We start from the raw sequence: 54,641 nt of genomic DNA, 5'->3' as shown, positions 1-54,641 counted from the left end.
TACGTGTTCTGGTGGGTCTCCGACGGCGCGATACCCACCTGGCAGGACGGGGTTTCCAGGCTGGAACACCTCCACGACCACGGCTCCACGCCGCACGCCTTCACTTTCCACCACTCGTTCGCCCCGGACGGAACTCCGGCCAGGATCAAAGGCATCGGGCCGAAGAGCGACCAGGTTCGCTGACAAGGAGGCCTGAACGACCGGGTCCGCTGTCAAACGCCTCGATCGAATGACGGCGAACAGATGCGTCCGCGCTACGGAGGATCCGCCAGTACCTGGGGCTACGCCCTCTACCTCACGAGCACCGACGAGCACCAAGACGCCGTCCTGCCCACCGGCGGCTTCACCGGCACCCCCGAAGACGCCCTCTTGGACGCGCGCCTGCCCGGCGAGTGGTCCACCGTGCCGGGCAGGTCGGCGGAGGTGGGGCGGCCGAAGAGGGGTGAGTCCCGGTGCCGCCGCCCCCGGAGCTTCCTTGCAGGCTTCCTTGCAGGAGGGCGGTTCATTCGCCCGATGAGGGCAGGGCGGCGGTCGCGTGCGCGAGGAACGTCGTCCAGGTGGTGGGGGCGACGGTGAGGTGGGGGCCGTGCGTGGTCTTGGAGTCGCGGATGTGGACGGTGGTGGGGGTGGTGGCTATTTCGACGCAGTTGGCTGCCTCGGCGCTGTAACTGGACTTCTTCCAGGCGAGTTCGGGCACTGCGGGGCTCCTCAAAGGTCTCGGGCGATGCGGTGGATGAGGTCTCGGGACTTCGGTTCGGGCGGGGCGCTGGACTCCATGCGGTCCAGACCGTGGGCGTAGGTGATGGGCTGTCCTGCGGCGGGGAAGCCGGTCTGGCCGAAGGGGATCATCAGGGCGGTGACCGTGTCGTGCTCGCTCATGTCCAAGAGGCGGCCGAGCTGGGCGCGGGCGAGAAGAATGCGCACGTCGTGATGATCGGCATTCTGCGTCACAGCACGCCCGACCCCGGCCATCGACACGTTCGTCCGAGCAGCCAACGGAGTAGGAAGAAACACCGTGTTGGCCGGTACGTACGTCGCTCGCTGGACGTGGGGACGCCAGGGCGCGTCGGCCGATCAACCGGCGCGGTGCGGGTGGCGTACGAGGCACAGGCCGCCCACCACTTCGCCGTCGCCGGAGTGCACACGAGAGACACCGGACAGGGCAGGATGGGCACAGGCCGCCCGAGCCCAGGCCGGCTTCACAACTCCCCCAATCCGTGCGGCCCCCTCATGGCACGGCCGACCAGGACGATCACCGAGCCACCCGGGACCGCAAGCGGCTCAGCCCTCTGCTGCAGCGAACTTCTCCGCGAGCTCGCGATGCCGGGCTGCGGCTTGCTTCGCCTGGACGGGGCTGACGGTCGATCCCGGCATGCTGCCCAAGCGCTCGACCCACTCCGCGAGGCGCAGGTGCTCGCGCCGGGCATGCTCCCGGCAAGCGAGGCAGGTGACTTTGCCCGGATGCGGCGAGGTCATCGCGTAAGGCACTTGCACCCCGCACCCGGTAGTGACGAGGCTCGGCAGGTCACCCACCAGGCCGAACGTGGATGCCAGCACGCTGCGGACGGTGGCGTCGTCGCGGCCCGTCTTCGATGCGACATGGATGTGCGGATCGCTCCCACCCACGCGTCCTCCTCGCCCCGCCCACCCGGCTGACCGGGAGTGCCACTGGCCAGCCGCTTACCGCAGGATGAGTCTCCCATGTCACGGCCTACCAGGACGATCATCAATTCCCCGAGGCCGTCAGCTTGGTCGGCACATCAATGTCGTGTTGTGACAGAACCTCGTCCCGGTCCTGGTACTGGAGCCGTCTCCGGCCGGCACCGTCACCGGTCCGGTGAGGAGAGCGAGACTGCCGCGTAGGCGAGGAACGTCGTCCAGGTGGTGCGGGCGACGGTGAGGTGGGGGCCGTGCGTGGTCTTGGAGTCGCGGATGTGGATGGTGGTGGGGGTGGGGGTGGCGGCTACTTCGACGCAGTTGGAACTGTCGCCGCTGTACGTGGACTTCTTCCAGACGGTGGGCTGCACGATGGGCCTCTCAGATGCTGTTGACCAGGTGGTGGATGAAATCGCGTGATGCCGCGGGGCTGAGGGCGCAGGACTCCATGTGATCCAAGACGGCACGGTACTTGCTCAACTGAGCCTCCGCATCAAGGAATCCGCAGCCCCCGTGATGGGTGTCGAGTTGCACGGTGTCGAGTTGGGGGACAGGGCCCTCGATGTAGTCGAACGACTGGCCGGTGCTCGGGTAACCATCGGTGCCGAAGCGGATGACCCGGATGGTGACGTGGGGGAGTTCGCTCGTGTCGAGAAGGTGTTTGAGCTGGCCGCGCGTGACGTTGGGGCCGCCGAAGCCCATACGCAGAGCCGCCTCGTGGATGATCGCCGAGTACGGGGGCGGGTCGTCCCGGTGCAGGATGCCCTGCCGCTTCATACGGTGCGTGAGGCGGTGCTCGATCTCGTACTGGCGCATGGGCGGCACCACGGACCGGAAGAGGGCGCGGGCGTGATCGGTGGTCTGCAGCAGTGCCGGGATGTGGACGGCGAGGGCCACGCGCAACGCCTTTGCATGGTGCTCGAGTTCGGCCAGATCGACCAGGGCGGCCGGCAGGTGCTCCCGGTACTCCTCCCACCAGCCGCGCTGCCGGCGGCCGGTCATCGCGGCCAGAGCGTCGATCAGCGCCGCGTCGGAACAGTCGTAGGCCGATGCCATGGCGCGGACGCGGTCGGCGCTGAGCGGGCTGCGGCCGGTCTCGATCATGCTGACGCGACCTTGGTTGACGCCCAGGTGCGCGGCGGCCTGGGTGACGGTGAACCCGGCTCGCTCACGGAGTTTGCGCAGCTCGGCGCCGAGTCGGCGTTGGCGCAGCGTGGGATTGCTGGTGGGCGGCAAGGCGAGTCCTTTCGCGTCGCGGCGCGGCGCTCGGTTCCCTCACACGAGGGAACCGTGGGTACATCTCAGGGATTTGGGAGATGCATCTCCCGTGTGGGCTCTAGCGTAGAGCCGTACCGCTTCAACTGCTCGCACCCGTAAGCCGGAAGCGCACCGACCCAGGCATGCCACCGCTCGGCGCAGCCGTGAGCGGGCCATTCCCGTCCCCCCTTTCTCTCCGGAGGTCCCCATGGGCACCGTATCCCTCCCCGACACCTGGGTGTACGCCCTCCGCCTGCCCCATGATCCCCGCGCCGTACGGGTCGCACGCATGACCGTACGGGCGGCCCTGCACGGGCACGGGATGCACGACGCCGTGGACGTCGTCGAGCTGCTCACCTCGGAACTCGTCACCAACGCCTACCTGCACGCCGCCGGTCCCGCCTCGCTGCGGCTCACCGCGCTGGGCGGGGGACGGCTGCGGGTCGGGGTGTGGGACCGCCACCCGCACATCCCGGCGCCGTTCGGGCGGGCGCCCGGCGAGTCCCGGGCCGCCGCCCCGGTCGACGCCGACCGGGGGCGCGGGCTGCACCTGGTGCAGGAGTACGCCGACTCCTGGGGCGGTTGGGCCGTCGGGGACGGGCTGCTCGACAGGGGCGCCGGGAAGGTGCTCTGGTTCGAGGTCGGGACGAGAGAAGAAGCGAGGGGCGGGGCGGGGGTCCGGCGGGACCTCTCATCCCCGCTTCCTCCGGGGTGAGAGCAACGTTCCCTGCCGGTCACCCGGTGCCACAGGCAGGAAACGCGCGCTTCCTACCGTCGGGACTCAGCCGCAGCAAGCCGTAGTGAGCGAGCACTGATCCCGTCGCATCGTGGAGGCGCCATGACAGCCGCTGATACCGCTGGTACAGCCCCCGCACCGAGGGGGAAGGGCCCGGGAGGGGAGGGCCCAGGTGGAAGGGGCTCAGGTGGGAAAGGCCGGGCCAGGAGGGGGCGCTGGATCGGGCACTGGGATCCGGAGGACGAGGTCTTCTGGGAGCGGACCGGGCGCAGGATCGCCCACCGCAACCTGCTCTTCTCCGTGCTGTCGGAGCACATCGGGTTCTCGGTGTGGACGCTGTGGTCGGTGCTGGTGCTGTTCATGGGCCCGGAGTACGGGCTGACCCCGGCCGACAAGTTCCTGCTGACGTCGATGGTGACGCTGGTCGGTGCCGCGGTCCGGGTCCCGTACACCTTCGCCGTGGCGGTCTTCGGCGGGCGGAACTGGACGATCGTCTCCGCGAGCCTGCTGCTGATCCCGACGGTCGCGGCCTTCGTCGTGATGGAGCCGGGGACCTCCTTCACCACCTTCCTCCTCGTCGGGCTGCTCACCGGCGTCGGCGGCGGCAACTTCGCCTCGTCGATGACGAACATCAACGCCTTCTTCCCGCTGCGCGAGAAGGGCTGGGCGCTCGGGCTCAACGCCGGGGGCGGCAACATCGGCGTGCCGGTGATCCAACTGGTCGCGCTCGCCGTCATCGGTGCGGGCGGCGGGCCGCGCGTGCTGCTGGGGATCTACATCCCGCTGGTCGTTCTCGCCGCCGTCCTGGCCGCCCTGTTCATGGACAACCTGGAGAACGTCAGGAACGACACCGGGGCCGTCGGGGACGCGGCGAAGGACCGCCACACCTGGATCATGGCGCTGCTCTACATCGGCACGTTCGGGTCGTTCATCGGCTACAGCTTCGCCTTCGGGCAGGTGCTGCAGAACGAGTTCGGCCGTACCCCGCTGCAGGCCGCGTACGTCACCTTCGTCGGCCCGCTGCTCGGCTCGCTGATCCGCCCGGTGGGCGGCCGGCTGGCCGACCGGTACGGCGGCGCGCGGATCACCCTGTACACCTTCGTGGCCATGGGCGCGGCGACCGCGGTCCTGGTCGTCGCCTCCGTGCAGAGGTCGTTGGCACTGTTCACCGCCGCGTTCGTCGCCCTGTTCGTCCTCAGCGGTCTCGGCAACGGCTCGACGTACAAGATGATCCCCGGCATCTTCCAGGCCAAGGCCCTCGCCAGGGGGCTTCGGGGCGAGGCGGCCGCGGCGTACGGGCGGCGGCTGTCCGGGGCCTCCATGGGGCTGATCGGCGCGGTCGGCGCACTCGGCGGCGTCGGCATCAACCTCGCCTTCCGGCAGTCCTTCCTCTCCTACGGCTCCGGCACCGGCGCCTTCGTCGCCTTCCTCGCCTTCTACGCCGTCGCCTTCGCGGTCACCTGGGCCGTATACCTTCGCCGGCCCCTCGCCCAGGCGCCGGCGGACCCCACGGCCGGGGCGAAGCCGCAGCTCAGCCATGCCGAGGTGTGACGTAACACCGGCGACACGCACCGGAACCGAGCCTGTCACGAGCCGTTGACAGGCTCGGTCGGCGTGCGGACCGGCGCCTGCCGTACGGTCCTTGGTACGGCACTGCGGCACTGCGGTACTGCGGACTGCGGCACTGCGGAACGCGGTACTGCGGAGTACGGCACCACGGACCACGGCACTGCGGACCACGGATTGCGGCACCCGGTACGCGCACGCACGCAGGGACCACGACTCGAGTTGCGGGACGAGAGCCATGTACGACGAAGACGAAGGACAGCGACCGGAACACGGTCCCCTCGCGGGCTTCACCGTGGGCGTGACGGCCGCGCGGCGCGCCGACGACCTGGGCGCGCTGCTGCGGCGGCGCGGTGCCGCCGTCGTGCACGCACCCGCCCTGCGCATCGTGCCGCTCGCCGACGACGGGGAACTGCTCGCGGCGACCAAGGGCCTCATCGACCAGGTGCCGGACGTGGTCGTGGCCACCACCGCGATCGGGTTCCGCGGGTGGATCGAGGCCGCCGACGGGTGGGGGCTCGGCGAGGCGCTGCTGGAGCGGCTGCGCGGGGCGCGGCTGCTGGCCCGCGGGCCCAAGGTCAAGGGCGCCGTCCGCGCCGCGGGGCTGACCGAGGAGTGGTCGCCGTCGTCGGAGTCGATGGCCGAGGTGCTCGACCGGCTGCTGGCGGAGGGCGTCGAGGGGCGCCGCATCGCCGTCCAGTTGCACGGCGAGCCGCTGCCCGGGTTCGTGGAGGCGCTGCGGGCGGGCGGGGCCGAGGTCGTCGGCGTACCGGTGTACCGGTGGATGCCGCCGGAGGACCTCGGCCCGCTGGACCGGCTGCTGGACGCCGTCGTCTCCCGCGGCCTGGACGCCGTCACCTTCACCAGCGCGCCCGCCGCCGCGTCCCTGCTGTCCCGCGCCGAGGAACGGGGGCTCGTGCCGGAGCTGCTCGCGGCGCTGCGCCACGACGTCCTGCCCGCCTGCGTCGGCCCGGTCACCGCGCTGCCGCTGCAGGCCCGCGGCGTCGACACCGTCCAGCCCGAACGCTTCCGGATCGGCCCCCTGGTCCAGCTGCTGTGCCAGGAACTGCCCGCGCGGGCCCGGGCGCTGCCCGTCGCCGGGCACCGGGTCGAGATCCGCGGCCACGCCGTCCTGGTCGACGGCGCGCTCAGGCCCGTACCGCCCGCCGGGATGGCCCTGCTGCGCGCCCTGTCCCGCCGGCCCGGCTGGGTCGTCTCCCGCGCCGACCTGCTGCGCGCCCTGCCCGGCACCGGCCGCGACGAGCACGCCGTCGAGACCGCCGTGGCCCGCCTGCGCACGGCCCTCGGCGCCCCGAAGCTGATCCAGACGGTGGTGAAGCGCGGCTACCGGCTGGCACTGGACCCCTCGGCGGACACCAAGTACGCCGACGCGTAGGCGTTCGGTGGGGGGCGGGTTTCGGGGCGGGGCTGCTCCCGTCGGCCGGGCGAGCCGGGCAGGGCGCGTCCCGGGCGGCCGGGCGCCGCCCGGCTCCGTGCCGGCCACGGTGGCCCCGCAACGGCCCCATGACGGCCCCATAAAGGCTCCGCGGCGGTACGAGGGGTTCCGGCGGCCGGGGCCGGGCAGGCACTGTGGAAGGGAACAGTCCGGGAACGTCCTGACCGCGGTGACCCCTAGGCGGTGACAGGCACATGGCACTGGAGACGGCCACGGCCCCGTACGACCTGCGGTTCGACACCGGGCGGATCTGCCTGGACCTGCTCGCCACCGCCCATCCCGCCGAACGGCTGGACTCCGTGGGGGCGTTGCGCGCCTGGATCGCCGGTTCCGGGCTGGTCCCGCCGGGGACGCCGCTGGCGCACGCCGGTCCCTCCTGGCCGCCCGCCTTCCGCGAACTGCGCGGCTGCGTGGGACGGTTGGTGCGCGCCGGCCTGGGTTCCGGGACCTGGCCGGTGTACGACACGGCGCTCGTCCGCGTCAACGACACCGCCCGCCCCGCACCCCCGGTGCCGCGCGCGGTGCGCGCCGCCGACGGCACGCTGGTGCGGGCGCTGGACGGGCCGCCCACCTGCGCCGCGCTGCTCGCGGCCGTCGCCCGGGACGCCGTGGACCTGCTCACCGACCCCGTCGCGCGGGGCGCGCTGCGCCAGTGCGAGGGGGACAACTGCCCGATCGTCTACCTCGACACCTCCCGGGGACGCCGGCGCCGCTGGTGCTCCAGTGAGACCTGCGGCAACCGGGAGCGGGTGGCCCGCCACCGGCGCCGGGCGCGCGGCCTGCGAACCGTCGTCAAGACCTCGCCGCAGACGATCACTTGAGACGATCACTTGAGGGGGGATCACCTGAGAGACGATCACTCGGGGCAGGGCCCGAATCCCCTATGTCCTTTCTGTACGGTCACCGAGAACGTGATTTCCGCTACACCTCTTTTCCCCGCGGTCCCGCGGGGGAAAGGGCTGCGGTCTTGGGCGACGTGTCGGAAATGTAAAGAGTGCGCGGCGGGAATGTGCACCCATGTCCCCCTCGTCACGTCACCCCCGTGAAAACTGTCACCTCCGTTTGAACATCCGGCACCCGGTTTCCGTACCGCATGGGCGAGCGACTGACTGGGGGAACCCCCGGACACCGGAGGTGGGCGTGCGCAAGGATGCCGTCGTGGCCAAAGAACGTGGATCGAGGGCCCGACATCGCATGTCTCAGCCCTCGGAACCTGACGAGGAGCTGATGCGTGCCCTGTACCGCGAGCACGCCGGCCCCCTGCTCGCGTACGTACTGCGTCTCGTCGCCGGCGACCGGCAGCGCGCCGAGGACGTGGTGCAGGAAACGCTCATCCGTGCCTGGAAGAACGCCGGTCAGCTCAACAGAGCAACCGGTTCGGTACGCCCCTGGCTGGTGACGGTCGCCCGGCGCATCGTCATCGACGGCCACCGCAGCCGGCAGGCCCGGCCGCAGGAGGTCGATCCGTCGCCGCTGGAGGTCATCCCCGCGGAGGACGAGATCGACAAGGCGCTGTGGCTCATGACGCTGTCGGACGCGCTCGACGACCTGACCCCTGCCCACCGGGAGGTGCTCGTCGAGACGTACTTCAAAGGGCGTACCGTCAATGAGGCGGCCGAGAAGCTGGGCATTCCCAGCGGAACCGTCCGCTCCCGGGTGTTCTACGCCCTGCGTTCGATGAAGCTGGCACTGGAGGAGCGGGGGGTGACGGCGTGATGAATGGATACGGGGGACATCAGGGGTTCGGTGCGGGTGGTCCGGGTATGTCTGGACCCATGCGGCCCATGCAGGGATCACCGGTCCCGAACGAGCACGAGACCGTCGGCGCCTACGCCCTCGGCATCCTCGACGACGCCGAAGCAACCGCTTTCGAGGCGCACCTCGCCGGCTGCGAGTGGTGTGCCCAGCAACTGGACGAGCTGGCCGGCCTGGAGCCGATGCTCGCCGCGCTCGCCGACATGCCCGACGGCGGCACCCCCGCCCTCGGCGAGTCGCTGTCCGCCAGGCCCAGCCCGCGGCTGGTGGAGAAGCTCGTCGACGAGGTCGCCGAGAAGCGCGCGCAGAAGCGGCGCCGCTCCTTCTACCTGGTCGCGGCCGCGGCCGCGCTGATCGTCGGCGGCCCGGTGGCCGTCATGGCGACCAGCGGCGGCGACTCGGGGCAGACCGCCACGCCGCTGGCGGCCCCCGCCAAGTCCGCCTTCGAGTCGATGCCGGACAAGGTCACGGCCACCGACGCGGGCACCAAGGTCACGGCGACCGTGGCCATGGCGCAGAAGGACTGGGGCACCTGGGGCGTCGTGCAGCTCAGCAACGTCAAGGGCCCGCTGAAGTGCTCCTTGATCGCCGTCGGCAAGAACGGCGAGCGCGAGACGATGACCTCCTGGTCCGTGCCGGCCCAGGGCTACGGCATCCCGAACGCCAAGACGGAGGAGGCGAAGCAACCGCTCTACGCCCAGGGCGGCGCCGCCTTCACCCCCAACCAGATCGACCACTTCGAGGTCATGACCTTCGACGGGAAGAAGCTGGTGGAGGTCGACGCCTGAGGCCCGACGCCTGAGGCCCGCCTTCCGGAACGGGCCGCCGAAGCACCAAAGGCACCAAAGGCACCAAAGGCGCCGAAGGTGCTAAATGCGTCAAAGGTGTCAAAGGTGCGGGAGTTGAGAAGCGCGCAGAAGCTGCGAAAAGCGCGAAAGCCGTGAAAGCGCGGGGGAGTCGGCGGTCGCCGGTGACGCGGCCGGGCGCCCCCGCGTAAAGCGTTTCGGGCCGCGCGGGCCGGGCGTCCCCACCCGCCTGAAGCGGCCCGGAAGAGACGTGCCCCGGCCACCCGTAGCCTCCCGGGCCCCCCTTCGCGTACGGTGGACGGCTGCTCAGCACGTCAGAAGGGGGCCCGGTGGCCGCACAGGCTCGGCAGGCCGACGTACACGACTCCGTACGCGACCGCGAGATCAGCGTCGAACAGGAACACCTCGACCGGGTGTACCGCCGCCTGGAGGAGAAGATCCACGAGGCGGAGTTCCTCCTGCAGGACGCCGTCCGGCGCGGCCAGGTCGGCACGCCCGGCGCGCTGGCCGAGCGGGACGCGCAGGTCTTCCGGGCGGGCCTGCACCTGAGCCGGCTGAACAACGAGTTCGAGGACTTCCTCTTCGGCCGCATCGACCTGCTGCGCGGCAAGGACGGCAAGAAGGGCCCGGACGGCGCGTACACCGCCGTCGAGCCCGCCGAGGGCGCGGTGCGCGAGGACGGCACCGCCGACATCGCCGAGACCCTGCACATCGGCCGCATCGGCGTCCTCGACGAGAACTACGCGCCGCTGGTCATCGACTGGCGCGCGCCGGCCGCGGCCCCCTTCTACCGCGCCACGCCGGTCGCCCCCGGGCGGGTCGTGCGGCGCCGCGTCATCCGTTCCAAGGGACGGCGCGTCCTCGGCGTCGAGGACGACCTGATGCGCCCGGAGATCAAGGCCTACCTGGACGGACGGGAACTGGCCGTCATCGGCGACGGCGCCCTGATGGCCGCGCTGGGCCGGGCCCGCACGCACACCATGCGGGACATCGTCGCCTCCATCCAGGCCGAGCAGGACCGCGTGATTCGCGCCCCCGCCGCCTCGGTGACGTACGTCGAGGGCGGCCCCGGCACCGGCAAGACGGCCGTCGCCCTGCACCGGGCGGCGTACCTGCTCTACCAGGACCGGCGCCGCTACGCGGGCGGCATCCTGATCGTCTCCCCGACACCGCTGCTGGTCTCCTACACCGAGGGCGTGCTGCCGTCGCTGGGGGAGGAGGGGCAGGTCGCCATCCGTGCGCTCGGCTCGCTCGCGCACGAGACGGTCGGGGTGGAGGCCACGCTCTACGACTCCCCGTCCACCGCCCGCGTCAAGGGCTCCCTGCGCATGCTGAAGGTGCTGCGCAAGGCCGCGCGCGGAGCGCTGGAGCTGAACGATTCGCCGACCCGGCTGCGGGTCGTCGCCTTCGGCCGGCGGCTCGAACTCGAGGCCGAGGAACTGGAGCGGGTGCGCCACACGGCCCTCGGCGGCACCGCACCCGTCAACCTGCTGCGCCCGCGCGCCCGCAAACTGCTGCTGGACGCCCTGTGGGAGAAGTCCGGAGCGGCCGCCCGGCACGACGACCCGGAACTCGCCGCCGAACTGCGCTCCTCCTTCGACGAGGACGTCACCGGCGAGGACGCCTTCACCGAGTTCCTCGACGCGTGGTGGCCCGAACTGACCCCGCGGGCCGTGCTGGCCGCGATGGCCGACGAGAAACGGCTGGGCCGCTGGTCCCGGCGCGTGCTGACCCCCGCCGAGGTCCGCAGGGTGGCCCGCTCGCTGCGGCGGGAGGGCTACTCCGTGCACGACATCGCGCTGCTCGACGAGCTCCAGGCGATCCTCGGCACGCCGGCCCGGCCGCGCCGCAGACGCGAGATCGACCCGCTCGACCAGCTCACCGGCCTGGAGGAGCTGATGCCGGTGCGCGAGGAGTCGCAGCGCGAGCGCGCCGAGCGGCTGGCGCGCGAGCGCACCGAGTACGCCCACGTCATCGTCGACGAGGCGCAGGACCTCACGCCCCTGCAGTGGCGCATGGTGGGCCGGCGCGGCCGGCAGGCCACCTGGACGATCGTCGGCGACCCGGCCCAGTCCTCCTGGTCCGACCCCGACGAGGCCGCCGCGGCCCGCGACGAGGCCCTCGGCGTCCGCCACCACCCCGTCAAGGCGGGCCCGCCGGGCCTGTCGCCGCGCGGCCGCCGCTTCCGGCTCACCGTCAACTACCGCAACCCCGCCGAGATCGCCGACCTCGCCGCCAAGGTCCTCGCCCTGGCCATGCCCGGCACCGAACCCCCCACCGCCGTCCGCAGCACCGGCGTGACGCCCCGCTTCGCCGTCGCCGGGGACTCGCTGGAGCACACGGTGCGCGCGGAGGCCGCCCGCCTGCTGGAACAGGTCGAGGGCACCGTCGGCGTCGTCGTCGCCATGAACCGCCGCGCGGAGGCCGCCCGCTGGCTCGCCGGGCTCGGGGACCGCGTCGTCGCCCTCGGCAGCCTGGAGGCCAAGGGCCTGGAGTACGACGCCACGGTCGTCGTCTCCCCGGCCGAGATCGCCGACGAGTCCCCCGCCGGGCTGCGCGTGCTGTACGTCGCCCTCACCCGGGCCACGCAGCAACTGACCGTCGTCTCGGGCGAACGGGACGAACCCGACGCGGACGGGGTGCCGGATCTGCTGCGGGACTGAGGCGGGACTGCAGCCGGACTGCTGCCGGCCTGAAGCGGACAGGGCGTTATCCCGATGGCCCCGGAAATGAACATCCGGTACGGGAATGGCCTTACCGGATCGGTTTGTTAGCCTGGGTGTGGCACCGGCCCGATCCAAGCCCCCGGGCCCAACCTTTGTCGCTTCGAGCGACCACTTGCCGCGAGGCGAGCATGGCGGGTCGGTGTCGCTGAACGCATGAGGAGGCCCACGCCACGCGGTGGCGTGGGCCTCCTCACGTGCGGTTGCGCGCGGGTGTGCGGGTGTGCACGGGGTTCGGTTCGTGGGAGTCACGGGCCCCTGCCGGTTTCCCGCTGCTTTCCCGCCGGTTCCCGCCGTTCTCTCCCCGCCTCCTTCGCCGCCCCGGCACGTGAACAAAACGTTCGCAATACGGCCCGGCTACCAGCTACTCGACGGTAGGTGCGACGATCGGACGGCACAACGCTCGAACACGCAGCTACACGCAGCGAAACGGTGAAAGCAGAGGAAGTCGGCCATGGCAACGGCGCCCAGCGTCTCCTACTCGATGACCATTCGGCTGGAGGTGCCCGCGAGCGGAACCGCCGTCTCGCAGCTCACCACCGCCGTGGAGTCCTCCGGAGGCTCGGTGACCGGCCTCGACGTCACCGCGTCCGGCCATGAGAAGCTCCGCATCGACGTCACCATCGCGGCCACCTCCACCTCGCACGCGCAGGAGATCGTCGAGAAGCTCCGCGGCATCGAGGGCGTCACGCTGGGCAAGGTCTCGGACCGTACGTTCCTCATGCACCTCGGCGGCAAGATCGAGATGCAGTCCAAGCACCCCATCCGCAACCGTGACGACCTGTCCATGGTCTACACGCCGGGTGTGGCCCGCGTCTGCATGGCCATCGCCGACAACCCCGAGGACGCCCGCCGCCTCACCATCAAGCGCAACTCCGTCGCCGTCGTCACCGACGGCTCGGCGGTGCTGGGCCTGGGCAACATCGGCCCCAAGGCGGCCCTGCCGGTCATGGAGGGCAAGGCGGCCCTGTTCAAGCGGTTCGCCGGCATCGACGCCTGGCCGATCTGCCTCGACACCCAGGACACCGACGCCATCGTCGAGATCGTCAAGGCCATCGCCCCCGGCTTCGCCGGCATCAACCTCGAGGACATCTCCGCACCGCGCTGCTTCGAGATCGAGGCCCGGCTGCGCGAGGCCCTCGACATCCCCGTCTTCCACGACGACCAGCACGGCACCGCCATCGTCGTCCTCGCCGCCCTCACCAACGCCCTGCGCGTCGTCGGCAAGGACATCCACAGCGTCCGCGTCGTCATGTCCGGCGCCGGCGCGGCCGGTACCGCGATCCTCAGGCTGCTGCTCGCCGCGGGCGTGAAGAACGCCGTTGTCGCCGACATCCACGGCGTCGTCCACGCCGGCCGCCCCGACCTCGTCGACGCCGCGCCCGACTCCGCGCTGCGCTGGATCGCCGACAACACCAACCCCGAGAACCTCACCGGCACCCTCAAGGAGGCCGTGCGCGGCGCCGACGTCTTCATCGGCGTCTCCGCCCCCAACGTCCTCGACGGCGAGGACGTGGCCGCCATGGCCGACGACGCCATCGTGTTCGCCCTCGCCAACCCCGACCCCGAGATCGACCCGGCCGTCGCCCGCCAGACCGCGGCCGTCGTCGCCACCGGCCGCTCCGACTTCCCCAACCAGATCAACAACGTGCTGGTCTTCCCGGGCGTCTTCCGCGGCCTGCTGGACGCCCAGTCCCGCACCGTCAGCACCGAGATGATGCTCGCGGCCGCCCAGGCCCTGGCCGGCGTGGTCACCGAGGACGAGCTGAACCCGAACTACATCGTGCCCAGCGTCTTCAACGACAAGGTCGCCGGAGCGGTCGCCGGCGCGGTGCGCGAGGCCGTCAAGGCGGCGGGGGCGTCGGCGACGGCGTCGTAGGCCGCCGGCGGAGAGAGCCGGCGCCCGGGGGCGGCCGGCGGAGAGCCGGCGCCCGGCCTCGCCGCACCGCCGCCCCGCGGGCACCCCGCCCCGGGCGGCTGTGATGATGGCCACGGCGGCCCGCCACCGGCGCGTCGCGCACCCGCTCGTGCCGGGCCCGCCCTTAAGGTGGCGGCTTGGCCAGGGCCCCGGGGCCCCCGGGCCGCGCCACCGGAAGCGGACGCTGCGCCGTCGGGAGCGGACGGAGCGTCACCGCGCACGGCGCCGTGGCGCTCTTCGTGTGACTCCCACGGGTGTACTCGCACCTCACGGGGGTGCCGGATTGGCTTTCCCGCAGCAGGTGGGGGCAGGATGCTTTCCCAGGACCGCGTCCGGGAGACCCCGGGACGCGGGGGTCCGACCACGGGACCCGGGGCCGGGGACCCACCGAGGAACCTGGCAGCATCGGCTTCGCCGTGCCCGACATGCGGCTTCGCCGCGTGGCACGCCTCAATGGCAAGAAGAACACGGGAGTAACAACATGAACCGCAGTGAGCTGGTGGCCGCGCTGGCCGACCGGGCCGAGGTGACCCGCAAGGACGCCGACGCCGTGCTGGCCGCGTTCGCCGACATCGTCGGCGATGTCGTCTCCAAGGGGGACGAGAAGGTCACCATCCCGGGCTTCCTCACGTTCGAGCGCACCAAGCGTGCCGCTCGCACGGCGCGGAACCCGCAGACCGGCGAGCCGATCCAGATCCCGGAGGGCTACAGCGTGAAGGTCTCCGCGGGCAGCAAGCTCAAGGAAGCCGCCAAGGGCAAGTGACCTCGCCCCCCGTACGCCGCGGGACGGCGTACGAGGCCCTCAGGGCACCTTTCGGGCCCGCCGGGCCGCAGTGACGCCAAGGGGGCGGTCCCCTCGTCGGGGACCGCCCCATTGGCGTCTGCGACGCCTGCCGCCCGTCCGCCGCCCGCGTACGGCCTGTTCTGCCGGACGCGGGCCCCCGGCCGTGGGCCGGAGTGAGGGCGGCTGGGTCAGCTCAGTGCTTTGCCCGGCAGTTCCACCTTCGCGCCCAGCTCCACGAGCTTCTCCATGCTGTGTCTGTCCGGGGGACAACCCCCGGGCCCCCGGCCGGGGCGTCGCTGTGGGCCGGAGTGAGGGCGGCTGGGTCAGCTCAGTGCTTTGCCCGGCAGTTCCACCTTCGCGCCCAGCTCCACGAGCTTCTCCATGAAGTTCTCGTAGCCGCGGTTGATCAGGTCGATGCCGTGGACGCGGGAGGTGCCCTGGGCCGCGAGCGCGGCGATCAGGTACGAGAAGCCGCCGCGCAGGTCGGGGATGACCAGGTCGGCGCCCTGCAGCCGGGTCGGACCCGAGACGACCGCGGAGTGCAGGAAGTTGCGCTGGCCGAAGCGGCAGTCCATGCCGCCCAGACACTCGCGGTAGAGCTGGATGTGGGCGCCCATCTGGTTCAGCGCGGAGGTGAAGCCCAGCCGGGACTCGTACACCGTCTCGTGGATGATCGACAGACCCGTGGCCTGCGTCAGGGCGACGACGAGCGGCTGCTGCCAGTCCGTCTGGAAGCCGGGGTGCACGTCCGTCTCCAGCGCGATCGACTTGAGCTGGCCGCCGGGGTGCCAGAAGCGGATGCCCTCGTCGTCGATCTCGAAGGCGCCGCCCACCTTCCGGTAGGTGTTCAGGAACGTCATCATCGACCGCTGCTGCGCGCCGCGGACGTAGATGTTGCCCTCGGTCGCCAGCGCCGCCGACGCCCAGGACGCGGCCTCCAGCCGGTCCGGGATGGCGCGGTGGGTGTAGCCGCTCAGCTTGTCGACACCGGTGATGCGGATCGTGCGGTCGGTGTCCATCGCGATGATCGCGCCCATCTTCTGCAGGACGCAGATCAGGTCCTCGATCTCCGGCTCGACGGCCGCGTTGGACAGCTCGGTGACGCCCTCGGCCAGGACGGCCGTCAGCAGCACCTGCTCGGTCGCGCCGACCGACGGGTACGGCAGCCGGATCTTCGCGCCGCGCAGCCCCTTGGGCGCCTCCAGGTACTGCCCGTCCGCCCGCTTCTCGATGACCGCGCCGAACTGCCGCAGCACGTCGAAGTGGAAGTCGATCGGCCGGCCACCGATGTCGCAGCCGCCCAGGCCCGGGATGAACGCGTGGCCGAGGCGGTGCAGCAGCGGCCCGCAGAACAGGATGGGGATGCGCGACGAGCCCGCGTGCGCGTCGATGTCGGCGACGTTCGCGCTCTCCACGTGCGTCGGGTCCAGCGCCAGCTCGCCGGGCTCGTCACCCGGGCGGACCGACACCCCGTGCAGTTCCAGCAGGCCGCGCACGACCCGCACGTCGCGGATGTCCGGAACGTTGCGCAGTCGGCTCGGCTCACTGCCCAGCAGGGCGGCGACCATGGCCTTCGGCACGAGGTTCTTCGCGCCGCGGACACGGATCTCGCCCTCCAGCGGGGTTCCGCCGTGGACAAGCAGGACATCGTCGTTGACGGTCATGTATCTCGCGTTCCGATGAGTGGGGATGAGTGCGGCAGAGGCCGGAGGGACAGAGTAATCGCCGCGCACCCCCCTGCCGTAAGCCCGAGGACCGCCCGTCTGTGTCATAGCTGTGTCACAACACGAACCGTTTCTCAACGGGCACAACGGGTCACCGCCGGGCCGGTGTGCGCGGGGCCGCACCCGTGCGCCCTCACCTGCCCACACCCGCTGGGCCCGATTGCCTCCCCACCGCGGGGGAAGATGCGGGATCATGTCTGGCATGACCGAGGTGTCCTCGCTCACAGGGCGGCTGCTCGTGGCCACCCCCGCCCTGGCGGACCCCAACTTCGACCGCGCGGTGGTGCTTCTCCTCGACCACGACGAGGAGGGCTCCCTCGGTGTCGTCCTCAACCGCCCGACGCCGGTGAGCGTGGGCGACATCCTCGAGGACTGGGCCGACCTCGCCGGGGAGCCCGGCGTCGTCTTCCAGGGCGGCCCGGTCTCACTGGACTCGGCCCTCGGCGTCGCCGTCATCCCCGGCGGCTCCGGCGACCGCGCCCCGCTGGGCTGGCGCCGGGTGCACGGCGCCATCGGCCTCGTCGACCTGGAGGCCCCGCCCGAGCTGCTGGCCAAGGCCCTCGGCTCCCTGCGGATCTTCGCCGGGTACGCCGGCTGGGGCCCCGGCCAGCTCGAGGACGAACTCGTCGACGGCGCCTGGTACGTCGTCGAGTCCGAACCCGGCGACGTCTCCTCGCCGGCCCCCGAGCGACTCTGGCGGGAAGTGCTGCGCCGCCAGCGCAACGAGCTGGCGATGGTGGCCACGTACCCGGACGACCCTTCACTGAACTGATCACTGAACTGATCACTGAACTGACTGACCCACGGCTGAGCTACTGACTGACTACTGACTGAACTGAAGGGTGTGGGCTTTCAGTACCCTGGTCGCTATGAGCACTCTCGAGCCCGAGCGCGGGACTGGTACGGGGACTCTCGTAGAGCCGACACCGCAGGTGTCGCACGGCGACGGTGATCACGAGCGCTTCGCCCACTACGTCCAGAAGGACAAGATCATGGCGAGCGCGCTCGACGGCACGCCCGTCGTGGCGCTGTGCGGCAAGGTGTGGGTGCCGGGCCGCGACCCGAAGAAGTACCCGGTCTGCCCCCTGTGCAAGGAGATCTACGACTCCATGGGCAGCGGCGACGAGGGCGGCGACGACAAGTAGCCGACGCGCGGCGGCACGCCCGCGCGGCACCTTCGCCGCGCCTTCGGTGCGGGCCGCCCGTGCCCGGACGCCGCGGCGCCCGCCCGCGCCCGCGCCCGCCCGAGGTCTGCCGGGGTCCCCGGAAGCATGGTGATGCGCCCGGGGGCCTTCGTGTGCCCGATCACGGGTGTGCCCGATCACGGGTGGGGCGGGGCGAGGCCGGGGCGGGATCGGCGCGGCGGGCGGTGCTATCGCGCCAGGTGTGGCCGTCTTCGCCCCGCGGGCCGCGGGGGCGGTGAAGGATGGCCCGCATGAGCGGTGACGCACTCACCCCGCAACGCCCTCCGGACGTCCGCCCCGAAGGCCCGCCGGGACTCCGCCGCGGACGTCCTGCCGAGTCGTCCGGGCCGTGCGTATCTTCCGGTTCGTCTGGTTCGTCCGGGTCATCTGGATCATCCGGGTCATCTGGATCGTCCGGGCCGAACGTGGCGCTGATCCCGGCGCCCGGCCGGGTGTCGGGCTGCGCCGGGTGCCTCGTCGACGCCGGGACCGGGATCGAGGCGCGCCCCGGCACCGAGCGGGTCGCGCAGTGGCTGCGGGCCACCGTGGGGGCGGCGACCGGGTACCCGCTGCCGCCGGCCGGCGGGAACCGGAGCCGAAGCCGGAGCCAAAGCCAGAGCCGGATCCTGCTGCGGATCGTGCCCGGACTCGCCGGGGAGCTCGGCAGCCACGAGGCGTACCGCCTCACCGCCGACGAGCGCCTCGTCGTCGTCGACGGCGCGAGCGAGACCGGCGTGTTCCGGGGCGCCCAGACCTTCCGCCAACTGCTGGGCCCGGACGCCTTCCGCCGGGCGCCCGTCGCGCGCCGGGACGCGTGGGAGGTGCCCGCCGTCGCCGTCGAGGACAGCCCCCGCTTCCGCTGGCGCGGTCTCCTGCTCGACGTCGCCCGGCACTTCCTGCCCAAGGAGGCCGTACTGCGTCACCTCGACCTGATGGCGGCGCACAAACTCAACGTGCTGCACCTGCACCTGACGGACGACCAGGGCTGGCGCCTCGAGATCGAGCGGTACCCGAGGCTGACCGGGGTCGGCGCCTGGCGGGCGCGCACCAAGATCGGGCACCGCGCCTCGCCGCTGTGGGACGAGCGGCCGCACGGCGGTTACTACACCCGGGACGACATCCGCGAGATCGTCGCCTACGCCGCCGAGCGGCACATCAGCGTCGTGCCCGAGATCGACGTGCCCGGGCACTCGCAGGCCGCCATCGCCGCCTACCCGGAACTCGGCAACACCGACGTCGTCGACACCTCCGCCCTGACCGTGTGGGACACCTGGGGCATCTCCCCCCACGTGCTCGCCCCCACCGACGCCACCCTGCGCTTCTACGAGGGGGTGTTCGAGGAGGTGCTGGAGCTGTTCCCGGCCGACGCCACCGGGCCGTCGGGGTTCTCGGCGTTCGTGCACGTCGGCGGCGACGAGTGCCCCAAGGACCAGTGGCGGCGCTCCCCGGCCGCGCAGGCCCGCATCAGGGAACTGGGGCCGGCGGACGAGGACGGGCTGCAGGCCTGGTTCGTCGGGCACTTCGCCCGGTGGCTGGCGGCGCGCGGACGGCGGCTCATCGGCTGGGACGAGATCCTGGACGGCGGACTGCTGGACGGTGGACTGCTGGAGGGCGGACTGCCGGCCGCCGGGCGGCCGGACGCCGGGCGGCTGGAGGGCGGGCCGGCCGAGGGCGTGGCGGTGTCGTCGTGGCGCGGGTACGCCGGCGGGATCGCCGCCGCGCGCGCCGGGCACGACGTCGTCATGTGCCCGGAGCAGCACGTGTACCTGGACCACCGCCAGGACGCCGGCCCGGACGAGCCCGTGCCGATCGGCTACGTGCGCACCCTGGAGGACGTCTACCGCTTCGAGCCCGTCCCGCCGCACCTCACGCCCGAGGAGGCGGGCCACGTGCTGGGCACGCAGGCCAACCTGTGGTCGGAGGTGACGGAGGACCCCGCGCGCGTGGACTACCAGCTCTACCCCAGGCTCGCGGCGTTCGCCGAGGTCGCCTGGAGCCGCCTGCCCGCCCCCGCGGAGCGGGACTTCGCCGGCTTCGAGCGCCGTATGGCCGAGCACTACCGGCGACTTGACGCCCTCGGCGTCGCCTACCGCCCGCCCACCGGTCCCCACCCCTGGCAGCGCCGCCCCGGCGTGCTCGGCCGCCCGCTCGACGGCCCGCCTCCCGAGCGGTGAGCCCGCAGCCATGTCGAAGAGACCCATGACGGAGAAACCCGGGCCGGAGAAGCTCACCCTGAAGAAGCCCGCCCTGGAGAAACCCGCTTCGGAGAAACCCGCACTGAAGAAACCCGTACCGGAGAAATCCGTGCCGGATAAGGCGAATTCGTGTCCATGTGGGAGGAAATGCGCGAACTTTGCCGAAGGGTGGGAACGCGTGCACACTGACGGCGTCGCGCGAGACCGGGCCATCTCCCCGGCGGGGCAGGCGAATGCGCACCCGCCCACCCCCGTCCGCGGGGGCTGCGAAGATGTGCCAGAGTTGCCACGTCCGCCCTGTCAGCACGTACCGTACGGCAGCACAGGCGTGACCAGCTGGGGCAGCGGGAAGGGGCAGCCGGTTTGACCACGCACGCACCGCAGGCGGCGCAGGCCGTGACGCTGCCCACGACGCTCGACGAGGCCGTGGCGGCGCTCACCGCCATGCCCGCCGCCGTGCCCGTGGCGGGCGGCACCGACCTGATGGCCGCCGTCAACTCCGGACAGCTGCGGCCCGCCGCCCTGGTGGGCCTGGGCCGCATCAGCGAGATCCGCGGCTGGCAGTACCAGGACGGGCACGCCCTGCTCGGCGCGGGCCTCACGCACGCGCGCATGGGGCGCCCCGACTTCGCCGCCCTCATCCCGGCGCTCGCCGCCGCGGCGCGCGCCGCCGGCCCGCCGCACATCCGCAACGCGGGCACCCTGGGCGGCAACATCGCCACCGCCGCCCCCACCGGGGACGCGCTGCCCGTGCTGGCCGCCCTGGAGGCGACGCTGATCGTCGCGGGCCCGGGCGGGGCCCGCCGGGAGATCCCGGTGTCGCACCTGCTGGCCGGCATGGAGATGCTGCGCGCGGGCGAACTCATCGGCTATGTGCGGGTGCCGCTGCTGCACGCCCCGCAGGTCTTCCTGAAGGCCACCGGCCGCACCGGCCCCGGCCGCGCCGTCGCCTCCGTCGCGCTCGTCCTCGACCCGGCCCGGCGCGGCGTGCGGTGCGCGGTGGGCGCCATAGCGCCGATGCCGCTGCGCCCGCTGGACGCCGAGCACTGGGTCGCCCAGCTCATCGACTGGGACCACCGCGCGATCGTCCCCGAGGCGCTGCACGCCTTCGGCGAGTACGTCGCCGCGGCCTGCATCCCCGACCCGGCCCCGGCCGAGGACGGCTCCGTACCGCAGCTTCCGCCCGCCGTACTGCACCTGCGGCGCACCGTCGCCGCGCTGGCCCGACGAGCACTGGGGAGGGCGCTGTCGTGACCGACGACCAGCACGCGGAGGGCACGCCCCAGGGCGGCGGTCGCTGGGACCCGCTGCCCCAGGGGGAGTACGACGACGGGGCCACGGCCTTCGTCCAGCTCCCCGAGGGGGGCATCGACGCCCTGCTGGCCGCCGACACTCCGCTCGCCGCACCCGGCCACGGCTACGTGCCGCCGCCGATAGCGCCGGGCACGCCCGCGGTCGGCCCGCAGGCCACCGGAGGCGGCTGGCCGACCCCGACGGCACCCGCCGACGGCGCGCACTGGGGCGACCCCCACGAGGTGCCCTACGGCACCGGGCACGGACCGAACACCGGGTACGGACCGAACACCGGGTACGGACCGAACGCCGGGCACGACCCCAACGCCGGGCACGGGCCGCAGCCGGGTCACGATCCCAACGCCGGGCACGGACCGAACGTCGGTCACGATCCCAACGCCGGGCAGCACGACCCGCGTACCGGCGGCGACCCGCACGCGGGACACGGCACCGGGAACGACGACCGGTTCGCCTACCCGGCGGGCGCCACCGGGCAGTGGACCTTCCAGGGCGCTCCCCAGGCCGGACAGCAGCAGCCGGCCGCGGAGCAGCCGGCCCCGGAACAGCCGGCACCCGCGACGCCCGGGCACGACGTGACCGGGCAGTGGTCGATCCCCGTCGCCGGCGGCGACCTGCCGGATGAGTCGGGGGAGTACACCACGTCGTCGCTGGTCCAGCAGTGGGGCTCCGCCCCGCCGGCCACCCTGCCCGGCGGCGCCCCCGCCCCCTGGGCGACCGAGGCGGCCGGGCAGCCCTGGGACCGGCAGCAGCCCGGCGAGGCGGAGCGCGCGGCCGAGGCCGCGCGGGCGGCCGCCGAGACCGTGCACACGGCCGCCGAGAGCGCTCGTACGGCCGCCGAGAGCGCCCACGCGGCCGCCGCAGAGGCCGGGCAGGCGCAGCAGGCCGAACAGGCAGAGCAGGCCGAGCAGGCCGAGCGGGCAGGACAGGCCGGAGAGTCCGCGGACGTCACGGGTGCCACGGACGCCCCGGGCGCTCCGGAAGCTGCGGACACCGCGGACACCGCGGACTCCGCCGCCGGGCCGCAGCAGCCCGCGCAGGCCGCTGAGAGCCGCGTGGAGGCGCCCGCCGAGACCGCCGCGGACGCGACCGCCGAGGCCGCTGCCGAGGCCGCGCAGGAGGCCGCTCAGGAAGCCCCGCAGGTCTCGCAGGTCCCGCAGGCCCCGGAGGGCCCCGCCGCCCAGGAGGGCCCGGCGGACACCCGGGACGCGGCGGACTCCGCAGACCCGGCGGACCCGGCGGACCCGGCGGGCTCGTCGGACGTCCCGCAGGACCACGCGGCGCCCGCCCCCGACGACACCCCCGACGACACCCCCGCGTCCGCCGCCGGGGATGCCGCCGGGGATGCCGCCGCGCCGCACGACGACGTCCCGCCCCCGCCTCCGCACGAGGAGCATCCGCTCGTCTCCTACATGCTGCGCGTCAACGGCGTCGACCGGCCCGTCACGGACGCCTGGATCGGCGAGTCGCTGCTGTACGTGCTGCGGGAGCGGCTCGGCCTGGCCGGCGCCAAGGACGGCTGCTCGCAGGGCGAGTGCGGCGCCTGCAACGTCCAGGTCGACGGCCGGCTCGTCGCCTCCTGCCTGGTGCCGGCGGCCACCGCGGCCGGCAGCGAGGTGCGCACGGTCGAGGGGCTGGCCGTGGACGGGCAGCCGTCGGACGTGCAGCGGGCGCTGGCCCGGTGCGGCGCGGTGCAGTGCGGTTTCTGCATCCCCGGCATGGCGATGACCGTGCACGACCTGCTGGAGGGCAACCCCGCCCCCACCGACCTGGAGGCCCGTCAGGCCCTGTGCGGCAACCTGTGCCGCTGCTCCGGCTACCGGGGCGTGCTGCGGGCCGTGAAGGAGGTCGTCGCCGAACGCGAGGCGCACGCCGCGGCCGCCGGGGAGGAGGCCGACGGCGAGGGGCCGCGCATCCCGCACCAGGCCGGACCGGGCGCCGGGGGCGTGCACGCCTCGGTGTTCGACTCGCCGGGATTCGAGTCCGCGCACCGGACCGCCCCCCACGAACCGCACCACCCGCATAACCCGCACCACTCGCACCACCCCCACGACCCGCACACTCCGCACCCCCAGCCCGACCAGTACGACCAGTACGACCAGCACTACGGCCAGGACGGAGGCCAGGCGTGAGCAACGAAGCCGCCGCCCCCGCGCAGGCTGCCCAGTCGACGGACACCGCCGCCGCGCCCGAGCCGCTGCCGCACGGCCTGGGCGCCTCGCTGCCGGCCGCCGACGCCCGCGCGAAGACGGAGGGCACCTTCCCGTACGCGGCCGACCTGTGGGCCGAGGGCCTGCTGTGGGCGGCCGTGCTGCGCTCCCCGCACCCCCGCGCGCGCATCCTGTCCATCGACACCTCCCACGCGCGCGAGATGCCGGGCGTGCACGCGGTCGTCACCCACGAGGACGTCCCCGGCACCCCCCTGTTCGGCCGCGGCCGGGCCGACCGGCCGGTGTTCGCCTCCGACGTCGTACGCCACCACGGGGAGCCCATCGCGGCCGTCGCCGCCGACCACCCGGACACCGCGCGGATGGCCGCGGCGGCCGTGATCGTCGAGTACGAGGTGCTCGACCCGGTGACCGACCCGGAGCAGGCGTTCGAGGCCGAGCCGCTGCACCCGGACGGCAACCTGGTCCGGCACATCCCGCTGCGCCACGGCGACCCCAGCGTCGTCGGCGACGTCGTCGTCGAGGGCCTGTACCGCATCGGCCGCCAGGACCCCGCGCCCATCGGCGCCGAGGCCGGGCTGGCCGTGCCGCGCCCCGACGGCGGCGTGGAGCTGTACACGGCCTCCACCGACCCGCACGCCGACCGCGACACCCTCGCCGCCTGCTACGCGCTGCCGCCCGAGCGCGTCAAGGTCGTCGTCACCGGGGTGCCCGGCGCCACCGCCGACCGGGAGGACCGGGGCTTCCAGCTCCCGCTCGGCCTGCTCGCCCTGAAGACCGGCCGCCCGGTGAAACTGACCGCCACCCGCGAGGAGTCCTTCCTCGGCCACACCCACCGCCACCCGACGCTGCTGCGGTACCGCCACCACGCCGACGCCGAGGGCAAGCTGGTCAAGGTCGAGGCGCAGATCCTGCTGGACGCGGGCGCCTACGCCGACACCTCCTCGGACGCCCTCGCCGCCGCCGTCGCCTTCGCGTGCGGCCCGTACGTCGTGCCCAACGCCTTCATCGAGGGCTGGGCCGTGCGCACCAACAACCCGCCCTCCGGCCACGTGCGCGGCGAGGGCGCGATGCAGGTGTGCGCCGCCTACGAGGCGCAGATGGACAAGCTCGCCAAGAAGCTCGGCCTGGACCCGGCCGAGCTGCGCCTGCGCAACGCCATGGCGACCGGCGACGTGCTGCCGACCGGCCAGACGGTGACCTGCCCGGCCCCCGTCGCCGAACTGCTGCAGGCCGTGCGGGACCACCCGCTGCCCCCTCTGCCCAAGGACACGCCCGAGGAGGAGTGGCTGCTGCCCGGCGGCCCCGAGGGCGCGGGCGAGCCGGGCGCGGTGCGCCGGGGCGTCGGCTACGGCCTGGGCATGGTGCACATGCTCGGCGCGGAGGGCGCCGACGAGGTGTCCACGGCGACCGTGCGGGTGCAGAACGGGGTGGCGACCGTGCTGTGCGCGGCCGTCGAGCACGGTCAGGGCTTCGCCACGCTGGCCCGGCAGATCGTGCAGGAGACCCTCGGCATCGACGAGGTGCACGTCGCGCCCGTCGACACCGACCAGCCCCCGGCCGGCGCGGGCTGCCACGGCCGCCACACCTGGGTGTCCGGCGGCGCGGTGGAACGCGCGGCCAAGATGGTCCGCACGCAGCTGTTGCAGCCCCTGGCGCAGAAGTTCGGCATGTCGGCCGAGCTGCTGCAGATCACCGACGGCAAGATCACGTCGTACGACGGTGTCCTGTCCACCACGGTCACCGAGGCGATGGAGGGCAAGGAGCTGTGGGCGACGGCGCAGTGCCGCCCGCACCCGACCGAGCCGCTCAACGAGGCCGGCCAGGGCGACGCCTTCGTGGGGCTGGCGTTCTGCGCGGTGCGCGCGGTGGTCGACGTCGACATCGAGGTCGGGTCGGTGCGGGTGGTGGAGCTCGCCGTCGCCCAGGACGTGGGCCGCGTCCTCAACCCCGCCCAGCTCGCCGCGCGCATCGAGGCGGGCGTCACCCAGGGCGTCGGCATCGCGCTGACGGAGAACCTGCGCACCGCGCGCGGGGTGATCCGCCACCCCGACCTCACCGGCTACGCCCTGCCCACCGCCCTGGACGCGCCCGACATCCAGATCGTCAAGCTCGTCGAGGAGCGCGACGTGGTCGCCCCCTTCGGCGCCAAGTCGGTCAGCGCCGTACCCGTGGTGACCGCCCCGGCGGCCGTCGCCTCCGCCGTGCGCGCCGCCACCGGCCGCCCCGTCAACCGCCTGCCCATCCGTCCCCAGGCCGCGGTGGTGACCCCCCAGTGACCGGCCACCGGGCCCCCTCCCCGCGGGAGCCCCGCCACGAGCTTCGCCACGAGCCCCGCCCGGCGTGGGCGAACTCGTCCTGAGGCTCCCGCTGTTCGTTCTCGCGGCGGACGCGGCAGGCGCGACGGCCGCCGGGAAGCGGGCACCGGCACCGTGGCGCTGACGGCGGGGGAGACGAGGGAGACGGGGAGGGGTAGTGAAGGCGATTCTCGTGAAGCGGGAACACATGAGGGTCGCCTGAGCGTCTTTCATAGGGACTTCCAGACGGAGACGTGAACGTCCGCCGCGCGGGGCGTTGTCAGTGGTGAGGCGTAGGGTTTCCGTCAGTGGGGCGCCGCGCGCCGGTGTTCGGGGCGCACGGGGACTCCACGGGGATTCACGGGGACGTGCGGGAACGCACGGGAACACACGGGGGAAGCATGATCGTCACGACCGGCACCGTCAGGGAGGACGCCATCAGGGGGACGTACACAGTGGACACGAGACCGGTGCCGAGCCGGCCGCCGGTGCTGATCACGGGCCCGGGCCGCGGCCCCGGCCTGACGCTGGACCTGCCGTACCGGCTGCTGGAGCAGGAGTTCGGCGCCCGCCGTGTGGTGCGCTTCGAGGACATCGACTTCCCCGTCACGCTCACCCACGAGCCGACCCGCCGCTTCCTGCGCGACACCGGTCTGCCGGAGGACGGCCGCGTCATCTGCCCCGACACCGACATACCGCTGCCGACGCTCACCGAGTTCTACGCGTTCGAGCGCCCCGGGATCTTCGAGCCGGGCGAACTCCCGCCCGCCGCCGACCGCTTCATCCGCGTGGGCCGGTTCACGGACGACACCCACCTGGTCCTCGACGGCGCCACGGGCGCGCTCCTCACGTTCTGCGAGCAGGGAGCCCGCCTCCACCCGCTGCACCAGGACGTCTCCACCCTGGCCTTCGTCCTCTGGCTGCTCCACCGGGAGCAGCGCCGGGCGTCCTCGAAGGAGGCCGCGGCGGGAATCGAACCCACGCACCGCCTCGTCTCGCAGGTCTGCCCGCCCCTGCCCGGAGCGTGATCCGGGCCCGGCTCGCCCACCGACGTACGGTCCCGTAAGGACGCAGCGCCGTCGTGGCGGGGCGAACGCCCAGGCCCCGCACGGCCGCGCGGGGAGGGGAAGAAGGCGGAAACCGAGACGGGCCGCGTGCGGTCGTCGCGGCCGTGTCAGCCGACCAGCAGCACGAGCTTTCCGCGCACGTGGCCGCCCTCGCCGGCACGGTGCGCCTCGGCGACCTCGGCGAGCGGGAAGGTCCGCGCGACCGGGAGCGAGAAGCGCCCGGCCTCGATCAGCTCGCCGATCCCGTCGAGCGCGTGGAGCGCGCGGCCGTCGTCCCCGCGGCTGAACGTCACCCCGTGCTCCCGCGCGCCGGCGAAGTCGGCGACCGTGACGACGTGTCCGGCGCCGCCGGCCAGCTCGATGAGCTCGGGCAGCACCCCGCTCCCGGCGACGTCGAGCGCCATGTCGACGCCGTCGGGAGTGAGCGCGCGCACCCGCTCCACGAAGCCCTCGCCGTAGGCGACGGGCTCGGCCCCCAACGCGCGCAGGTAGTCGTGGTTCGCCGGACCGGCGGTGCCGATCACGCGCGCGCCGCGCACCACGGCGAGCTGGACCGCGGCACTGCCGACGCTTCCGGAGGCGCCGTTGACGAGCAGCGTGCCGCCGCTTTCGACGCCGAGCCGGTCGAGTGTGCGGGTGGCCGTCTCGACGGCGGCCGGCAGCGCCGCGGCGCCGGGGAAGTCGAGCGACGGCGGGATCGGCGCGTAGGGGGACAGCACGGCCAGCTCGGCCTGGGCCGCCCCCTCGGCGCAGAACCCGAACACGCGATCGCCGACGGCCACGTCCGTCACGCCCTCGCCGAGCTCGTCGACGACGCCCGCCGCCTCGTAACCCAAGGTCTGCGGGAGTTCCCCGCCCATCAGGCCCTCGCGCTTCTTCCAGTCGCTCGCGTTGACGCCGGCCGCGCGCACCGCGATCCGGACCTGGCCGGGACCCGGATGCGGATCGGGAAGATCCACGATCTCGAGTACCTCCGGACCCCCGAACCGGCTGAAACGGACTGCCTTCACCCTGTGCTCCGATCCCGATTCCGACCCCGGCCCCGACCCAGGGCGTCGCGCTCGCCGCACATGCGGCAGCACACACGTTCACCACAAGCACCGTACGCCACGGACGACGTTCTTCTTGCCCTCCCACCCGGCGAGTTGACGCATCCGCCCCACGAGACGACCTGCAAGTCGCCGCCACAGCAAGCAAGTTGGAGCACCGGCACGACGCCGGCACCGTGCGCGAGGCGGGAAGTCCCGGACGACCGGAATCACATTTTCATGACGTGGAAGGTGCCGACAGGCCCTGACACGGCGTGGGGTGGTTGGCGGGCGTTCCCGGCTCCTCGCCCCCTTCGGCGGACCGGGCGCCGCCCCCTCGCGCCTGGTCAAGGTGATGGAGGCCGTGGCGGGAATCGAACCCGCGTACCTCGCTTTGCAGGCGAGTCCCTCAACCACTCGGGCACACGGCCGGGGCGGGAACCCGGAATGCGTTCCCGCGTCGGTGAAACGACCGTAGGCAGTGGGGGAGGGGAGGGACAAGGACACGGCGGGGGCCGCAACGGGACTGCCATGCGCCGTTCACGAACGGCCGGCCCGGAGGGCGCGGGTCCGCAGGGTGCGTGGCACGAACCCACGTGGCGCGCGGCACGAACCCACGAGGCGCGTGGCACGAATTCACCAGACGTGCGGCACGAATCCACCAGGCGCGCGGCGCGAATCCACCAGGCGCGCGGCAGGCGTTCGTCCTAGGACCGAAGTCCCGGCCCGGGTCCGCCCCGCGACAGGGGCGAATATCAGTGACGGGCCTTACGCTGGCGGGCATGAGCGCCCTGACCCCGCACGACACCGCCGTCGTCGACGCCACGGCCGCCGGTGAGCCGCAGGAGACCGTACTGAGCCGTCCGTACCGGGCGTTGAGCATCGGGATCGTGTCCGTCTGCCTGCTGATCGCGTTCGAGGCGACGGCCGTGGGCACTCCCATAGCAGGGTTGAGACACCATCATGGTGAGCATGTCCATCACCACTGCTACCTCGCCGAATGAGCGACTCAACGTCGACTACGCCCGTGTCTCCAACGATGACCTCGGCGCCGCCGAAGGTGTCGGATCCCAGCACCAGGACAACGAAGAGTTCGCCGAGGAGATCGGCCACCCGCTCGCCGCGACCTACCAGGACAACAGCCTCTCGGCCTTCAATGGCCGCGAACGGCCCGAATTCTTGCGGCTCCTGTCGGACGTCGCTGCCGGCCTGATCGCGGTCGTCATCGTCTGGCACGCCGACCGCCTCACTCGCGACGTGCAGGAAGGGCTGAACATCATCAAGCTTTTCCGCGCCCACGGCGTGCGCCTGTTCTCCGTCCAGAAGGGCGGCGAGTACCACCTCAGCCGGGCCTCCGGGCGGGCCGAGTTCATCGCGGACATCAACCAGGCCCAGAAAGAGTCCGGCCACAAGGGCGAGCGCGTAGCCCTGGCGCGCAAGCGGCAGGCCCGCACCGGGGCGTACGGCGGGGGGATCCGCCGCTTCGGGTGGGGCGTGCCGACCGGCCGGGTGCGCAGCAAGTGCGTCAACCCGAAGGCGCCGCTGAGCGAGCGCGAGTACGTCGACGTGCCCGTGCTCGACATGACCCGGCACCGTCCGGAGGAAGCCGCCGAGATCCGCCGCTGGGCCGAGGAACTCCTTGCCACCGGCGGCAACATGGCGCAGCTGCTGGCCGGTATCCGCAAGCGCGGCGTGAAGACGGTGAGCGAGGCGGACGGGCGCGTGCTCAAGCGCGGGGGCAGGGTGGTGGAACACGGCGGCTGGGACAGCAAGACCATCCGTCGTATCCTCACCTCCCCGCGCGTCTCCGGGCACGTGGTCTACCGGGGCGAGGTGATCAGGTGGGGCGCGTACGATCCGATCATCCCGGAGGAGACCCGGCAGGCGCTGATCACGCTGCTGACTGATCCCGCGCGCGTCACCACCCCGGGCAACGTGCCGAAGTGGCTGGTCTCCAAGATCGCCGTGTGCGGGTACTGCCGCATGGGTGTGGTCACGGCGCGCGGCGGCTCGCGCAGCAAGGGCATCACCTACCGGTGCAACACCTGCCACAAGGGCAATCAACTCGCCGAGCTGGTCGACGAGTACATCACGGCAGTCGCCTGCGAGCGCCTGTCCCGGGACGACCTGGCTGAGCTGATCAAGCCGCCGCGGCCCGGGGTTGACATCGCCGCGCTGCGCCAGGAGATGACCGAACTGCAGCAGAAGAAGACGCAGGCCTCCCTGTCGTACGCGCGCGGCGGCATCGACCTGGAGATGCTGGAGACCATCAAGGCGACCACCGACAAGCGGATCGCCAAGATCCGCAGCACGCTTGCCGAAGCCACCGCAGCAACCCCCCTCGCGGATTTCCTTGAGACTGGATCCGTCGAGGCCGCCTACGCGGTGTGGCAATCCAAGAGCATCGGCAGACGCCGCGAGATCGTACGTCTGCTCATGGACATCGTCCTGCTCAAGGGCGCTGCCTACCACCTCGACCCTGACACCATTGTCATCACCCCCAAGCGCCCGTCGGCCGGGGTCGCGTCTCACCACGGTCCGGCCGGCGTCACCGACGCCACCGACGGCCCTGGCCGCGGCGTTTGACCCGGTGGCGCCGTGGTGCCCAGGCTTGCCGACGGGCTCATGGTCCAGGACGTCGGCGTGGTGGCCGTGGCGGGTGGGTCGCCCTGCCGGTTGTTCGCATCCTGCTCCGGGCCAAAGACCGCTATGACGATGGCGGCCACGGCCACGGCCGCGCTCAGTGTCCGCCCGGTATGAGTCACCCGGGGATCGCGCGCGGTGCCGCCGAGCCATCCGGCGGCACCGGCGATCACCTCGCCTGGTGGCCGGCCGAAAACCAGCAGCCGCAGATGCCCCCTACGCCGCACTTCCACCGCGCCGTACGGCAGGAATGCCTGGCCCGTGGTGTGGGTGCGCTCCTGCGGCGGGGGCGTCTGCTCGCCCGTACGCGCCTGCAGCAGCATGAAAGAATCCTCGATCAGCTGCGCCGCAGTATCGATTCTCCACTCCCGACCAACGGCGTCATCGCTTTGCTGCGCCCCGGCCCCGCTGTCCGGTAAGTCCTGCTGTCCGCCGCCGTACACCTGCACGACGAGCGTGACCGCGATCGTCAGCATCGCGCCGGCGGCCACGGACGCGACCACCTGACCCACGTTGATCACCCGCACCCACCTCCCCGACCTGTGTATGTGACATCTGTGGGGGGAGATGTTCACTTTCGGTCACGAGCGACGCAGTCACGTGCAATTGCATGTAATGTGATTGAAATGTGATCTATCCGGCTCGGCGGCTTCGCGGGCTCTCCAGTGGATCACTGCGCCCCTCGGCGCGGTTCTGCTCGATGCGCACCAGCGCGCGCCGGAACGCCTCCCGCGCCTCGTCGGGGCTGAGCCCGAGCTTCTCTGCTGCGGACACCGCGAGGTCCGTCACGAGCTCCAGCTCGCGCGACGACAGAGATGAGCGTGCTGCGGACGCGGCCGCCTCCTCCTTCACGGCGGCCCGCCGGTCGGCGTGCGTGTCAAGCGGCGTTGGTTCCCCGCCGGCCAGGATGGCTGAGATGCTTCCCGGCGCCCACTCGAGCGCTCGCTCAAGCTTGAGGTAAGTCGACCCCCGCGCCTTGATGCCCTTGCGGATCTTGCCCAGCGTCTCGTCCGAGATGCCGGCGCGCCTGCAGACCTCCGCATACTCCAGGGCCAGTTCGGCGATCCGGCGCTCGACGCGCTGCGCGAGCCGGACGAGTGGTTCGGGGGCGGCCGTCATGACCCGAGCGTACATCGGCATTCCAATCCATTCCAATGTCGCAGTACATCGGCATGTTCCTGAGCTCGGCCTTCATGGTCACTCCGGCCTCCGTTCCAAGTTTCTCCAACTAGGTTCCAAGTTACTCGGTGGTATGGGTTGTCGATTCCAATAAGTGGAATACATTGGAAGCATGCTCACGCAGAGGATCTCTGGGGCGAAGCTCCGGCGAGTCCGTGAAGAGCGGTGCCTGACGGTCGCCGCGATCGCTGACGCCGCCGGGTGTTCCGCCTCGAACATCTACAAGATCGAACAGGGGCGGGCTCAGCCGTCACCGCAGGTCTACGCGAGGTTGAAGGCCGCCCTGTCGGTAAACGACAGCGACCTCACCATCGACGCGCCCACCGAGCGAGCCACCGCCGGGAGTACGGCGTGATCCGGCCGGAGTGGCAGGAGCGGATCCGCCGGCTGGTCGATGACTGGCCGCCGGTGTCCGAGGAGACCTACGCCCGGCTGGCACTGCTGCTCGCTCCCGAGCAGCGCCTGGCCGAGGTGCCCGCACCGTCCGTCGCGGTCGCGCGGCCGACTCCCGAACAGCAGGCCGCCTGACCCACATGAAGCGGGGCCGCGCCCGGATCTGGCCCCGGTCGCGACCCCTCGACAACCACACCTCGATGGAAGGACGTGGAGTCTTGACCCCATCATCTCAGACCCCCGGACCCATGCCGCCGCACCTGCCGTACGGTGCCGGTCCGGCGCCGCTGCAGCAGGCGGTCGGCGCTCTGCCGTCGGCGCCGCCGGCCGCGCCGGCACCGGTTCCGGACCCGGCGCCGGTGCGGGCGGCGGCCGGTGTCATCGCCGAGGCGATGCGGCAGGGCGAGGGCACCGCGCTCGCCCTGGCCCGGTCCGAGTACGCGGCGGGGCTGTTGTTCGACCCGCAGCGGGCGCAGGACATCGCCGAGGCCGCGCGTGAGCAGGCCCGCGCCGAGTGCGCGGCCGAGCTCGCCCAGGCCCAGCAGGACCGCCAGTCCCTCGCGTGGTTCCACGCCCGGTGGCGGGCGGTGGCGCAGCTGTGCGAGGGCCGGCACCCGCAGGACCTGCTGAGCGTTGCCGAGGTCCTGGCCGCCACCGACGCGAGCGCGCCCACCACTGCGCCGCTGACCGTGACGTGGGACGGCACGGTGGCCGGCCCGGCCGGGGACCACCCGCACGAGCCGACCTACGTGGCGTGCAAGACCGCCCGCGGCGGCCGCGCGGTGCTGGTGCTGGACCAGCAGCAGCGGCTGCGGCTGGGGGACCTGCTGCTGGCGGTGCTGCAGCCGGCCGAGACCTGCACCACCCCCGGCTGCGGGGCGAGCGCGGCCGAGCTGGACGAGTCCGACCCGGCGATGTGGGGATGGATCCACCTCGACGTCGCCGGCACCGACACCGGCGGCCGCTGGTGGTGCAGCCCGATGTGCGTGTACGCGGCGCTGGTCGCGGCGCGCGCCGAGCTGGCCGCCGGCGCCGACCAGCGCACCACGCTCGACCCGGACACGCAGATCCCGTTCGTGCCCACCCCGCTGGCCGGGCAGGACGAGGTGGCGCAGTGCGTGCGGTGCGGCTGCACCGAGGACAAGGCCTGCCCGGGCGGCTGCCACTGGGTGCCCAACGCGCAGATGATCGACCTGTGCTCGCGCTGCGCGACGCCGCAGGAGATCGCGCAGGCGGGCGGTGCCTGGTGACCGCACTGACCGCCCAACAGATCCTCGCCACGGTGGAGGCGGTGGAGGCGGGTACGTACCGCGTCTCGCGCCTGGTGCGCCGCCTGCTGACCGACCACCCCGACCTGCCCATGAGGAGCCTGGCCCCGCGCATGCGCGCCAGGACGTACGGCGACCGGTCCGGGCCCGTCAGCGCGGCCACGGTGGACATCGACGCACCGGACATCGACAGCGTGCTGCGCTGGGCCCAGGCCCTCGGCGCCGTACCGGAGCGCAAGACCCACATCAACGCGGAGTTCAGGTACGAGTGCGCGCGGTTCAGGGTTGAGGTGGACGGCGTGCTGGTGGAGGTCATCGGCACCCGCCTGCTGAGCGCCGAGGAGGCCGAGGCCTGGTGCGCCCAGCAGGCGCAGCCCGTCGGCGATGCAGCGGGGGGTGAGCGGGGTGGTGAGTGAGCGTCACGACCCGCGTACCTGCCCGCACTGCGGGCCGCTCAGGCACCCGTCGCAGGCCCGGGTGCGCCGCGCCCTGCAGGCGGGGCTGCCCCAGCCGAGGGGCGGTGAGGACCGATGACGCGTCCCCGCCTTCCCGAGACCAGCGCGGCGCAGCAGCGCGCACGGCAGGCGTGGAACCGGGGCCTGACGGGCACGGGCCGCCCGGCCAGGGCCAAGACGGCCGCCATCGAGGAGTGCACGGTGGAGGTCTGCGGTAGCCCGGTCACGACCGGCCACCCGCCGGCCGCGGGCATGGTCGCCGTGCGCGGTGCCGCCGAGGGCGCGGCCGCGCACTGGTACTGCCCCGGCCGCTGCGCGGGGATCGCCCGAGCACGCGCCGACCTGCGCAGCGCCTCGAGCCAGGCGGGCGGTGAGCAGCGGTGAGCACACCGGAGCTGAACACGAAGGCCGGGAAGGACATCCGCCGCAGCAGCCAGCTGCGTGTGGACGGCGTTCACCCGGCCGAGGAGTCGGTGTTCCCGCACCTGCCGTACGCCGACGCGGTCTACACGGCACTGGCCGCCACCGGCCAGACACCGGAGGTGCTCGAGTCCGGGCTGCGGCAGTCCGCGCAGGGCGTGCTGTTCCTGCGGCTGGTGTGGCCGCCCGGCCACACCAGCCTGGGCCGGGCGGTACGCGGCGAGGGGCTGTCGCTGGTGTGGTCGCACCACTCCGGCTGGTCCGCCCACACCGCGTGCGACTCCCGCGTGCTGGACGTCGACACGCTCGCCGCCCCGCGACTGCTCGCGCACGCGGCCCGCCACCTGGCCGCACACGGCCTGCGGACCAGGTGGCGGCCGCCGGCCGGGCCCGCCCGGTGGGAGCATGCCGCGGCCCTCGCCGGCGCCCTCGCCGACTTCGACGACCGGGAGGCGGTGCGGTGACCGCGATCGAGTGGCTGCTCGCCTACGCCGCGGCGGTGGCTGTCTGGCTGCTGCTGGGCGTGCTCGCCGACCGCCTGCACCGGGAGCACACCCGGTCGGCCGTCCACCAGCCCGTACGCCACGGCCCGCCGCCGCTGCCCGCGTGTCCCTCCCTCTACGGCCTGCCCGAGGGCGCGCCCCGCGGCCCGGGGCGGCACCACCGCCCCGGCACCCGCTGATCCATCTCCCCTGATCCCCGGGCGGCGGGACGTGACCTGACCCCGTCCCGCCGCCCGGCACCAGCAAAGGACACTCCTATGCGTCGCGATCCGCGACTGACGATCATCACCGAGGCCCTGCAGGGGCTGATCCCCGGCGCCACCCCGGCGCTCCTCACCTTCGAGGTGAAGGAGGCGCGGGGCACGGACGGCCGCATGCACACCTGGACCGGCCGCATCGGCACCGTCGCCGAGCGGGTGTACACCGCGCTCTACGGCCGCCCCGACGCCGCAGTGCCGGCGAGCCCGCTGCAGCAGGCCGAGGACGCCAAGGCCCGGCGGGACATCGTCGGCGAGGTGGCCGCCCTCACCACCGGCTACGCCCAGCTCACCACGGCGCCGTGGCACCCGTCGCGCCAGGGCGACCTGGTGCACATCCACTACCCCCAGGCCGGGGACTTCCCCGCGTTCGGTGAGACGTACATCGTCGGCGACGCCGGCGACGGCCTGCTGAGCCTGACACTGCTCAGCCACACCTTCCCCGCCGACGACCCCGACCTCGCCACCGCGGTCGGCTGCTTCGCCTCCGAGGCGAGCGACGAACCGCTGATGGAGCTGTGGTTCGAGGCCGGGCCGCACCTGCTGACCATCGTGCGCGACGGCCAGGTCGTGCACCACGGCGCCGCCCACGGTGCGCAGCCGGCGGCCGCGGGCACCGAGCGCGCCGCGCAGCAGCTGGTCGACGCGATCGGCGAGGCGATCCGCTACCTCGAGCGCGGCGAGCCGGAGCTCGCGCTGGCCCGGCTGTGCTCGCCCACCCCGCTGCCGCCGTGCGGCACGCCCGGCATGCTGCCCGACCACGCCCCGTGCGCCCGGCCCCGCGGGCACCACGGCGCGTGCAGCCCGGATGCGGACTACGCCGAGCCGCCCCACCAGTGCCCGGCCCTGCCCGAGCAGCTGCACGCGGTGGTGGCCATCGGCCCGCGCCGCGAGGTCATCTCGTTCGCCGGCCTGTACGAGGACCAGGACGCGGCGCTGGACGTCGCCGCCGGCTGGGACGAGGTGATCCAGGCCGAGGTCACCGAGGCGCACGAGGCCGAGCACGAGGCCCGGTACGTCTTCGCGCACCTGCCCGCGCCGCAGCCCGGCCGGGCGGTGGCCGTGGTCGCCCCGGTGCGGCTGCGCCCGGACCCGCGCGCCGAGGACGAGTGGGCGGCCGAGGGCGCGGCCACCTCGCTCACCGCGGCCGACATCGCCGACGACTTCCGGGACGTGGACGAGTGAGCGCCGTCGACCAGCACGCCGAGGCGCACCGCCTCAAGGCGGCGCACGGGTGGGGCGCGCGCCGGATCGCGAAGGAGCTCGGCATCACCCGGTACGCGGCCGAGCAGCTGCTGACTCGGCCGCTGCGTCAGCCGGCGGCCGAGCCTCAGCCGGTGGCCGACGTGGCTGAGCCCAGGCGGCCGGTGGCCGAAGCCGCCGCGCGGCCGGGCGCGGCCGCGTCTCGGCCGGTGGCCGACCGGGTGGCCGGCCACCTGGCTGCGCTGGTCGGCTCCGGCCGCAGTCAGCCCAGCCACCGGCCGCGCCGCCTGGTGATCGACCTCGACGCCTTCCCCGGCCTGGCCGAGGACCTCGCGCTGCTGCAGCGCGCCGGCGCCCGGCCGGACGAGGTCGTCAATTTCGCCGTCGACCGGCTGGCGACCGTCTACCGGCGGGCCCGGGCGGCGGGCCTGCTCGCCGACGGCCAGCCATTCGACGTCGTCGACATGCACCTGAGACCCGCGTCCCCCACCCGGCGGACCGCGTGATGACCGGGCCGCCCGCTCGCACCGCCCCCGGGGCGGGCGGCCCGCCCGAGACGCCGAGGAGGCGCTGTGCTCATCCGTGCCCTGACTGCGATGGCCGCGGCCGCCCTGGCCGTCCTGGTGCTGCTGGCCGCCGGTGCATGCCGGGGCCCGGCGGCGGGCGCCGTGCCCCGGCCGGTGCCGCAGGCGCCACCTCAGCCACCCGCCGCCCGGTGACCGGCCGACGCCGGCGGCCGCAGCCGTGCCAGAGCCTGGCCGCCCCGCACTCGCTGACCTACGCCCGCCTGTATCCGGGCGGCTGGTGGTGCGACCGGCACAGCCCCTGGGCGAGAGCCGGCCGCCCGGCCCCACCTCCGCCCGGCCGCCCGGCCTGAGGGAGACCCACGTGACCACCCACAAAGACACCGACCGCCTCATACGCGCCCTCAAAAACCAGGGCTTCCGTGTCGAGCAACTGCGCTCCGGCCGCTGCCGCGTCGTCCCGCCCGGCGGCGGTGACCCCGTCATGATGCCCGGGCCTGGCCGTCGCACCGACGCCCGCGCCCTGGACAACGCGCGCGCGAGGCTGCGCCGCCTCGGCGCCGACGTCTGACCTTCACCGAGGAGTTCCTGATGACCGAACAGCTCACCACCAGACCCGTGCCTGTGCCCTCCCGCCCGGCGTTCGACCGCTACCGGTGGGAGCGGGCGCTGTTCAGCGCCGAGCTGCCGCACCGCAACGCGCGGCTGCTGGGCCTGGTCCTGGCCCACTACGCGGGCCCGGCCGGGTACCTGCCGGCGGGCGGGATGCAGCACGCCGGGCGGCTGGCCGAGATCGCGGACATGACCGGCAGGCAGGTCCGCATGAGCCTGTACCAGCTGGAGCGGGCGGGGCTGATCGCCCGGCCGGACATCGCCACGTGGGAGCCGCGCGAGCTGGTGCGGCCGATCACCCTCACCCTGCCGCCGGCGGGCGGCGCGGCCCGGACGGAGCCGCCCCATAGCGGGGAGCGGCCGTCGTGACGAAGACCCGCCTCCGCCCCACCCAGCAGCTGGAGTTACTGCCCGCTGACCCACCGCGCTGGGGCGGCCCGCCCCCTGTGCCCGCCGACCCGATCGCCACCAGCGGCCGCACCGAATACACGGTCCGCTGCGACGGCCCGGACGGCTGCGGCCGCCTGCACCGCCACGTCGCCCCCGGTATCCGCACCGCCCCGTGCGGCGCCGTCTACACCGTGCCCGACGCCCTGACCACCGATCGCCCCGCCGACACCTCGTAGGGACCATGACTCTCGCGTCCACGCCTGCTGAGCCGCGCCACCCCGGTGGCGCGGCCGGCCGGGCGTGGGCCGAGCTGCCGCCGTGGCACGGACAGATGGTGCGAGTGCCCAAGCGGGTGTGGGGCAGCGGCCGGTACTCGCCGACGGCGGTGCGCTACCACGCCCAGCTCACCGCGCTGGACCAGCGCGGCCGCCGCTGCCGCGCCTCGGTCGCCCGGATCGCCGGCTACCTCGGCGACGCCAAGCGGACGGCCGAGCGGTACCTGGCCGAGCTCGCCGCGCCCGGCCCGGACGGCGTACCGGAGATGACCGTCATCCGGCACACCGACCCGGGCGGGCGGGGCACGACCGCCGAGCGCCGCATGCGCCGCGTCCAGCCCGGTGAGCACTTCGCCTGGGTGGACGTGTGCGCGGTCAAGGCGCTGCGCCCTTCGGCGTTCGTCGCGTACTGCGCGCTGGCCTACGCCGAGGCCACCCGCACCCCGGTGACGGCGGCCGAGCTGGCTTCGCTGCTGGGCGTGAGCGAGCGCACCGCGCGCCGCCTGGTGGCCGAGCTGGAGCGCTCCGGCTGGGCCCAGGTGCAGCGCCGCGCCGGCTACCAGGGACGCCACCTGATCACCGTCACCGGCTGCCCCGGCCACGGCCCGGCGCCCGCGACGAGTGCGGACACAGATGGCGGATCGGGTCCGGACAGCGATGGCGGATCCCCCGCGATCAAGGAAGACGCTGGACTGACCGACGGTGTGAAGACGGAGGCAGTGGGTGGTGTCCGCCGTAGGCGAGATACCGGTAGTACGCCCGCCTCGCCTGTGGATACCGCCGGTAGCGCTGGCCGGGTCCCGCACGCCTTCCGGCCCGCGGCGCCGCCCGCCTGCCGCTCCTACGACGGGCCACCGCTGAGCCTGAGCCCCCGCGTCTGGCACGTGCTGGAGCCCGTACACGACCTGCTGCCGGGCATCCCGCCGTTCGTGATGCGCCGCATCGGCCGCGAGGTCGGCCGCCACCTCGACGCCGGCGTGCCCGCCTGGCTGCTGCGCGACCACGTGCAGCGGCTGCGCACCTGGACCATGCGCGAGGACATCCGCGACCCAGGCCGCTGGATCCTCGGCGCCGCCCTCGCCCTGCGTCCCGGCTGGTGCGGCCGCACTGACTGCGTCCGCGGCCGCGAGCGCTACACCGGCCGCCCCTGCACGGCCTGCGGCCAGCACCACGCCGCCCGCCGGGGCGCGCACCCCCCGCATACCGCCGGCCACACCTGCACCGGCTGCGGCTGGCCGAGCGACACCCCGCTGCCCCACGGCCGGTGCGTCATCTGCCGCACCGCCTGACCCCCGCCTACCCACCAGCCAGGAAGGACTCGTTTGCGATGCCCTACCCGCTCGCGCGGCCGCCCGCCCCCAACGGGCCCGGCCGCTGCCCTCGATGCCTGCAAGAGGTGATCTGGACGACCACCACCGCCAACCGCGTCGCCCAGGCCGTCGACCCCGACCGCGACCCTCGCGGCAACATCGCCGTGCGCCAGGACCACACCGGCCGGTGGATCTCCCGCCAGCTCACCCGCGAGCGGCCCACCCCCGAGGCCGGCGAGCACCTGCACATGCCGCACATCGCGACCTGCCCTGCCCCAGCCCCGCGCCGCGCACCGGCCCCGCGCATCACCCGCGGCCGCCGCGGCGTGCGCCCCACCCGGAGGTGGCAGCCGTGACGCTCCGTCACCCCGCCCCCGGACACCGCAGCGTGGTCGCCGCCGCCCTCGAGGACTGGTGGCTGACCACCGACCCGGCCGAACCATTCGACCCCGACGACCTCGCCGACCACGTCGACACCTACCTCGCCAGCTCCGGCTACCTCATCGCCCCCGACATCACCCCCAACCGCATGCCACTACGCAGCGTCATCATCGCCGACGTCCTCATCACCCTGTTCACCCTCGCCGCCACCCTCGGCGCCGCCCGCCAGCACCAATGGGGCTGGACCGCCCTCGGCACGGTCGTCACCGCTGCCCTGGCGCGCACCTGCATCCGCGACCTCGCCCACCGCCACCGCACCCGGGGGCAGCGATGACGGACGTACGCCAGGACGTCGCCGACCTGCTGCGCGCCGGCGCCACCTACGCCCAGATCAAGCGCCGGCTCCGCGTCACCAACCGCACCATCGCTGCCACCCGCAGGCACCTCGGGCTGCGCCCCACCCGCGGCATCCTCGCCCACCGCCTCACCCCACAGGAGCACGCCGAGCTCATCAAGCGCGTGGGCGAGCTGCTGCTGGCCGGCGCGACCTACGCCCAGATCACCAGCGAGCTCGGCATCACCGCCCCGACCATCCTGCGCATCCGCAGGCACCTCGGCCTGCCCCTCGCGCCCAGGCAGTCCCGAGCCCGCGCCGACGACGCTCCCGACCGCACCGTCACCCGCCAGCCCTGACCCGGAGCCCACCCATCATGACGCCCCTGCAGACCTTCACCGTCGCCGCCCTCGGCGGCCTGGCCGCGCTGCTCGGCCTCGTCCTCACCATCGCCCTGGTCGTCGGCATCTACCTGCTCGCCAGCCGCATCTACGAGGCGATCGAGGACCTCCGCCTGCGCCGCGAGCAGCAGCGCGAGCTGGCCGCCTGGAGCCGCCAGCTCGAGCAGCTGCCCACCACCACCGAAACCCACGAGTAACCCGAAGGATCACCGCGCGTGTACGCCCACCTCAGCACCTACGGCATAGCGGTCGGCAGCGTCCTGCTGGCCAAGCTCCTGCTGTCCGTCCGCCGCACCAGACGCGGCCGCCGCACCGCCTGGCGCCCCGGCCCGCCCTTCACCATCGCGGCCGTCATCACCGTCTACAACGAGGCCCCCGAGATGCTGCGCCGCTGCCTCGTCTCCCTGCTGCAGCAGACCCGCCAGCCGCAGATGGTGACCGTCGTCGACGACGCCTCCCGCGACATGAGCGCGGCCGCCGTCGTCCGCGACCTGCACCGCGTCTTCACCGCCGCCGGCATCGAGCTGCGCTTCATCCGCTTCCCCGTCAACCGCGGCAAGCGCCACGGCCTCGCGGCCGGCTTCACCCAGGCCCCGGACGCCGACCTGTACCTGTGCGTCGACTCCGACACCGTCCTCGATGAGCACGCCGTCGACGAGGCCGTACGCCCCTTCAGCAAGCGCCGCGTCAACGCCGTCACCGGCCTGGTCCTCGCCCACAACCGCGCCCGCAACCTCCTCACCCGCCTGATCGACATGCGGTACGTCAACGCCTTCCTCGGCGAGCGCGTCGCCTACGGCCGCCTCGGCTCGGTGCTGTGCGCCTGCGGCAGCCTCGCCCTCTACCGCGGGTGGGTCGTACGCAAGTACCTCGACGACTTCCTCAACCAGACCTTCCTGGGCCGGCCCGCCACCTTCGGCGACGACCGCCGCCTGACCTTCTACTGCCTGCTCGAAGGCCTGAGCGTCATCCAGCCCACCGCCCTGGCCTGGACCGACGTCCCCGAGCGCCTCGGCCACTACACCCGCCAGCAGATCCGCTGGGGCAAGAGTTTCATCCGCGAGAGCCTGCTGATGCTCGGCACCTGGCGCATCCTGCGCGTCTGCTGGTGGCTCAGCCTGCTGGAGCTGATCATGTGGGCCACCTTCACCGCCGCGCTGATCGCCGCCCTGGTCGCCGCCGCCGTCCACCCCGCCGGCCCCGCCATCCTCGCCGGCTACCTCGCCTACGCCTGCGCCATGGCCTGGCTGCGCTCCCTGCACTACCTGCGCGCCGCCGCCCGCGTCCCCCTCGCCGACCGCGTCATGACCTTCGCCGCGGCCCCGCTGTACGCCCTGCTCAACCTCGGCCTGCTGCTGCCACTGCGCCTGTGGTCCCTGGCCACCCTGCGTGACAACGCCTGGGGGACCCGCCACAAGGGCGCCGAGATCACCACCGGCACACCGGCCGCCCTCATCCCCCATCCCACAACCCACGACGAGCACGACACCGTGCCCATCCGCACCGTCACCCACCAGACCTGACAGGAGATCATCGCCATGGCCAGCCCCACCGAACCAGACCACGTGGCCCCCGCCGACGAACTCCGCGCCGCAGCCCATCGGCTGCGCGACATGGATGACGCCAACTGGCGAGGCACTCCCCTCGCCACCCTCTTCCCCGACCTGACCACGCTCATGGACGAGTACGGCGCCGACTGGCGGCAGTGCCCCGAGGACCACCCCGGCACACGCCTCGACGATGCCGCCCTCGCCCTCGCCCGCGCGATCAACCAGCTGGTCATCTCGTTCGAGGCCGAGCGGCCGAAGAACGCCATGCGACAGGGCTCCCGCGGGCTCGTGACCGAGGAAGCGGAGGCCACCGATGGCTGACATCAAGGCTGAGATCACGATTCGCGAGTGCGCGGACCATAGCTGGTTCGACCGGTGCGTCATGGGCTGGGCGTGGTGGTGGCAGGCGTACATCCCGCACATGGGCCAGCGCAGCGGTTTCGCACGCACCAAGGAGAAGGCGTGCATCAAGGCGGAAGCGGCGGCACGTGATCTGGCCGGCGCGGAGAGGCCGTTCGAGCGGTACACGTACGAGGTGGCCGATGCAGACGCTTGACGCCCTGTTCGCTGACCTGGTCGACCACTACATCGGCGACAAGGAGCACCCCGGCTCATCTCCCATCCCGCCACCCACGACGAGCACGACACCGTTCCCATCCGCACCGTCACCCACCAGCACTGACCCGGAGGCCGCCCACCATGACACCCGACAACCACCCGGCAGCAACCGAAGCGACCGGTGACCCGACGACTGCCCGTGTGGTCGCCGCGCTCCACCGGTCCGCCGAAGCCGATGTCTCCCGCGTCATCGACCTGTACGAGCGCTGGGTGAAGGCCGGCCCGCCGCCGATCGGCACGTCCCTCGCCCGCTGGTGGGACGCCCACCTCGCCGAACTGCACGACGCGATCCGGCCGCCCGCGAAGGAGCGGCCGTGACCGACGACCAGATCAGCGAGGCGCTGCAACGCCTTGACGCCTCCATGGTTCGAGCGATCAAAGCCGAACTGCGGCGGTCCATATGCCAGGGCTCGAGGTCCCCAAGCCGCTTCCTGTTCCAGGGAGAGACGGCCTCGCTCGTCCACCCGCCCTCCAGCCAGCCCAAGGAGTGATCATGCGCACGGAGGACGTCCTCGCCCAGATCGACCGGGCCCTGACCGACTGCACCGTCAGCCCGGACGCCATGCGCTGCAGGCCCGCCGAGGAGCCGCCCGCGGCCGCGCCGCCGCGGCCCGTGGCCGTGCCGACCGCCGGCCGCGAGTTCCTGGTACGTCGGCTCGTCGACCGCCACGGCCTGACCCGGGCCGCCGCACTGCGCGCGGTCCTCGCCGCCGAGCGCGGCACATCGACCGAGCACGCCGAGGCCGTCCAGGCCGAAGTGCGCGCGCTGGCCGGCGAGATGATGCAGCGCCTCCGTGACGCGTTCCGCCCGCTGGTGGCCAGCTGGGCAGCCGCGATGCAGCGCCTGGTGGACGCAGCGCAGCACCTGCAGGCCACCGCCAGCAAGGGCCAGCCCGTCCGGCGCCGCCCCGACCGGCCGGCGTGGCAGTCCCCGTACGGGCCGCCACTCAAACGCCGCTGACCCCGCGCACGCGCGCGCCTGCGATCGCACGCGCGGAACGCAGGCGCGCGCGTGCGCGAGACAAGCCCTACCCGCCAGTAGCTGTGGCCGGTGCCCACCGGCCGGAAAGAACGATCATGCCAACTCCGAGTGAGCCCACCGAGAACCCGGCGTGCTGGATCCGCTCCACCGTCGACGACCGCGGCAACGCGGCCTGCCTCCTGCAGTGGGGCCCCGTCCAGGCGCTCCTGCACCCCGACACGGTCCTGGTCACCGCCAGGGACCTGACGACGGCCGCCGCCTACGCCGAAACCGACGTCGCCCTCCTGGCGGCCCTGCGCGAGGACATCGGCCTGAACGGCGACCACGCCCTGGCCCACTTCTTCCAGACCATCCGCGCCCGCCGCCCCGTCCCCACGGGCCAGCCGGCCCTGCGCATCCACAGCGTCGCCGGCGCCCGCACCGGACGCCCCCTGGTCCACATCGCCCGCGGCTCCATGAAGGGCGAACTCACCCCCGACGAGGCCCGCGAGATGGCCCAGCACTGGACCGAGGCCGCCACCGCCGCGCAGATCGACGTACGCCTGCGCTACGCCCTCGGCGAGTGGGACCGCCTCACCCCCGACGAGATCGAACACCTCTTCGCCCTGCTCCAGAAGGTCCAGCGATGAGCACCTGCACCATCTGCCCTCGCACCGCCCCCGACGGGCAGCACGCCTGCCCGCTGCACGCCGACGAGCTACGCGCCTGGCTCGCCGAACTCCCGCGCCAGGCTGCGCTGCTCGAGCAGTTCGTCGTGCCCGCCGGCCGCCCCGCCGCCGGTCGGCTCGGCGGCACCGGCCGCGCCCACGCACCCGTCCCCGTCGACCTGCGCGTCCTGGCCCTCCTCGGCCCCGGCCACGCGCACGCCCCCGCGGGCAGCCCGTACGAGGAGGCCGCCGGCACCATCCCGCTGCGCGCCTGGCTGGACGGCTGGGCCGGCTACATCGCCTACACCTACCCCGCCGTCACCCGCGACCCGTACGGCACCGCCCACGTCCAGCCCTGCGAGGCCGCCCGTCCGCGCCGCGGCGCCACCATCGCCGGCTGGTGTGCCTGGCTCACCGCCTACCTGCCCTACGTCCTCGCCCACCCCTGGGTCAGCGACCTCCACCGCCAGCTCGGCGACCTCCTCACCCACCTGCGCGACCTCACCCACGCCGTACCCCACCGCCACCACCAGGCCGCCCCCTGCCCCAAGTGCCAGTCCTTCGCCCTGGTCACCGTCGACGGCCAATGGGGCATCACCTGCGAGGCCTGCGGCCACCACCTGGAGCGCACTGCCTACGACGACCACGCCGCCCGCTTCCTGCGCACTCTCCGGAACAACGCGTGAACTGTCACACCCTCATGGCACACTGAATCCGGCACACGGACGACCGTCCCGGTCGACGCTTCACCGGCCCGCCCCGACCCACCCCCGGGGCGGGCGCCCCCTTCTACGGGCCATCCGCTGGACAAGATCCTCACTTAGCGTCAACATGCTGCCAGTAGCGCACGTGTGCCCACTGACTACCCATTTGATGATCAGCGCCACAACCGCCGGACGTCGCGCACCGGCCCGCAGCCCCGGACCGCTCAGGCCCGGGGCTGCGGCACATACGGGGAGGGGGCGCGCGTGACCACCGAGCTCTACACCGGCAGGCAGGCCGCAGCCCTCGCCACAGGCTGGCGCCGCACACTCAGCGCCGGCGCGGCCGCCGTGACGCCCTCCGCCATCTGCAAGTGGGTCGCCCGAGGCCACCTGACGGCCGCAGGACTCGACGCGCAGGGCCGACCGCTGTACGCCCTGGCCGACATCGCCCGCGCCGAGCGAGCCACCCGCAGCCGCGCCCTGCGCCTGGTCGGCATCGGCGCCCCGTAACCCCCGCTGCCCGGTGGACGGTGGTCGCTGCTCCCGCCGCACGGGGGGGGAGCCGGGCAGCGAGAACCGAGGCCCTACAGGCTGTCGAGGATTCTCGCCCGACGGTCCCGGTACTCCTCATCCGTGATCGCTCCGGACGCTCGCAGCTGATCCAGCGTCTGCAGCCGCGACGCCACGTCCGGCGCCCCTGCAGGCGCCGACGCCCCGGCCGCAGGAGCCGCCGGCGCGCCGCCTGCAGCCAGACGCGCCCGCAGCTGGTCCGCGAGGGCCCGGCCCTGGTCCTTCGGCACCTGCTTGATCTCGGCCTTGTTGCCCGACGCGAACACGATCAGCGTCCCCATGATCAATCCGCCAGACCACTGCACCGAGCTGATCCGGTTGTACGGGAAGTCCTCCACCTGCTGAGACAGCACCCCGTGCTTGAGGAAGATCAGCCGCTGGTTGGTCATGGCCACCAGGCCGTTGCCCTTGCCGTACACACCGGTGGCGAGCATCTCCACCGTCTCGCCTTCCCACAGGACCTCGGGGAGCCGCTGGATCTCCCGCTTCGACCCGAACGTGTTGTTCAGCTTCGCGGCCGCCGCGTCTATGTCCGGCCGCACATTGAAGGTCGCCACGATGGCCCCTCTCCACATCAGCAGGAGCGCGCCTGTGTGGGGCCAGGCGCGCATGGACCGTGGGGGGAACCTCAGAGCCTAACGGCGAGAGCTGGATCCTGACCCGGCATCAGCACAACATCATCCGAACGGAGTGCGGAGGTTGTCCGTGGCTGACCGCTCCGAGCTCACGTCGTACGAGTTCCGCAAGCTCCGGGCCCGGATCCTCGCCGAGTCCGACGTGTGCATCATGTGCGGCCACGCCGCCGCCGACGCCGTCGACCACATCATCCCGGTCAAGCGCGGCGGCGCCCGCCTCGATCCGGACAACCTCGCCCCCATCCACGGCGTCACCGGCTGCCCGACCTGCGGCCGCAAGTGCAACAACGACAAGGGCGACAAGCTGCTGTCCGAGGTGAAACGGCTCATCACCTCCGTCGACTGGTACGCCGGCCCCTGACATCGAGGGCGGACCGCGCAGCGCGCGCCGCTGACCGGCGCGCAGGGCCGGGCACCCCCACCCCCCTGCCGGGTGGGGGTGCCCCCCTGCCCACCCCCTGCCGGTGGTGTGTCGGCCGCACGGAGCGCAGCGGCGCGCGGTGCCCTGGGCACGAGCGTTGCCGATGAGCAAGCAAGAGCGAGCGATCACGCAGGCCCTCGGCCCGCCGCGCACGTGCGGCGGCCGCCCGGGCCACCGTCCGGCCCGGCCCGGCCGGCACCGGGCAGGCACGGCCCGGGCCGTGCCTGCAGGCGCGGCAGTGCTCTGACCTACAGGAACGTCATTCAAGGGCAAAAGTGCAGGTCAGAGGCGTGATCCGGTTTTTAGGGTGATCATCTTCTCCACCCCGCGCCCAGCTTTCATTTTTCTCCCCGCGGCCCTCCAAGAGGCCGCCATGATCGCGGATCGGCCACGGCGGACAGGGGGGAGGCGATCATGGCGGCTCGCGCCATCCAGATCGGCGAGGCCGGCGAGCGCGTCGCCGCGGCCGTCGCCGCGCTCCGCCAGAGCCGCGGCTGGGACCAGCGCCACCTCGCCGAGCGTGTGACCGAGGCAGGCCGCCCCATGAGCACCTCCGTCCTGGGAAAGATCGAGGCCGGCGCGCGCCGCGTCGATGTCGACGACCTGGTCGCGCTCGCCGCGGCCCTCGAGGTCTCCCCGGCCCGCCTGCTGCCCGCCGGCGCCGCCGGCGTCGACGGCGAGGAGCCCAAGGAGGTCGACCCGTACGAAGAGGCCGCGGGGCCCGGGCTGGTGAAGGCCCGGGTCCTGGACGACATCGCCGCGCTCGGCGACCTGGAGGAACTCGACCCGACGGCCCCCACGCTCGCCGCGGTGGCCGTACGGCTGGCCACCGAACTGGACGCCCCCGCCTCGCTCGGCAACAGCCTGCACTCGCTGTCCAAGGAGCTGCGCCAGGTCCTCGCCGAGCTGCGCTCCCTCGCGCCTGAGGAGCCGGACGATGACGACGACCTCGACGACCTGGCGTCCCCCGACTGAGTTCGTCGACCAGTGCCGGGAGCTGTACGGGCTGACGTGCCCGCCGATGTGGGGCACGCCGCGCCGGCCGGAGCTCCCGACGCTCGGCGGCAAAGTGGCCAAGGTGATGGAGCGCCTCGGCTTCACGCCGATGCCGTGGCAGCGCTACGTCTGGGACGTCGCCCTGGAGATTGACCCGGCGACCGGTCTGTTCTGGCACCGCACCGTCGGCCTGTCCGTGCCCCGGCAGCAGGGCAAGACACAGGGCCTGCTGGCGGTGAAGGTGCACCGGGCCGCGGCCTGGAAGCGGCAGCGGATCATCTACGCCGCCCAGACCCGCAGCATGGCGCGCGAGCGGTGGGAGGACGAGTTCTGGGTCACCATCGAGGCCTCCCGGCTGGCCCGCCGGTTCGTGATCCGCAAGGCGAACGGGCACGAGGCGATCATCCACCGGGCGACCCGGTCCCGTATCGGCATCACCTCCAACACGGAGAAGGCCGGCCACGGCCCGCCCCTGGACCTGGGCATCATCGACGAGGCGTTCGCCCACGAGGACGACCGCCTGGAGCAGGCGTTCTCCCCGGCCATGCTGACCCGGCCCATGGCCCAGCTGTGGTGGGCGTCCGCCGGCGGCACCGAGAAGTCCGCGTTCCTGAACAAGAAGCGCAAGGCCGGCCGGGAGATGATCGAGGAGCTGTGGCGTACGGGCGAGCACCCGCGCGCCGCCTATTTCGAGTGGTTCGCCCCCGAGGACATGCCGCGGGATGACCCGGCCACCTGGTGGGCGACGCTGCCCGCCCTGGGGCACACGGTCACCGAGGACGTCATCCGGGCCGAGCTGGAGACGCTGGACCCGGCCGAGTTCGACCGCGCGTACCTCAACCGGACGCGGAAGGCGACGCCGCCGCCCGACCCGAACGTGCCCCGGGACCGGTGGCCCGGGCTCGTCGACGAGCACTCCCGCCCCGGCGGCAACCTGGCGCTCGCCGTCGACGTCTCGCAGGACCGGGCCTGGTCGTCGATCGGCGTGGCCTGCGAGCGTGACGACGGCCGGGTGCACCTGGAGCTGGTCGACCGGCGCGCGGGCACGGACTGGGTCGTGCCGGCGCTGGTGCGGCTGTCGGCGCTGTGGCGGCCGCTGGTCGTCGCCATCGCCTCCTCGGGGGCGCCGGCCGGGTCGCTCATCGACGACCTGGTCACTGCGGGGCTGACCGTGCCGGAGGACAAGGAGCGGCCGCACCGCGGCCACCTGGCCGTCGTCCGCACGAACGACTTCGTCGAGGCCTGCGGGCAGATGGCCGACGCCATGAACCAGGGCAGTGCCGTCCACCGCGACCAGGCCGACCTCACGGCCGCGGTGAGCGGCGCCCGCACGCGCAAAGTGGGCGATGCCTGGGTGCTGGATCGCTGGAACAGCCTGGTCGACGTCGCGCCGTTCGTGGCCGTAACCCTCGCCCGGTGGGCCCTGGTCAACCGCGGGCCGCACGTGCTGGACGACTACGACGTCATGGAGTCGGTCTACTGAGAGGGGGCGGCGTGCGCGAGGCGATGACGACGGCGCTCGACGTCGCGGGGCTGCTGCTGGTGGCGGCGGGGGCCGGCGCTGCGGCGTTCCCGGTGATGGAGTGGGCAGCGCTCGCCGTCAGCGGCGCGGTAGTGCTGGCCGGGTCCTGGCTCGCCTCCCGGCAGACCGGGCGGAAGGGCAGGGGCGTATGAGCCTGTTCTTCGCCCGCCGCGACACCCCGGGCCAGAGCGCGGACCAGCTGATCCCGACGCGGCCGCAGCAGCCCGCCGGCACCGCGGTGGTGACCAACGACACCGCCCTGCGGCACAGCGCCGTGTGGGCCTGCCTGCGGCTGCGCGCCAACCTCATCAGCACGATGCCCGTCGACGTCTACCGGAAGGTCAACGGTGTCCAGGTCGAGGTGCCCAAGCCGCCGGTGCTGATCACCCCGGGCGGGGCGCGGGTGGACATGCAGGAGTGGCTGTACTCCAGCCAGTTCGACCTGGACCGCGCGGGCAACAACTTCGGGCTGATCACCGCGAGGGACGGGCTCGGGCTCCCGGCCCGCATCGAGCTGCAGCCGCTGTCCGAGGTCACCGTCCGGGTGCGCAAGGGGCAGCTGAAGTACAAGATCTCCGGCGTCGAGTACGAGCCGAGCGAGGTCTGGCACGAGAAGCAGTACACCGTGGCCGGCCTGCCCGTCGGCCTGTCCCCGGTGGCGTATGCGGCCTGGTCGATCGGCGAGTACCTGTCCATCCAGCAGTTCGCCCTGGACTGGTTCGGCAACGGCGCCGTGCCGAGCGCGCACCTGAAGAACACCGCGAAGACCCTGACCCAGGGTCAGGCCGACGACACCAAACGGCGCTTCAAGGCCGCCGTCCAGAACCGGGACGTGTTCGTCACCGGCTCGGACTGGGAGTACGACATGATCCAGGCCGAGCAGGCGGGCAGCGAGTGGCTGGAAGCGAAGAAGTACAGCGTCAGCGACATTGCCCGCTTCTTCGACTGCCCCGGCGACCTGATCGACGCCGCCGTCTCCGGCAGCTCGATCACCTACGCCAACATCACGCAGCGCAACCTGCAGTTCCTGGTGATGAGCCTGGGCCCGGCCGTCACCCGGCGCGAGAACGCGCTGAGCACGCTCACCTCCCGGCCCCGCTACGTGAAGCTCAACCGCAACGCGCTGCTGGCCATGGACCCGCAGACGAGGGCCCAGGTGATCAAGACGCGCATCGACTCGCGCACCCTCGCCCCGTCCGAGGCCCGGGCCCTTGAGGACCTGCCGCCGTTCACCGAGGAGCAGCTGGCCGAGTTCGACCGCCTGTTCGTCAAGCACGCCGAGACCACGTCCATCGTCATCCAGCCACAGGAGACACCGTGAGCGACATGAACGCCCTGCGGGCACAAGCGGCGGCCGCCCGGTCCGCGGCCGCGGGCACCACGCCCATGGCCGTCCCCCGTGACCGGCCCGAATGCCCCGACCTGCGGTTCACCTCGCAGCTGCGCGCCAAGAAGGTGACGCGCGACGACGGCATGGAGTGGTACCAGGTCGAGGGCTACGCCTCGGTGTTCGAGCAGGGCTACGAGATGTGGGACTGGTACGGGCCCTACACCGAGATCGTCAGCGCCGGGGCCGCCGACGAGACCCTCGCCGCCGACCCCGAGGTCGTGTTCCGCTTCAACCACGCCGGCACGCCCATGGCGAGCACCCGCAACGGGCGCCTGGAACTCTGGGTGGATGAGACCGGCCTGGGCAACCGGGCGTGGCTCAACCCCAAGCGGACCGACGTGCAGGACCTGGTGCGCGCCATCGAGGACCAGGACGTGCGCGAGCAGTCGTTCATGTTCCGCATCACCTCGGGCCAGTGGTCCCCGGACTACACCGAGTACCGCATTGAGTCCTTCGACCTCGAGCGCGGCGACGTCGGCCCCGTCACCTACGGAGCCAACCCGCACACGTCCATCAGCGCGCGCAGCGGCGAGCTGCTCGCCGCGATCCCCAGTCTGCCGCCGCTCGCCGCCCGCGAGGCGCTCACCCGCCTCGCCCAGCGCGCCGACATCGGCATCGGCCCCAGCGCACCGGGCATCCAGTCGCCCGCGCACCTCATGGGCAGCCTGCCGCCCGTCCCGGCGCCCGCGCCGGCCGCACCGCAGCGGCAGGGCCGCTCCATCGCGCTCCTGCGCACCCAGCTCCTGGTCACCAGCGACGAGGACTGACCCCACCCCATCGAGACCTTCGCACAGCACGCCGTCCGGCAGATCGCCCGGAGGCGGGACCCTGCGGCACCAGACCCGGCAGATGGCCCGGGCGTGCCGCTGGTCGCGCTGCAGCACACCCCACCCGATCTACCGGAAGGACATCGTCATGGCCGGAATCGACGAGCTGATCGCCTCCATCGAGGTCGAGCTCGAGGCCGCCCAGAAGCGGCGCACCAAGGCCGCCAAGGAGATCGAGCTGATCCTCGCCAAGGCGCAGCAGGACGGCCGCTCCAACCTCAGCGTCGAGGAAGACGAGCGCGTGGCCGAGCTGTTCGCCGCCCGCGACCAGGCCAAAGCCGACATCGAGGGCATCCAGCGGAAGCTGGAGAACGCCCAGAAGGTCAAGGCCGAGGAGATGGAGCGGGCCGAGCAGGCCAAGCAGGTCCGCGACACCCAGACCCGCAAGCCCGCCTACGACCAGGTCGCCCGCGTCGGCACCGAGGAGCGCACGTACCGCAAGGACACCGACCCGCTCGGCAAGAACTTCCTGATGGACGTCTGCCGGCAGTTCATGTTCCAGGACGTCGAGGCCGCCCACCGCCTGGCGCGGCACATGCAGGAGGAGCAGGTCGAGCGCGCCCAGTACCTGCAGCGCGCGGTCGGCACCGGCGCCTTCTCCGGCCTGACGGTGCCGCAGTACCTCACTGACATGTACGCCCCGGCCACCGCGGCGCTGCGCCCCTTCGCGGACGTGTGCAACCAGCACCCGCTGCCGGAGTCCGGCATGTCCGTGAACATCTCCCGGATCACCACGGCCACCGACGCCGGCCTGCAGGCCTCGGAGAACACCGCGGTCACCGAGCAGAACATGGACGACACGCTGCTGACCGTCCCGGTGCAGACCGCGCCCGGCCAGCAGACCGTCTCCCGGCAGGCCATCGACCGTGGTACCGGCATCGAGGACGTCACGATGCAGGACCTCTTCAACCGGGTCGCCACCGTCCTGGACAAGACGCTGCTGACCCAGGCCGTCACCGGCCTGACCAACGTCGCCCAGAACAACACCTACACCGACGCCTCCCCGACCGGCGCCGAGCTGTACCCGAAGATCCTCGGTGCGGCCGCGGGCGTCGAGGCCGCCCTGCTGGCGATGGGGCGGCCGACGCACGCGGTGATGCACTCGCGGCGCTGGTACTGGCTGTCCAGCCAGATGTCCAGCACCTGGCCGCTGATCAACTGGGCGGGCATCCCGCCGCAGGCCGCGGGCGTCGCCGACCCGTCCAGCTCCTACTCCTCCGGCCCGCGCGGCGTGCTGCCCTGCGGACTCGAGGTGATCGTCGACAACAACATCCCCACCAACCTCGGCGCCGGCACCAACGAGGACGAGCTGTACGTCGTCCCCGCCTCGGAGTGCCACCTGTGGGAGGACCCGAACGCGCCGCTGTTCATCCGCGCCGAGCAGGCCAAGGCCGACTCCCTCGGCGTGCTGCTGGTCGCCTACAGCTACTTCGCCTACACCTTCGGCCGCTACGCCAACGGCATGCAGAAGGTCAGCGGAACGGGCCTGGTCACGCCCGCTTTCTGATCCTCTGCCGTGTGCCGGGCGGCAGCACGCCCGCCCGGCACACGCTCTACCGGAAGGGAAGGCCCGTGGCACTCAGGAACGCCTACGCCGACGTCGCGCTGCCGTCGGCCGCGCGCGGTGCCGGCACCTACATCAGCGGTCCCGTGGCGGCCGCCGGCGTGGCGGCCGACGTGCTGCTGGCGGTGCACTGCACCGCCGCGTCGGGAACCCCGACGCTCGACGTCTCCCTCGAGGAGTCGTCGGACGGCAGCACCTGGACCGCGATCCCCGGCAGCGGCATCACCCAGCTCACCGGCGTCGGCAACCGCACCGCGGCGGCCGCCGTCACGAAGAACTACGTCCGCGTCACCTCGACGGTCGCGGGCACCACCCCGAGCGTGACCTACCGCGTCGCGCTGTGGATCAGGTCCGAGTAAGGAGCATGCCGTGATCACTCCCGATCAGCAGATCGCCGCGCTCAAGCGGGAGCGCGCCGGATACGTCGCCCGCGGCCTCAAGGACCGCGTCGCTCAGGTCGACAAGGAGATCGCGCGCCTTCGCGGCGAGGGCACCTCTGAGGACGAGGCGCCGCAGGGCCGCAGCGGACCGCAGGCGGCCCAGCAGACCGCCGGCGCCGCCCCCGGCGACGGCAAGGCGGACGGCACCGCGGACGGCGCGCGCAAGACGGCAGCGAAGAAGACCGCCGCCCCGCCGCAGAAGTGACCCGCGGTGGCCAACGACTACGCCACCCTGGCCACGCTTAAGGCCCAGCTGCGCATCGACCCCACCGACACGACGCAGGACACGCTGCTGAACCAGGCGCTCACCGCCGCGTCCCGCGCCATCGACCGGGCAACAGGCCGCCGCTTCTGGTTGGACGACCTCGCAACCCAGCGCACGTACAACCCGCGCAGCCGGATCGTGCGTGACGCCGACGGCGAGACGCTCCTCGTCGACGACATCGGCTCCACCGCGGGCCTGGTCGTGGAGACCGGGCCCGTCGGCGGGCCGTGGACCACGGTCACCGGCTACGAGACGACACCCGACAACGCCCTGGCCGACGGCCGCCCCGTCACCGGGCTGCTGCGCCCGGGCGGCTGGGCGTGGAACGCCGGCGGCACCGGGCGCGTACGGGTCACCGCCCGGCACGGCTGGCCGGCCGTGCCGGACGACATCGTCCAGGCCACCCTCATCCAGGCCTCCCGCCTCTTCAAGCGGAAGGACTCCCCGGAGGGCGTCATGGGATCGGCCGAGTGGGGAGTCGTACGGCTCTCCCGCCGCGACCCGGACGTGTGGAACCTCATCGAACCGTTCGTCCTGCCCGGCTTCGCGTAGGAGGGGGCGAGCATGCAGATCTCCGCCGTGCGCGACGCCATCGCCGCCGCGGCCCGCGCCGTCGTCCTGCCCGCCGGCATCCCGCGGCTGACGTGCACCGGCTACACGCCCGACAGCGTGACCGAGCCGCACTTCTTCGTCGGCGAGGTCGAGGTCACCTACGACCGGACCATGGGCCGGGGCCTGGACCAGCTCGATTTCACCTGCCGCGTCCTGGTCGGCCGGCAGGACGACCGCGCCGGCCAGCGCGTGCTGGACGCGCTGCTGTCCGGCGGCGGCCCCGCCTCGCTCAAGGCCGCGATCGAGGCCGCGCGCGGCGCGCCCGGGCAGCCGGCGCTCGGCGGTCTCGCCGACGACCTGCACGTGATGCGCGTGCAGGGCTACCGCTGGTACGAGCACCAGGGCACCACCTACGTCGGCGCCGAACTCGTCATCAAGGTCATCGGAAGTGGGAGCACCTGATGAAGATCCGCATGCTCGTGCAGATGCCCGACGGCGCCGCCCGCAACGGCGAGCCGTGGCCGGACAAGGGGGAGACCGCCGACCTGCCCGCCGCGGAGGCCGCGCACCTGGTGGCTTCCGGCATCGCCGAGGAAGTACCCGAGCAGGACGAGGCCGAGCAGGCACCCGAGCCGCGCCGCGGCCGCCGCAAGGCGCCGGCCGAAGAGGAGGGGTGAGGTGTCCCGGACCGTCCTGACCAACGTCCGTACCTTCGCGGTCGGCGTGGACCTGACCGGCAACAGCAACAAGATCGAACTGTCCACGGAGGTCGAGGACAA

At 73.0% G+C, this 54,641-nt stretch carries 68 protein-coding genes, 1 tRNA gene and 1 pseudogene (2 of these 70 cut by a window edge); 59 read left to right on the top strand and 11 right to left on the bottom strand.

The features are described from left to right. Positions 1-183 carry the end of a DUF3291 domain-containing protein gene (locus IE225_RS08905; RefSeq protein WP_190056815.1) on the top strand. It extends 375 nt beyond the left edge of the window, so the window shows 183 of its 558 coding nt (coding positions 376-558); its start codon lies beyond the left edge, outside the window; it ends in the stop codon at positions 181-183. A gap of 319 nt (positions 184-502) precedes the next feature. Here IE225_RS08905 and IE225_RS08900 read toward each other — a convergent pair whose 3' ends face one another. From IE225_RS08900 to IE225_RS08880, 5 genes are all read right to left on the bottom strand, one after another. Continuing rightward, entirely contained in the window at positions 503-697 is a 195-nt protein-coding gene (locus IE225_RS08900; protein ID WP_190056814.1) for a DUF397 domain-containing protein, read from the bottom strand. Between the two features lie 11 nt (positions 698-708). Beyond that, positions 709-924 (bottom strand): hypothetical protein, encoded by a 216-nt coding sequence (locus IE225_RS08895; RefSeq protein ID WP_190056813.1) that lies wholly within the window; start codon positions 922-924, stop codon positions 709-711. A gap of 357 nt (positions 925-1,281) precedes the next feature. Further along, positions 1,282-1,626 (bottom strand): hypothetical protein, encoded by a 345-nt coding sequence (locus tag IE225_RS08890; protein ID WP_190056812.1) that lies wholly within the window; start codon positions 1,624-1,626, stop codon positions 1,282-1,284. A 200-nt stretch (positions 1,627-1,826) separates the two neighbouring features. Further along, the gene (locus IE225_RS08885) at positions 1,827-2,027 is read right to left on the bottom strand and encodes a DUF397 domain-containing protein (RefSeq protein ID WP_229879331.1); all 201 of its coding nucleotides are present in this window, start codon (positions 2,025-2,027) and stop codon (positions 1,827-1,829) included. Positions 2,028-2,037: 10 nt separating this feature from the next. Then, on the bottom strand, positions 2,038-2,892 hold the full coding sequence (locus IE225_RS08880; RefSeq protein WP_190056811.1) for a helix-turn-helix domain-containing protein: 855 nt from the start codon (positions 2,890-2,892) through the stop codon (positions 2,038-2,040). Positions 2,893-3,121: 229 nt separating this feature from the next. Here IE225_RS08880 and IE225_RS08875 point away from each other — a divergent pair, with 229 nt between their 5' ends. From IE225_RS08875 to IE225_RS08835, 9 genes are all read left to right on the top strand, one after another. Next, positions 3,122-3,628 (top strand): ATP-binding protein, encoded by a 507-nt coding sequence (locus IE225_RS08875; RefSeq protein WP_190056810.1) that lies wholly within the window; start codon positions 3,122-3,124, stop codon positions 3,626-3,628. A 123-nt stretch (positions 3,629-3,751) separates the two neighbouring features. Next, positions 3,752-5,200 (top strand): MFS transporter, encoded by a 1,449-nt coding sequence (locus IE225_RS08870; RefSeq protein WP_190056809.1) that lies wholly within the window; start codon positions 3,752-3,754, stop codon positions 5,198-5,200. A 253-nt stretch (positions 5,201-5,453) separates the two neighbouring features. Continuing rightward, on the top strand, positions 5,454-6,611 hold the full coding sequence (locus IE225_RS08865; RefSeq protein WP_190056808.1) for a uroporphyrinogen-III synthase: 1,158 nt from the start codon (positions 5,454-5,456) through the stop codon (positions 6,609-6,611). Between the two features lie 254 nt (positions 6,612-6,865). Continuing rightward, positions 6,866-7,492 carry a CGNR zinc finger domain-containing protein gene (locus IE225_RS08860; protein WP_190056807.1) on the top strand — a complete coding sequence of 209 codons (627 nt, stop codon included), beginning with the start codon at positions 6,866-6,868 and terminating at the stop codon, positions 7,490-7,492. Between the two features lie 373 nt (positions 7,493-7,865). Then, the gene (locus tag IE225_RS08855; RefSeq protein ID WP_190056806.1) at positions 7,866-8,387 is read left to right on the top strand and encodes a sigma-70 family RNA polymerase sigma factor; all 522 of its coding nucleotides are present in this window, start codon (positions 7,866-7,868) and stop codon (positions 8,385-8,387) included. Positions 8,388-8,446: 59 nt separating this feature from the next. Then, positions 8,447-9,214: an anti-sigma factor family protein gene (locus IE225_RS08850; protein ID WP_308432460.1), complete on the top strand. Its 768-nt coding sequence runs from the start codon at positions 8,447-8,449 to the stop codon at positions 9,212-9,214. Positions 9,215-9,561: 347 nt separating this feature from the next. Continuing rightward, on the top strand, positions 9,562-11,895 hold the full coding sequence (locus tag IE225_RS08845; protein WP_190056804.1) for a HelD family protein: 2,334 nt from the start codon (positions 9,562-9,564) through the stop codon (positions 11,893-11,895). Positions 11,896-12,409: 514 nt separating this feature from the next. Then, positions 12,410-13,834: an NAD-dependent malic enzyme gene (locus IE225_RS08840; protein WP_190056803.1), complete on the top strand. Its 1,425-nt coding sequence runs from the start codon at positions 12,410-12,412 to the stop codon at positions 13,832-13,834. 520 nt (positions 13,835-14,354) lie between these two features. Then, positions 14,355-14,636, top strand: coding sequence for an HU family DNA-binding protein (locus IE225_RS08835; protein ID WP_190056802.1), 282 nt, complete (start codon positions 14,355-14,357; stop codon positions 14,634-14,636). 344 nt (positions 14,637-14,980) lie between these two features. Here the strand turns inward: IE225_RS08835 and murA are convergent, their stop codons facing one another. Beyond that, positions 14,981-16,321 (bottom strand): UDP-N-acetylglucosamine 1-carboxyvinyltransferase, encoded by a 1,341-nt coding sequence (gene murA / locus IE225_RS08830; protein ID WP_190056801.1) that lies wholly within the window; start codon positions 16,319-16,321, stop codon positions 14,981-14,983. Between the two features lie 262 nt (positions 16,322-16,583). Here murA and IE225_RS08825 point away from each other — a divergent pair, with 262 nt between their 5' ends. The 7 genes from IE225_RS08825 (at position 16,584) to IE225_RS08795 (ending at position 26,564) form a co-directional block, all read left to right on the top strand. Continuing rightward, the gene (locus IE225_RS08825) at positions 16,584-17,153 is read left to right on the top strand and encodes a YqgE/AlgH family protein (RefSeq protein WP_190056851.1); all 570 of its coding nucleotides are present in this window, start codon (positions 16,584-16,586) and stop codon (positions 17,151-17,153) included. A gap of 97 nt (positions 17,154-17,250) precedes the next feature. Beyond that, positions 17,251-17,526, top strand: coding sequence for a DUF3039 domain-containing protein (locus tag IE225_RS08820; protein WP_190056800.1), 276 nt, complete (start codon positions 17,251-17,253; stop codon positions 17,524-17,526). Between the two features lie 464 nt (positions 17,527-17,990). Beyond that, positions 17,991-19,739 carry a beta-N-acetylhexosaminidase gene (locus IE225_RS08815; protein ID WP_190056799.1) on the top strand — a complete coding sequence of 583 codons (1,749 nt, stop codon included), beginning with the start codon at positions 17,991-17,993 and terminating at the stop codon, positions 19,737-19,739. Between the two features lie 384 nt (positions 19,740-20,123). Beyond that, positions 20,124-21,014: an FAD binding domain-containing protein gene (locus IE225_RS08810; protein WP_190056798.1), complete on the top strand. Its 891-nt coding sequence runs from the start codon at positions 20,124-20,126 to the stop codon at positions 21,012-21,014. Then, positions 21,011-23,203 (top strand): (2Fe-2S)-binding protein, encoded by a 2,193-nt coding sequence (locus tag IE225_RS08805; protein WP_190056797.1) that lies wholly within the window; start codon positions 21,011-21,013, stop codon positions 23,201-23,203. Before IE225_RS08810 ends, IE225_RS08805 begins: the two co-directional genes overlap by 4 nt. Continuing rightward, positions 23,200-25,518, top strand: coding sequence for a xanthine dehydrogenase family protein molybdopterin-binding subunit (locus IE225_RS08800; protein ID WP_190056796.1), 2,319 nt, complete (start codon positions 23,200-23,202; stop codon positions 25,516-25,518). The genes IE225_RS08805 and IE225_RS08800 overlap by 4 nt, the downstream gene beginning before the upstream one ends. 419 nt (positions 25,519-25,937) lie before the next feature. Beyond that, the gene (locus tag IE225_RS08795) at positions 25,938-26,564 is read left to right on the top strand and encodes an SUKH-4 family immunity protein (protein ID WP_190056795.1); all 627 of its coding nucleotides are present in this window, start codon (positions 25,938-25,940) and stop codon (positions 26,562-26,564) included. Positions 26,565-26,710: 146 nt separating this feature from the next. Here IE225_RS08795 and IE225_RS08790 read toward each other — a convergent pair whose 3' ends face one another. Both IE225_RS08790 and IE225_RS08785 read right to left on the bottom strand, forming a co-directional pair. Then, a complete protein-coding gene (locus IE225_RS08790) occupies positions 26,711-27,613 on the bottom strand; it encodes an NADP-dependent oxidoreductase (protein ID WP_190056794.1) in 903 nt (300 codons plus the stop codon). A gap of 374 nt (positions 27,614-27,987) precedes the next feature. Further along, a tRNA-Cys gene (locus IE225_RS08785) sits at positions 27,988-28,062 on the bottom strand. A 351-nt stretch (positions 28,063-28,413) separates the two neighbouring features. Between IE225_RS08785 and IE225_RS08780 the strand changes: the two are divergent. Both IE225_RS08780 and IE225_RS08775 read left to right on the top strand, forming a co-directional pair. Continuing rightward, positions 28,414-28,578, top strand: a pseudogene (locus tag IE225_RS08780) (MFS transporter); the annotation flags it as partial. A gap of 25 nt (positions 28,579-28,603) precedes the next feature. Beyond that, positions 28,604-30,217: a recombinase family protein gene (locus tag IE225_RS08775; RefSeq protein WP_190056793.1), complete on the top strand. Its 1,614-nt coding sequence runs from the start codon at positions 28,604-28,606 to the stop codon at positions 30,215-30,217. Here IE225_RS08775 and IE225_RS08770 read toward each other — a convergent pair. Together IE225_RS08770 and IE225_RS08765 are read right to left on the bottom strand one after the other, a co-directional pair. After that, the gene (locus tag IE225_RS08770; protein WP_190056792.1) at positions 30,160-30,795 is read right to left on the bottom strand and encodes a hypothetical protein; all 636 of its coding nucleotides are present in this window, start codon (positions 30,793-30,795) and stop codon (positions 30,160-30,162) included. The two genes, IE225_RS08775 and IE225_RS08770, sit on opposite strands and share 58 nt — an antisense overlap. Positions 30,796-30,907: 112 nt before the next feature. Then, complete coding sequence (locus IE225_RS08765; RefSeq protein WP_190056791.1) at positions 30,908-31,393, bottom strand: hypothetical protein; 486 nt, start codon at positions 31,391-31,393, stop codon at positions 30,908-30,910. Positions 31,394-31,565: 172 nt separating this feature from the next. On the opposite strand from IE225_RS08765, the gene IE225_RS08760 reads away from it, so the two are divergent. From IE225_RS08760 to IE225_RS08630, 27 genes are all read left to right on the top strand, one after another. Further along, entirely contained in the window at positions 31,566-31,808 is a 243-nt protein-coding gene (locus tag IE225_RS08760; RefSeq protein WP_190056790.1) for a helix-turn-helix domain-containing protein, read from the top strand. Continuing rightward, the gene (locus tag IE225_RS08755) at positions 31,805-31,981 is read left to right on the top strand and encodes a hypothetical protein (RefSeq protein ID WP_190056789.1); all 177 of its coding nucleotides are present in this window, start codon (positions 31,805-31,807) and stop codon (positions 31,979-31,981) included. Before IE225_RS08760 ends, IE225_RS08755 begins: the two co-directional genes overlap by 4 nt. Positions 31,982-32,064: 83 nt before the next feature. Further along, positions 32,065-33,096: a hypothetical protein gene (locus IE225_RS08750; protein ID WP_190056788.1), complete on the top strand. Its 1,032-nt coding sequence runs from the start codon at positions 32,065-32,067 to the stop codon at positions 33,094-33,096. Then, the gene (locus tag IE225_RS08745; RefSeq protein WP_190056787.1) at positions 33,093-33,530 is read left to right on the top strand and encodes a hypothetical protein; all 438 of its coding nucleotides are present in this window, start codon (positions 33,093-33,095) and stop codon (positions 33,528-33,530) included. The genes IE225_RS08750 and IE225_RS08745 overlap by 4 nt, the downstream gene beginning before the upstream one ends. Before the next feature lie 114 nt (positions 33,531-33,644). Further along, positions 33,645-33,953: a hypothetical protein gene (locus IE225_RS08740; protein WP_190056786.1), complete on the top strand. Its 309-nt coding sequence runs from the start codon at positions 33,645-33,647 to the stop codon at positions 33,951-33,953. Beyond that, a complete protein-coding gene (locus tag IE225_RS08735) occupies positions 33,950-34,453 on the top strand; it encodes a hypothetical protein (RefSeq protein WP_190056785.1) in 504 nt (167 codons plus the stop codon). Before IE225_RS08740 ends, IE225_RS08735 begins: the two co-directional genes overlap by 4 nt. After that, positions 34,450-34,671: a hypothetical protein gene (locus tag IE225_RS08730; RefSeq protein ID WP_190056784.1), complete on the top strand. Its 222-nt coding sequence runs from the start codon at positions 34,450-34,452 to the stop codon at positions 34,669-34,671. The genes IE225_RS08735 and IE225_RS08730 overlap by 4 nt, the downstream gene beginning before the upstream one ends. A 78-nt stretch (positions 34,672-34,749) precedes the next feature. Next, complete coding sequence (locus tag IE225_RS08725; RefSeq protein WP_190056783.1) at positions 34,750-35,934, top strand: hypothetical protein; 1,185 nt, start codon at positions 34,750-34,752, stop codon at positions 35,932-35,934. After that, positions 35,931-36,458, top strand: coding sequence for a hypothetical protein (locus IE225_RS08720; RefSeq protein ID WP_190056782.1), 528 nt, complete (start codon positions 35,931-35,933; stop codon positions 36,456-36,458). Before IE225_RS08725 ends, IE225_RS08720 begins: the two co-directional genes overlap by 4 nt. A gap of 66 nt (positions 36,459-36,524) precedes the next feature. Continuing rightward, positions 36,525-36,671: a hypothetical protein gene (locus IE225_RS08715; RefSeq protein WP_190056781.1), complete on the top strand. Its 147-nt coding sequence runs from the start codon at positions 36,525-36,527 to the stop codon at positions 36,669-36,671. A 169-nt stretch (positions 36,672-36,840) separates the two neighbouring features. Then, positions 36,841-37,047, top strand: coding sequence for a hypothetical protein (locus IE225_RS08710; protein WP_190056780.1), 207 nt, complete (start codon positions 36,841-36,843; stop codon positions 37,045-37,047). A gap of 20 nt (positions 37,048-37,067) precedes the next feature. Further along, the gene (locus tag IE225_RS08705) at positions 37,068-37,457 is read left to right on the top strand and encodes a hypothetical protein (RefSeq protein ID WP_190056779.1); all 390 of its coding nucleotides are present in this window, start codon (positions 37,068-37,070) and stop codon (positions 37,455-37,457) included. Further along, on the top strand, positions 37,454-37,714 hold the full coding sequence (locus IE225_RS08700; protein WP_190056778.1) for a hypothetical protein: 261 nt from the start codon (positions 37,454-37,456) through the stop codon (positions 37,712-37,714). The genes IE225_RS08705 and IE225_RS08700 overlap by 4 nt, the downstream gene beginning before the upstream one ends. A 5-nt stretch (positions 37,715-37,719) precedes the next feature. Continuing rightward, positions 37,720-39,042: a helix-turn-helix domain-containing protein gene (locus tag IE225_RS08695; protein ID WP_190056777.1), complete on the top strand. Its 1,323-nt coding sequence runs from the start codon at positions 37,720-37,722 to the stop codon at positions 39,040-39,042. 38 nt (positions 39,043-39,080) lie between these two features. After that, the gene (locus IE225_RS08690) at positions 39,081-39,419 is read left to right on the top strand and encodes a hypothetical protein (RefSeq protein ID WP_190056776.1); all 339 of its coding nucleotides are present in this window, start codon (positions 39,081-39,083) and stop codon (positions 39,417-39,419) included. Continuing rightward, positions 39,416-39,778, top strand: coding sequence for a hypothetical protein (locus tag IE225_RS08685; protein WP_190056775.1), 363 nt, complete (start codon positions 39,416-39,418; stop codon positions 39,776-39,778). The genes IE225_RS08690 and IE225_RS08685 overlap by 4 nt, the downstream gene beginning before the upstream one ends. Beyond that, positions 39,775-40,137, top strand: a complete 363-nt coding sequence (locus IE225_RS08680) for a helix-turn-helix domain-containing protein (protein ID WP_190056774.1) — start codon at positions 39,775-39,777, stop codon at positions 40,135-40,137. Before IE225_RS08685 ends, IE225_RS08680 begins: the two co-directional genes overlap by 4 nt. A 17-nt stretch (positions 40,138-40,154) precedes the next feature. After that, positions 40,155-40,376, top strand: coding sequence for a hypothetical protein (locus tag IE225_RS08675; protein WP_190056773.1), 222 nt, complete (start codon positions 40,155-40,157; stop codon positions 40,374-40,376). Positions 40,377-40,394: 18 nt separating this feature from the next. Further along, positions 40,395-41,702 carry a glycosyltransferase gene (locus IE225_RS33725; RefSeq protein WP_190056772.1) on the top strand — a complete coding sequence of 436 codons (1,308 nt, stop codon included), beginning with the start codon at positions 40,395-40,397 and terminating at the stop codon, positions 41,700-41,702. Between the two features lie 15 nt (positions 41,703-41,717). After that, complete coding sequence (locus IE225_RS08665; RefSeq protein WP_190056771.1) at positions 41,718-42,050, top strand: hypothetical protein; 333 nt, start codon at positions 41,718-41,720, stop codon at positions 42,048-42,050. After that, a complete protein-coding gene (locus IE225_RS08660) occupies positions 42,043-42,285 on the top strand; it encodes a hypothetical protein (protein ID WP_190056770.1) in 243 nt (80 codons plus the stop codon). The genes IE225_RS08665 and IE225_RS08660 overlap by 8 nt, the downstream gene beginning before the upstream one ends. Positions 42,286-42,428: 143 nt before the next feature. Then, positions 42,429-42,665 (top strand): hypothetical protein, encoded by a 237-nt coding sequence (locus IE225_RS08655; protein WP_190056769.1) that lies wholly within the window; start codon positions 42,429-42,431, stop codon positions 42,663-42,665. Continuing rightward, on the top strand, positions 42,662-42,838 hold the full coding sequence (locus tag IE225_RS08650) for a hypothetical protein (protein ID WP_190056768.1): 177 nt from the start codon (positions 42,662-42,664) through the stop codon (positions 42,836-42,838). Before IE225_RS08655 ends, IE225_RS08650 begins: the two co-directional genes overlap by 4 nt. A 2-nt stretch (positions 42,839-42,840) precedes the next feature. Continuing rightward, on the top strand, positions 42,841-43,308 hold the full coding sequence (locus IE225_RS08645) for a hypothetical protein (protein ID WP_190056767.1): 468 nt from the start codon (positions 42,841-42,843) through the stop codon (positions 43,306-43,308). Positions 43,309-43,424: 116 nt separating this feature from the next. Next, on the top strand, positions 43,425-43,958 hold the full coding sequence (locus IE225_RS08640; protein ID WP_190056766.1) for a hypothetical protein: 534 nt from the start codon (positions 43,425-43,427) through the stop codon (positions 43,956-43,958). Next, positions 43,955-44,662, top strand: a complete 708-nt coding sequence (locus tag IE225_RS08635; RefSeq protein WP_190056765.1) for a hypothetical protein — start codon at positions 43,955-43,957, stop codon at positions 44,660-44,662. Before IE225_RS08640 ends, IE225_RS08635 begins: the two co-directional genes overlap by 4 nt. A gap of 282 nt (positions 44,663-44,944) precedes the next feature. Then, positions 44,945-45,190: a MerR family transcriptional regulator gene (locus IE225_RS08630; RefSeq protein ID WP_190056764.1), complete on the top strand. Its 246-nt coding sequence runs from the start codon at positions 44,945-44,947 to the stop codon at positions 45,188-45,190. A 74-nt stretch (positions 45,191-45,264) separates the two neighbouring features. Here IE225_RS08630 and IE225_RS08625 read toward each other — a convergent pair whose 3' ends face one another. Continuing rightward, complete coding sequence (locus IE225_RS08625; protein WP_229879330.1) at positions 45,265-45,807, bottom strand: PH domain-containing protein; 543 nt, start codon at positions 45,805-45,807, stop codon at positions 45,265-45,267. A 148-nt stretch (positions 45,808-45,955) separates the two neighbouring features. On the opposite strand from IE225_RS08625, the gene IE225_RS08620 reads away from it, so the two are divergent. From IE225_RS08620 to IE225_RS08555, 13 genes are all read left to right on the top strand, one after another. Then, positions 45,956-46,246: an HNH endonuclease gene (locus IE225_RS08620; RefSeq protein WP_229879329.1), complete on the top strand. Its 291-nt coding sequence runs from the start codon at positions 45,956-45,958 to the stop codon at positions 46,244-46,246. 474 nt (positions 46,247-46,720) lie between these two features. After that, positions 46,721-47,281, top strand: a complete 561-nt coding sequence (locus IE225_RS32965; protein WP_229879327.1) for a helix-turn-helix domain-containing protein — start codon at positions 46,721-46,723, stop codon at positions 47,279-47,281. Further along, positions 47,244-48,785 (top strand): terminase large subunit domain-containing protein, encoded by a 1,542-nt coding sequence (locus IE225_RS08605; protein ID WP_190056763.1) that lies wholly within the window; start codon positions 47,244-47,246, stop codon positions 48,783-48,785. The genes IE225_RS32965 and IE225_RS08605 overlap by 38 nt, the downstream gene beginning before the upstream one ends. 23 nt (positions 48,786-48,808) lie before the next feature. Then, positions 48,809-48,976 (top strand): hypothetical protein, encoded by a 168-nt coding sequence (locus tag IE225_RS08600; RefSeq protein WP_190056762.1) that lies wholly within the window; start codon positions 48,809-48,811, stop codon positions 48,974-48,976. Continuing rightward, the gene (locus IE225_RS08595; protein ID WP_190056761.1) at positions 48,973-50,145 is read left to right on the top strand and encodes a phage portal protein; all 1,173 of its coding nucleotides are present in this window, start codon (positions 48,973-48,975) and stop codon (positions 50,143-50,145) included. Before IE225_RS08600 ends, IE225_RS08595 begins: the two co-directional genes overlap by 4 nt. 5 nt (positions 50,146-50,150) lie before the next feature. Further along, a complete protein-coding gene (locus IE225_RS08590; protein ID WP_229879342.1) occupies positions 50,151-50,981 on the top strand; it encodes an HK97 family phage prohead protease in 831 nt (276 codons plus the stop codon). Between the two features lie 148 nt (positions 50,982-51,129). Next, on the top strand, positions 51,130-52,548 hold the full coding sequence (locus IE225_RS08585; protein WP_190056759.1) for a phage major capsid family protein: 1,419 nt from the start codon (positions 51,130-51,132) through the stop codon (positions 52,546-52,548). A gap of 65 nt (positions 52,549-52,613) precedes the next feature. Continuing rightward, entirely contained in the window at positions 52,614-52,964 is a 351-nt protein-coding gene (locus IE225_RS08580; RefSeq protein ID WP_190056758.1) for a hypothetical protein, read from the top strand. Positions 52,965-52,974: 10 nt separating this feature from the next. Beyond that, on the top strand, positions 52,975-53,250 hold the full coding sequence (locus IE225_RS08575; RefSeq protein WP_190056757.1) for a hypothetical protein: 276 nt from the start codon (positions 52,975-52,977) through the stop codon (positions 53,248-53,250). A gap of 6 nt (positions 53,251-53,256) precedes the next feature. Next, on the top strand, positions 53,257-53,862 hold the full coding sequence (locus tag IE225_RS08570) for a head-tail connector protein (protein WP_190056756.1): 606 nt from the start codon (positions 53,257-53,259) through the stop codon (positions 53,860-53,862). Between the two features lie 12 nt (positions 53,863-53,874). After that, positions 53,875-54,324 (top strand): hypothetical protein, encoded by a 450-nt coding sequence (locus IE225_RS08565; protein WP_190056755.1) that lies wholly within the window; start codon positions 53,875-53,877, stop codon positions 54,322-54,324. After that, positions 54,324-54,539: a hypothetical protein gene (locus tag IE225_RS08560; RefSeq protein ID WP_190056754.1), complete on the top strand. Its 216-nt coding sequence runs from the start codon at positions 54,324-54,326 to the stop codon at positions 54,537-54,539. Before IE225_RS08565 ends, IE225_RS08560 begins: the two co-directional genes overlap by 1 nt. Before the next feature lies 1 nt (position 54,540). Beyond that, positions 54,541-54,641 carry the start of a hypothetical protein gene (locus tag IE225_RS08555; protein WP_190056753.1) on the top strand. The gene runs 637 nt beyond the window's last position, so only the first 101 of its 738 coding nucleotides appear in the window; its start codon is at positions 54,541-54,543; the stop codon falls past the right edge of the window.

This window comes from Streptomyces echinoruber, assembly GCF_014651135.1.
GTDB lineage: Bacteria > Actinomycetota > Actinomycetes > Streptomycetales > Streptomycetaceae > Streptomyces > Streptomyces echinoruber.
The sequence above is the reverse complement of the archived record's forward strand: the minus strand, read 5'-3'. Positions and strand labels throughout refer to the sequence as shown.

What these genes read in the sequence shown, in the direction of transcription:
- IE225_RS08875 (WP_190056810.1), top strand. Translation starts at nt 3,122, where the DNA reads ATGGGCACCGTATCCCTCCCCGACACCTGGGTGTACGCCCTCCGCCTG.
- IE225_RS08870 (WP_190056809.1), top strand. Translation starts at nt 3,752, where the DNA reads ATGACAGCCGCTGATACCGCTGGTACAGCCCCCGCACCGAGGGGGAAG.
- IE225_RS08865 (WP_190056808.1), top strand. Translation starts at nt 5,454, where the DNA reads ATGTACGACGAAGACGAAGGACAGCGACCGGAACACGGTCCCCTCGCG.
- IE225_RS08860 (WP_190056807.1), top strand. Translation starts at nt 6,866, where the DNA reads ATGGCACTGGAGACGGCCACGGCCCCGTACGACCTGCGGTTCGACACC.
- IE225_RS08855 (WP_190056806.1), top strand. Translation starts at nt 7,866, where the DNA reads ATGTCTCAGCCCTCGGAACCTGACGAGGAGCTGATGCGTGCCCTGTAC.
- IE225_RS08850 (WP_308432460.1), top strand. Translation starts at nt 8,447, where the DNA reads ATGCGGCCCATGCAGGGATCACCGGTCCCGAACGAGCACGAGACCGTC.
- IE225_RS08840 (WP_190056803.1), top strand. Translation starts at nt 12,410, where the DNA reads ATGGCAACGGCGCCCAGCGTCTCCTACTCGATGACCATTCGGCTGGAG.
- IE225_RS08835 (WP_190056802.1), top strand. Translation starts at nt 14,355, where the DNA reads ATGAACCGCAGTGAGCTGGTGGCCGCGCTGGCCGACCGGGCCGAGGTG.
- murA (WP_190056801.1), bottom strand. Translation starts at nt 16,321, where the DNA reads ATGACCGTCAACGACGATGTCCTGCTTGTCCACGGCGGAACCCCGCTG.
- IE225_RS08825 (WP_190056851.1), top strand. Translation starts at nt 16,584, where the DNA reads ATGACCGAGGTGTCCTCGCTCACAGGGCGGCTGCTCGTGGCCACCCCC.
- IE225_RS08820 (WP_190056800.1), top strand. Translation starts at nt 17,251, where the DNA reads ATGAGCACTCTCGAGCCCGAGCGCGGGACTGGTACGGGGACTCTCGTA.
- IE225_RS08795 (WP_190056795.1), top strand. Translation starts at nt 25,938, where the DNA reads ATGATCGTCACGACCGGCACCGTCAGGGAGGACGCCATCAGGGGGACG.
- IE225_RS08775 (WP_190056793.1), top strand. Translation starts at nt 28,604, where the DNA reads ATGTCCATCACCACTGCTACCTCGCCGAATGAGCGACTCAACGTCGAC.
- IE225_RS08765 (WP_190056791.1), bottom strand. Translation starts at nt 31,393, where the DNA reads ATGACGGCCGCCCCCGAACCACTCGTCCGGCTCGCGCAGCGCGTCGAG.
- IE225_RS08760 (WP_190056790.1), top strand. Translation starts at nt 31,566, where the DNA reads ATGCTCACGCAGAGGATCTCTGGGGCGAAGCTCCGGCGAGTCCGTGAA.
- IE225_RS08740 (WP_190056786.1), top strand. Translation starts at nt 33,645, where the DNA reads ATGACGCGTCCCCGCCTTCCCGAGACCAGCGCGGCGCAGCAGCGCGCA.
- IE225_RS08725 (WP_190056783.1), top strand. Translation starts at nt 34,750, where the DNA reads ATGCGTCGCGATCCGCGACTGACGATCATCACCGAGGCCCTGCAGGGG.
- IE225_RS08705 (WP_190056779.1), top strand. Translation starts at nt 37,068, where the DNA reads ATGACCGAACAGCTCACCACCAGACCCGTGCCTGTGCCCTCCCGCCCG.
- IE225_RS08695 (WP_190056777.1), top strand. Translation starts at nt 37,720, where the DNA reads ATGACTCTCGCGTCCACGCCTGCTGAGCCGCGCCACCCCGGTGGCGCG.
- IE225_RS08690 (WP_190056776.1), top strand. Translation starts at nt 39,081, where the DNA reads ATGCCCTACCCGCTCGCGCGGCCGCCCGCCCCCAACGGGCCCGGCCGC.
- IE225_RS08680 (WP_190056774.1), top strand. Translation starts at nt 39,775, where the DNA reads ATGACGGACGTACGCCAGGACGTCGCCGACCTGCTGCGCGCCGGCGCC.
- IE225_RS08675 (WP_190056773.1), top strand. Translation starts at nt 40,155, where the DNA reads ATGACGCCCCTGCAGACCTTCACCGTCGCCGCCCTCGGCGGCCTGGCC.
- IE225_RS08665 (WP_190056771.1), top strand. Translation starts at nt 41,718, where the DNA reads ATGGCCAGCCCCACCGAACCAGACCACGTGGCCCCCGCCGACGAACTC.
- IE225_RS08660 (WP_190056770.1), top strand. Translation starts at nt 42,043, where the DNA reads ATGGCTGACATCAAGGCTGAGATCACGATTCGCGAGTGCGCGGACCAT.
- IE225_RS08655 (WP_190056769.1), top strand. Translation starts at nt 42,429, where the DNA reads ATGACACCCGACAACCACCCGGCAGCAACCGAAGCGACCGGTGACCCG.
- IE225_RS08645 (WP_190056767.1), top strand. Translation starts at nt 42,841, where the DNA reads ATGCGCACGGAGGACGTCCTCGCCCAGATCGACCGGGCCCTGACCGAC.
- IE225_RS08640 (WP_190056766.1), top strand. Translation starts at nt 43,425, where the DNA reads ATGCCAACTCCGAGTGAGCCCACCGAGAACCCGGCGTGCTGGATCCGC.
- IE225_RS08635 (WP_190056765.1), top strand. Translation starts at nt 43,955, where the DNA reads ATGAGCACCTGCACCATCTGCCCTCGCACCGCCCCCGACGGGCAGCAC.
- IE225_RS32965 (WP_229879327.1), top strand. Translation starts at nt 46,721, where the DNA reads ATGGCGGCTCGCGCCATCCAGATCGGCGAGGCCGGCGAGCGCGTCGCC.
- IE225_RS08605 (WP_190056763.1), top strand. Translation starts at nt 47,244, where the DNA reads ATGACGACGACCTCGACGACCTGGCGTCCCCCGACTGAGTTCGTCGAC.
- IE225_RS08600 (WP_190056762.1), top strand. Translation starts at nt 48,809, where the DNA reads ATGACGACGGCGCTCGACGTCGCGGGGCTGCTGCTGGTGGCGGCGGGG.
- IE225_RS08595 (WP_190056761.1), top strand. Translation starts at nt 48,973, where the DNA reads ATGAGCCTGTTCTTCGCCCGCCGCGACACCCCGGGCCAGAGCGCGGAC.
- IE225_RS08590 (WP_229879342.1), top strand. Translation starts at nt 50,151, where the DNA reads ATGAACGCCCTGCGGGCACAAGCGGCGGCCGCCCGGTCCGCGGCCGCG.
- IE225_RS08585 (WP_190056759.1), top strand. Translation starts at nt 51,130, where the DNA reads ATGGCCGGAATCGACGAGCTGATCGCCTCCATCGAGGTCGAGCTCGAG.
- IE225_RS08565 (WP_190056755.1), top strand. Translation starts at nt 53,875, where the DNA reads ATGCAGATCTCCGCCGTGCGCGACGCCATCGCCGCCGCGGCCCGCGCC.
- IE225_RS08560 (WP_190056754.1), top strand. Translation starts at nt 54,324, where the DNA reads ATGAAGATCCGCATGCTCGTGCAGATGCCCGACGGCGCCGCCCGCAAC.